Annotated in this window: 52 protein-coding genes and 1 pseudogene; 24 read left to right on the top strand and 29 right to left on the bottom strand. The window is 65.8% G+C overall.

Features of this window, described 5'->3' with window-relative positions:
* The first annotated feature begins 58 nt into the window (after positions 1-58).
* Positions 59-826 carry a DUF1194 domain-containing protein gene (locus HY058_20850; protein ID MBI3499753.1) on the top strand — a complete coding sequence of 256 codons (768 nt, stop codon included), beginning with the start codon at positions 59-61 and terminating at the stop codon, positions 824-826.
* Between the two features lie 238 nt (positions 827-1,064).
* On the opposite strand, the gene HY058_20845 is transcribed toward HY058_20850, so the two are convergent.
* The gene (locus HY058_20845) at positions 1,065-2,132 is read right to left on the bottom strand and encodes an MBL fold metallo-hydrolase (protein ID MBI3499752.1); all 1,068 of its coding nucleotides are present in this window, start codon (positions 2,130-2,132) and stop codon (positions 1,065-1,067) included.
* A 216-nt stretch (positions 2,133-2,348) separates the two neighbouring features.
* On the opposite strand from HY058_20845, the gene HY058_20840 reads away from it, so the two are divergent.
* Both HY058_20840 and HY058_20835 read left to right on the top strand, forming a co-directional pair.
* Positions 2,349-3,011 carry a peroxiredoxin gene (locus HY058_20840; GenBank protein MBI3499751.1) on the top strand — a complete coding sequence of 221 codons (663 nt, stop codon included), beginning with the start codon at positions 2,349-2,351 and terminating at the stop codon, positions 3,009-3,011.
* A gap of 29 nt (positions 3,012-3,040) precedes the next feature.
* Entirely contained in the window at positions 3,041-3,526 is a 486-nt protein-coding gene (locus HY058_20835; GenBank protein MBI3499750.1) for a cupin domain-containing protein, read from the top strand.
* Between the two features lie 88 nt (positions 3,527-3,614).
* Here the strand turns inward: HY058_20835 and HY058_20830 are convergent, their stop codons facing one another.
* The 3 genes from HY058_20830 to HY058_20820 all read right to left on the bottom strand — a co-directional run bounded on the left by HY058_20830 (position 3,615) and on the right by HY058_20820 (position 7,342).
* Positions 3,615-4,319 carry a two pore domain potassium channel family protein gene (locus tag HY058_20830; protein ID MBI3499749.1) on the bottom strand — a complete coding sequence of 235 codons (705 nt, stop codon included), beginning with the start codon at positions 4,317-4,319 and terminating at the stop codon, positions 3,615-3,617.
* A 10-nt stretch (positions 4,320-4,329) separates the two neighbouring features.
* Positions 4,330-6,027: a dihydroxy-acid dehydratase gene (locus HY058_20825; GenBank protein ID MBI3499748.1), complete on the bottom strand. Its 1,698-nt coding sequence runs from the start codon at positions 6,025-6,027 to the stop codon at positions 4,330-4,332.
* Positions 6,028-6,181: 154 nt separating this feature from the next.
* Positions 6,182-7,342: an acyl-CoA dehydrogenase family protein gene (locus HY058_20820; protein ID MBI3499747.1), complete on the bottom strand. Its 1,161-nt coding sequence runs from the start codon at positions 7,340-7,342 to the stop codon at positions 6,182-6,184.
* A gap of 407 nt (positions 7,343-7,749) precedes the next feature.
* On the opposite strand from HY058_20820, the gene HY058_20815 reads away from it, so the two are divergent.
* Entirely contained in the window at positions 7,750-7,986 is a 237-nt protein-coding gene (locus HY058_20815) for a hypothetical protein (GenBank protein ID MBI3499746.1), read from the top strand.
* Here HY058_20815 and HY058_20810 read toward each other — a convergent pair.
* From HY058_20810 to HY058_20800, 3 genes are read right to left on the bottom strand one after another with little or no spacing between them, the layout of a single operon-like run.
* Positions 7,983-8,447, bottom strand: coding sequence for a hypothetical protein (locus tag HY058_20810; protein MBI3499745.1), 465 nt, complete (start codon positions 8,445-8,447; stop codon positions 7,983-7,985). The two genes, HY058_20815 and HY058_20810, sit on opposite strands and share 4 nt — an antisense overlap.
* A 1-nt stretch (position 8,448) precedes the next feature.
* Complete coding sequence (locus tag HY058_20805; GenBank protein MBI3499744.1) at positions 8,449-9,588, bottom strand: helix-turn-helix domain-containing protein; 1,140 nt, start codon at positions 9,586-9,588, stop codon at positions 8,449-8,451.
* A gap of 15 nt (positions 9,589-9,603) precedes the next feature.
* A complete protein-coding gene (locus HY058_20800) occupies positions 9,604-9,900 on the bottom strand; it encodes a type II toxin-antitoxin system RelE/ParE family toxin (protein MBI3499743.1) in 297 nt (98 codons plus the stop codon).
* Positions 9,901-9,975: 75 nt separating this feature from the next.
* Here HY058_20800 and HY058_20795 point away from each other — a divergent pair, with 75 nt between their 5' ends.
* The 10 genes from HY058_20795 (at position 9,976) to HY058_20750 (ending at position 18,316) form a co-directional block, all read left to right on the top strand.
* The gene (locus HY058_20795; protein ID MBI3499742.1) at positions 9,976-10,857 is read left to right on the top strand and encodes a helix-turn-helix domain-containing protein; all 882 of its coding nucleotides are present in this window, start codon (positions 9,976-9,978) and stop codon (positions 10,855-10,857) included.
* A gap of 11 nt (positions 10,858-10,868) precedes the next feature.
* Complete coding sequence (locus tag HY058_20790; GenBank protein ID MBI3499741.1) at positions 10,869-11,159, top strand: hypothetical protein; 291 nt, start codon at positions 10,869-10,871, stop codon at positions 11,157-11,159.
* Between the two features lie 154 nt (positions 11,160-11,313).
* The gene (locus tag HY058_20785) at positions 11,314-12,309 is read left to right on the top strand and encodes a fatty acid desaturase (GenBank protein MBI3499740.1); all 996 of its coding nucleotides are present in this window, start codon (positions 11,314-11,316) and stop codon (positions 12,307-12,309) included.
* A gap of 20 nt (positions 12,310-12,329) precedes the next feature.
* Positions 12,330-13,205 carry a sugar phosphate isomerase/epimerase gene (locus HY058_20780; GenBank protein MBI3499739.1) on the top strand — a complete coding sequence of 292 codons (876 nt, stop codon included), beginning with the start codon at positions 12,330-12,332 and terminating at the stop codon, positions 13,203-13,205.
* A gap of 12 nt (positions 13,206-13,217) precedes the next feature.
* The gene (locus tag HY058_20775; GenBank protein MBI3499738.1) at positions 13,218-13,988 is read left to right on the top strand and encodes an ABC transporter ATP-binding protein; all 771 of its coding nucleotides are present in this window, start codon (positions 13,218-13,220) and stop codon (positions 13,986-13,988) included.
* Entirely contained in the window at positions 13,985-14,713 is a 729-nt protein-coding gene (locus HY058_20770) for an ABC transporter ATP-binding protein (protein MBI3499737.1), read from the top strand. The genes HY058_20775 and HY058_20770 overlap by 4 nt, the downstream gene beginning before the upstream one ends.
* Positions 14,710-15,624, top strand: coding sequence for a branched-chain amino acid ABC transporter permease (locus tag HY058_20765; GenBank protein ID MBI3499736.1), 915 nt, complete (start codon positions 14,710-14,712; stop codon positions 15,622-15,624). The genes HY058_20770 and HY058_20765 overlap by 4 nt, the downstream gene beginning before the upstream one ends.
* Positions 15,621-16,565 carry a branched-chain amino acid ABC transporter permease gene (locus tag HY058_20760; GenBank protein MBI3499735.1) on the top strand — a complete coding sequence of 315 codons (945 nt, stop codon included), beginning with the start codon at positions 15,621-15,623 and terminating at the stop codon, positions 16,563-16,565. The genes HY058_20765 and HY058_20760 overlap by 4 nt, the downstream gene beginning before the upstream one ends.
* 59 nt (positions 16,566-16,624) lie before the next feature.
* Positions 16,625-17,899: an ABC transporter substrate-binding protein gene (locus HY058_20755; GenBank protein MBI3499734.1), complete on the top strand. Its 1,275-nt coding sequence runs from the start codon at positions 16,625-16,627 to the stop codon at positions 17,897-17,899.
* Between the two features lie 30 nt (positions 17,900-17,929).
* Positions 17,930-18,316 carry a RidA family protein gene (locus tag HY058_20750; protein MBI3499733.1) on the top strand — a complete coding sequence of 129 codons (387 nt, stop codon included), beginning with the start codon at positions 17,930-17,932 and terminating at the stop codon, positions 18,314-18,316.
* Between the two features lie 60 nt (positions 18,317-18,376).
* Here the strand turns inward: HY058_20750 and HY058_20745 are convergent, their stop codons facing one another.
* The 3 genes from HY058_20745 to HY058_20735 all read right to left on the bottom strand — a co-directional run bounded on the left by HY058_20745 (position 18,377) and on the right by HY058_20735 (position 20,548).
* Positions 18,377-18,589 carry a type II toxin-antitoxin system HicA family toxin gene (locus tag HY058_20745; protein ID MBI3499732.1) on the bottom strand — a complete coding sequence of 71 codons (213 nt, stop codon included), beginning with the start codon at positions 18,587-18,589 and terminating at the stop codon, positions 18,377-18,379.
* Between the two features lie 2 nt (positions 18,590-18,591).
* Positions 18,592-18,789, bottom strand: coding sequence for a type II toxin-antitoxin system HicB family antitoxin (locus HY058_20740; GenBank protein MBI3499731.1), 198 nt, complete (start codon positions 18,787-18,789; stop codon positions 18,592-18,594).
* A gap of 154 nt (positions 18,790-18,943) precedes the next feature.
* Complete coding sequence (locus tag HY058_20735) at positions 18,944-20,548, bottom strand: PLP-dependent aminotransferase family protein (protein MBI3499730.1); 1,605 nt, start codon at positions 20,546-20,548, stop codon at positions 18,944-18,946.
* On the opposite strand from HY058_20735, the gene HY058_20730 reads away from it, so the two are divergent.
* The 3 genes from HY058_20730 (at position 20,547) to HY058_20720 (ending at position 22,498) form a co-directional block, all read left to right on the top strand.
* Positions 20,547-21,239 (top strand): pyridoxamine 5'-phosphate oxidase family protein, encoded by a 693-nt coding sequence (locus tag HY058_20730; GenBank protein MBI3499729.1) that lies wholly within the window; start codon positions 20,547-20,549, stop codon positions 21,237-21,239. The genes HY058_20735 and HY058_20730 overlap by 2 nt on opposite strands.
* Complete coding sequence (locus HY058_20725) at positions 21,226-21,714, top strand: GNAT family N-acetyltransferase (GenBank protein ID MBI3499728.1); 489 nt, start codon at positions 21,226-21,228, stop codon at positions 21,712-21,714. The genes HY058_20730 and HY058_20725 overlap by 14 nt, the downstream gene beginning before the upstream one ends.
* A 193-nt stretch (positions 21,715-21,907) precedes the next feature.
* Entirely contained in the window at positions 21,908-22,498 is a 591-nt protein-coding gene (locus tag HY058_20720; protein ID MBI3499727.1) for an intradiol ring-cleavage dioxygenase, read from the top strand.
* Between the two features lie 11 nt (positions 22,499-22,509).
* Here the strand turns inward: HY058_20720 and HY058_20715 are convergent, their stop codons facing one another.
* The 10 genes from HY058_20715 to HY058_20670 all read right to left on the bottom strand — a co-directional run bounded on the left by HY058_20715 (position 22,510) and on the right by HY058_20670 (position 31,995).
* Positions 22,510-22,689 (bottom strand): hypothetical protein, encoded by a 180-nt coding sequence (locus HY058_20715; GenBank protein MBI3499726.1) that lies wholly within the window; start codon positions 22,687-22,689, stop codon positions 22,510-22,512.
* A 153-nt stretch (positions 22,690-22,842) separates the two neighbouring features.
* Complete coding sequence (gene xth, locus HY058_20710; protein ID MBI3499725.1) at positions 22,843-23,640, bottom strand: exodeoxyribonuclease III; 798 nt, start codon at positions 23,638-23,640, stop codon at positions 22,843-22,845.
* A complete protein-coding gene (locus HY058_20705; protein MBI3499724.1) occupies positions 23,637-24,353 on the bottom strand; it encodes a fumarylacetoacetate hydrolase family protein in 717 nt (238 codons plus the stop codon). The genes xth and HY058_20705 overlap by 4 nt, the downstream gene beginning before the upstream one ends.
* Positions 24,354-24,411: 58 nt before the next feature.
* Positions 24,412-25,005, bottom strand: a complete 594-nt coding sequence (locus HY058_20700) for a hypothetical protein (GenBank protein ID MBI3499723.1) — start codon at positions 25,003-25,005, stop codon at positions 24,412-24,414.
* 39 nt (positions 25,006-25,044) lie between these two features.
* The gene (locus HY058_20695) at positions 25,045-26,085 is read right to left on the bottom strand and encodes a 2Fe-2S iron-sulfur cluster binding domain-containing protein (protein MBI3499722.1); all 1,041 of its coding nucleotides are present in this window, start codon (positions 26,083-26,085) and stop codon (positions 25,045-25,047) included.
* An 87-nt stretch (positions 26,086-26,172) separates the two neighbouring features.
* On the bottom strand, positions 26,173-26,937 hold the full coding sequence (locus tag HY058_20690; protein ID MBI3499721.1) for a gamma-glutamyl-gamma-aminobutyrate hydrolase family protein: 765 nt from the start codon (positions 26,935-26,937) through the stop codon (positions 26,173-26,175).
* 119 nt (positions 26,938-27,056) lie between these two features.
* The gene (locus HY058_20685; protein MBI3499720.1) at positions 27,057-27,704 is read right to left on the bottom strand and encodes an outer membrane lipoprotein carrier protein LolA; all 648 of its coding nucleotides are present in this window, start codon (positions 27,702-27,704) and stop codon (positions 27,057-27,059) included.
* 162 nt (positions 27,705-27,866) lie between these two features.
* The gene (locus HY058_20680) at positions 27,867-30,293 is read right to left on the bottom strand and encodes a DNA translocase FtsK 4TM domain-containing protein (protein MBI3499719.1); all 2,427 of its coding nucleotides are present in this window, start codon (positions 30,291-30,293) and stop codon (positions 27,867-27,869) included.
* A gap of 2 nt (positions 30,294-30,295) precedes the next feature.
* Positions 30,296-31,486, bottom strand: a complete 1,191-nt coding sequence (locus tag HY058_20675) for an aminotransferase class I/II-fold pyridoxal phosphate-dependent enzyme (protein MBI3499718.1) — start codon at positions 31,484-31,486, stop codon at positions 30,296-30,298.
* Positions 31,487-31,656: 170 nt separating this feature from the next.
* Positions 31,657-31,995, bottom strand: a complete 339-nt coding sequence (locus HY058_20670) for a P-II family nitrogen regulator (GenBank protein MBI3499717.1) — start codon at positions 31,993-31,995, stop codon at positions 31,657-31,659.
* A 457-nt stretch (positions 31,996-32,452) separates the two neighbouring features.
* On the opposite strand from HY058_20670, the gene HY058_20665 reads away from it, so the two are divergent.
* Positions 32,453-32,644, top strand: a complete 192-nt coding sequence (locus HY058_20665) for a hypothetical protein (protein MBI3499716.1) — start codon at positions 32,453-32,455, stop codon at positions 32,642-32,644.
* A gap of 57 nt (positions 32,645-32,701) precedes the next feature.
* Positions 32,702-33,940, top strand: coding sequence for a UbiH/UbiF/VisC/COQ6 family ubiquinone biosynthesis hydroxylase (locus tag HY058_20660; protein MBI3499715.1), 1,239 nt, complete (start codon positions 32,702-32,704; stop codon positions 33,938-33,940).
* 148 nt (positions 33,941-34,088) lie between these two features.
* Here HY058_20660 and HY058_20655 read toward each other — a convergent pair whose 3' ends face one another.
* A complete protein-coding gene (locus HY058_20655; GenBank protein ID MBI3499714.1) occupies positions 34,089-34,643 on the bottom strand; it encodes a hypothetical protein in 555 nt (184 codons plus the stop codon).
* 67 nt (positions 34,644-34,710) lie between these two features.
* Positions 34,711-35,232 (bottom strand): O-acetyl-ADP-ribose deacetylase, encoded by a 522-nt coding sequence (locus HY058_20650; protein MBI3499713.1) that lies wholly within the window; start codon positions 35,230-35,232, stop codon positions 34,711-34,713.
* A 52-nt stretch (positions 35,233-35,284) separates the two neighbouring features.
* Here HY058_20650 and HY058_20645 point away from each other — a divergent pair, with 52 nt between their 5' ends.
* Positions 35,285-36,331 (top strand): glycosyltransferase family 9 protein, encoded by a 1,047-nt coding sequence (locus HY058_20645; protein ID MBI3499712.1) that lies wholly within the window; start codon positions 35,285-35,287, stop codon positions 36,329-36,331.
* Here HY058_20645 and HY058_20640 read toward each other — a convergent pair.
* The 4 genes from HY058_20640 to HY058_20625 all read right to left on the bottom strand — a co-directional run bounded on the left by HY058_20640 (position 36,328) and on the right by HY058_20625 (position 39,452).
* Entirely contained in the window at positions 36,328-36,630 is a 303-nt protein-coding gene (locus tag HY058_20640; GenBank protein ID MBI3499711.1) for a HigA family addiction module antidote protein, read from the bottom strand. The two genes, HY058_20645 and HY058_20640, sit on opposite strands and share 4 nt — an antisense overlap.
* Before the next feature lie 13 nt (positions 36,631-36,643).
* Positions 36,644-36,922 (bottom strand): type II toxin-antitoxin system RelE/ParE family toxin, encoded by a 279-nt coding sequence (locus HY058_20635; protein ID MBI3499710.1) that lies wholly within the window; start codon positions 36,920-36,922, stop codon positions 36,644-36,646.
* Positions 36,923-37,110: 188 nt separating this feature from the next.
* Positions 37,111-38,562, bottom strand: a complete 1,452-nt coding sequence (locus HY058_20630; GenBank protein ID MBI3499709.1) for an AmpG family muropeptide MFS transporter — start codon at positions 38,560-38,562, stop codon at positions 37,111-37,113.
* Positions 38,460-39,452, bottom strand: coding sequence for an adenosine kinase (locus tag HY058_20625; GenBank protein ID MBI3499708.1), 993 nt, complete (start codon positions 39,450-39,452; stop codon positions 38,460-38,462). Before HY058_20625 ends, HY058_20630 begins: the two co-directional genes overlap by 103 nt.
* A 96-nt stretch (positions 39,453-39,548) precedes the next feature.
* Here HY058_20625 and HY058_20620 point away from each other — a divergent pair, with 96 nt between their 5' ends.
* The 3 genes from HY058_20620 (at position 39,549) to HY058_20610 (ending at position 41,487) form a co-directional block, all read left to right on the top strand.
* Positions 39,549-40,256 (top strand): EI24 domain-containing protein, encoded by a 708-nt coding sequence (locus HY058_20620; GenBank protein MBI3499707.1) that lies wholly within the window; start codon positions 39,549-39,551, stop codon positions 40,254-40,256.
* Between the two features lie 209 nt (positions 40,257-40,465).
* Positions 40,466-40,981 (top strand): polymer-forming cytoskeletal protein, encoded by a 516-nt coding sequence (locus tag HY058_20615; protein ID MBI3499706.1) that lies wholly within the window; start codon positions 40,466-40,468, stop codon positions 40,979-40,981.
* An 80-nt stretch (positions 40,982-41,061) separates the two neighbouring features.
* Positions 41,062-41,487 carry a hypothetical protein gene (locus tag HY058_20610; GenBank protein ID MBI3499705.1) on the top strand — a complete coding sequence of 142 codons (426 nt, stop codon included), beginning with the start codon at positions 41,062-41,064 and terminating at the stop codon, positions 41,485-41,487.
* A 7-nt stretch (positions 41,488-41,494) separates the two neighbouring features.
* Here the strand turns inward: HY058_20610 and HY058_20605 are convergent, their stop codons facing one another.
* The 3 genes from HY058_20605 to nth form a co-directional block, all read right to left on the bottom strand.
* A complete protein-coding gene (locus tag HY058_20605; protein MBI3499704.1) occupies positions 41,495-42,901 on the bottom strand; it encodes an amidase in 1,407 nt (468 codons plus the stop codon).
* Positions 42,902-42,926: 25 nt separating this feature from the next.
* On the bottom strand, positions 42,927-44,513 hold the full coding sequence (locus HY058_20600; protein MBI3499703.1) for an ABC transporter substrate-binding protein: 1,587 nt from the start codon (positions 44,511-44,513) through the stop codon (positions 42,927-42,929).
* Positions 44,514-44,577: 64 nt separating this feature from the next.
* Positions 44,578-45,228 (bottom strand): endonuclease III, encoded by a 651-nt coding sequence (gene nth / locus HY058_20595; GenBank protein ID MBI3499702.1) that lies wholly within the window; start codon positions 45,226-45,228, stop codon positions 44,578-44,580.
* 227 nt (positions 45,229-45,455) lie between these two features.
* Here nth and HY058_20590 point away from each other — a divergent pair.
* Positions 45,456-46,509 (top strand): annotated as a pseudogene (locus tag HY058_20590) (SAM-dependent DNA methyltransferase).

Genomic DNA, 46,509 nt, shown 5'->3' with positions numbered 1-46,509 from the left:
GGGGTGGGGCCCCACCCCCCCCCCGACCCTCCCCGCCCGCGCATGAAAGGCGTGACGGATGATCCATCCTGCCAGACCACGACCTCGCGGCCGTACCGGCTTCGGCCGCGTCGTCCTGATCGGCCTCCTCGCCGCCTTCGTCCTGGCGCCGGTGCTGCGGGCGGACGCGCAAGGGACCGCCACCGACCTGCAGCTCGTGCTTGCGGTCGATGCCTCGGGCAGCGTCAACCAGGCCCGCTTCGAGCTGCAGAAGCAGGGCTATGCCGCCGCCTTCGCCAATCCGAAGGTGCTCCAGGCGATCCGGTCCGGCCGCAACCAGGCGATCGCCGTCACCATGTTTCAGTGGACCGGCCCCGGCATGATCATCGAGGTGGTCAAATGGTCGCTGATCAAGGATACGGCCTCGGCCCTGGCCTTCTCCAATGCGATCGCCGCCGCGCCGCGGCACCTCTTCAGCGGCGGCACCTCGGTCAGCGGCGCCATCGACCACGGCGTGAGGCTGCATCTCACCAGCGGCTTTGCCGCCGGGCGGCGCATCATCGACGTCTCGGGCGACGGCGCCAATAACCGCGGGCGGCCGGCGAGCCAGGCGCGCGACGAAGCGGTTGCCGCCGGCATCGGCATCAACGGTCTGCCGATCCTCAGCCTCGAGCCGGACCTCGACATCTACTACCGCGACAACGTCATCGGCGGCCCAGGCGCCTTCGTCATCGCCATTACCCGCTACGAGGATTTCGCCAACGCCATCCTCAACAAGCTCATCACCGAGATCGCCGGGATCCCCGCCGCGCCCGCGCATCTGGCCGATCTCGGCGGCGTGGAGTGAGGCTAAAAGCCGTCCGTTGCTCGGATAGACTCCTCGTGTCCTGAGCGAGACATTCCTCAATGCATGATGGTGTCTTGGACCGCTTCCGTGCGTCCTTCGACGAGCTCAGGATGAGGTTTTTCTTTCTTCCATGCCGATCTTTCTGCGACGCACAATCTCCCTCATCCTGAGCTCGTCGAAGGACGCACGATCGACGTGCAGGTGCCCGTTTCCATCGACCTTCTCGATCAGGGCTCGCCTACTCGACCGCGCCCTCGGTGATGAGGCGCAAGGCCCGCCAGCGCAGCATGCCGCCGGCGAGATTGGCTGCATCGGCGAGACCGGCGCGCTTCAGGATCTGCGTCGCCTGAGCCGAGCGGCCGCCGGCACGGCAGACCGCGACGATCGGCTTGTCCCGGGGAAGGCCGGAAGCCGCCTCGCCCAGCATTCCCAGCGGCACGAGCCGCGATCCCGGGATATGGCCGAGCGGCCCGCAATATTCGTCCTCCTCGCGCACGTCCAGGACCAGCACCTCTCGCAAGTGCTCTTCGACCCAATGGGGCTCCACCTCCCAGATGCCGGCGAAGGTGAAGGTGAGCGGTCCCCAGGACGGCACCGCGGCGGGTGCGGCTTCTTCGCGTCGTCCGCATTTGAGGTTGGCCGGCACGGCGACCGCCATTTGCTTGGGATGGGCCAGGCCCAGATTGCACATGAAGCCGACGAAATCGTCCTCGCTCAGCTGACCGCCCAAGCGCGGGTTGAAGCGCCGCTCCTCTCCGACGCTGGTGACCGTGAGGCCGCGATAGTCGTGTCCGGGATAGAGGAGGCAGGTCTCCGGCAGCGAGAAGATCTGCGCATGCACGGAGCGATAGAGGGAGCGCGCATCGCCGTCCTGGAAATCGGTGCGCCCGCAGCCGCGAATGAGCAGGCAGTCGCCGGTGAACGCCATGGTCTCGTCATCGAGAACGTAGCTGGCGCAGCCGCCCGTATGTCCGGGTGTGAGCCGCACCTGAAGGTAGCGGCGGCCGAAATTCACCCGCTCGCGATCCTTGAGGTAGCGGTCGGCGCCCTCGGCCCCGGACGCCGCCGCCAGCGCGATGCGGCTGCCCTGGCGCTCCTTGATCGCCCAGGCGCCGGTCACGTGGTCGGCGTGCACATGGGTCTCCAAGGTGAGGGCGAGCTTGAGGCCGAGCTCGCGGAGAAGTGCCGTATCGCGCTGGGCCTGCTCGAAGACGGGATCGATGAGGATCGCCTCGTGGCTCGACCCATCGCCGAGGAGATAGGTGTAGGTGGATGATTGCGGGTCGAAGAGCTGCCGGAAGACCAGCATGGAAGGATGCCCCGGGATTACGCCGGGCAGTATCCGTCCCTTGGCGGTCCGACGGCAACAAAAACTCCGCTAAGTCGATAATTTAGCTAGCCCATTGTCGCATCGCGCGGAGGCGCATCCGCGCAATTGTTTCCGGCGGCGGATAGCTGATATCGTCCGCGCTCGGCAAGCGATCCCATCGCTTGGCACACTCAATCGAACGAGGGAGGTCCCATGACTCTTCGCATCAACTCCGTCGCCCCGGATTTCTCCGCGACGACCACCCAGGGCGACATCAAGTTCCATGATTGGATCGGCAGCGGCTGGGCGATCCTGTTCTCCCACCCGAAGGACTTCACACCGGTCTGCACCACCGAGCTCGGCTACATGGCGCGGCTCAAGCCGGAGTTCGACAAGCGCAACACCAAGATCATCGGGCTCAGCGTCGACCCGGTCGCCGATCACGTCAAATGGTCGAAGGATATCGAGGAGACGCAAGGCTCCAAGGTGACCTATCCGATGATCGGCGATTCCGAGCTCGCGGTCGCCAAGCTCTACGACATGCTGCCGGAGAGCTCCGGAAGCACCTCGGCGGGCCGCACCGCGGTCGACAATCTGACCGTCCGCTCGGTCTTCATCGTCGGGCCGGACAAGAAGATCAAGGCGATGCTGACCTATCCCATGAGCTCGGGGCGGAACTTCGACGAGGTGCTCCGGCTCCTGGACTCCTGCCAGCTGACGGCCAAGCACCAGGTGGCGACACCGGTCAATTGGAAGCAGGGCGAGGATGTCATCATCGTGCCGGCGGTCTCCGACGAGCAGGCAAAGCAGAAATATCCCGCCGGCTGGAAGTCGCCGAAGCCTTATTTGCGCATCGTGCCCCAGCCCAAGGGCTGAGGCGAGGAACCGGGAGAGAGCGGACGACTATGCCCAAGCCCCGCACTAAGCTCAGCCTGCCCGCTCTCGACCCGAGCTCGATTGTCCCGCGCCGGGGCTCGGGCTATCCCAAGCCCTACCGCGATCCCTGCATGGCCCGCGCGAAGCGGACGCTGGGCGATGCCGTGGGCTTGCAGGCCTTCGGCGTCAACTTGGTCGAGCTCGAGCCCGGCGCCTGGTCCTCCCAGCGCCATTGGCACACCCGCGAGGACGAGTTCGTTTATGTGCTGGAGGGCGAGCTCACCTTGGTGAGCGAGGCCGGCAAGCAGGTGCTCAAACCCGGCATGGCGGCGGGCTTCCCCGCCGGCAAGGCGGACGGTCACCATTTCATCAATCGCGGCCGCAAGACCGCGGTCTACCTCGAGGTCGGCAACCGCGAGGCGGGCGATGCCTGCCACTATTCCGATGTCGACCTGCACCTGCCGCCAGCCAAGGTCAGCAGCCACTTCACCCGCAAGAACGGCAAGAAGTACTGAAGCGCGTCCCTCGATCTCCTGCAGTTCGGCGACATGATCCAGGCCATGCGGGCGAGCCCACGCTGAGAACCCGCCAGGCCGGAGCACCTCACGATCGATCCTGGCCAGGCCCCGGCGCGAGCTGCAGAGTGACGATCCTGGCGAAGATCGTCGCCGGAAACACCTGGCCGATGACGGCTTCCAGATTGACCAGGCTGCGGGCGGCCGGATGCACCGGCGCGATGTCGCCGAAGCCGGTCGAGGTGAGCGTCACATAGCTGAAATAGGTGAGGCTGGCACCAACCGCGCGCGGGTCGCTCTCTGGGGGAATGCCGGCGAAGGCACCCGGATCCAGCGAAGTGACGAGCTCGTAGGCACCGACGAAGATCGTGCCGATCGCCAGATAGAGCACGACGGCGCCGAGCACGCGATGATAGGTGATGCGACCGCTGGCGAACACGGCCTTGCCGACGAGGAAGATCAGCACGCCCATGAAAACGAAGTATGAGGCGGCGTGCAGATGTGCCGCAACGGCGGGAGAGGGGTGAACCAGGCCCAAGGAAAGGCCGGCGCTGACGACGAACGCCGCCAGCACGGCACCGACCGCGATAAAGCCCAGCGGCAGCACGAACACGGCGGCCACCACCAACAGCACCAGGATGTTGCTGAAGAGATCCGCCACCGCGGGGCTGGCGGCCTGGAGGGCCGGATTCAGAAACGACTCGAGCGCAAACACGATGGCGAGGACCGTCAGGATCGGATCCTGCGCCTTGAGCCGCCAGCGGGCGAGGCCCTCGCTGTTGCTCTGGGGCATGGGAGCTCCCTCAGCTTCTGGTCGGATGTCGTCTCAGGAAATCGAAGTCGCAGCCCAAGGGCGCCTGCAGCACCTCGTCCCAATAAAGCCGGCGATAGCCGCGCTCGGGCCGGGGCGCCGGCGCGGCCTTGCGGCGCTTCAATTCCGCCGGATCGACCAGGAGATCGAGGCGGCGCTCGTTCACGCTCATGCGGATGCGATCGCCGGTCTTGACCAGGCCCAGGGGGCCGCCGCTCGCCGCATCGGGCGCCACATGCAAGACGATGGTGCCGTAGGCGGTGCCGCTCATGCGCGCATCCGAGATGCGCAGCATGTCCTTGACGCCGGCGCGCGCCAGCTTCGTTGGGATCGGCAGGTATCCCGCTTCCGGCATGCCCGAGGCACTCTTGGGACCAGCATGCTGCAAGACCAACGCGTCGTCGGGTGTTACCTCCAGATCGGGCGCATCGATGCGCGCCGACAGATCTTCTAGGGATGAGAACACCACCACCCTCGCCTCGCGCTCGAACAGCTTGGGGTCGGCGGCGGACCGCTTGAGGATGGCGCCGTCGGGGGCGAGCGAGCCGAACAACGCCACCAGGCCGCCATAGGGAAGATGCGGGTCGGTGAGCGGGCGCACCACGGCGCGGTCGACGAAGCCATCGGCGGCATCCAGGCGCTCGCCCAAGGTCTCGCCGGTCACCGTCAGGCAATCGGTGTGCAGCAGCGGGCGGAGCTCGCGCAAGACCGCGCCGATGCCGCCGGCGACGAACAGATCCTCCATGTAATGCTGTCCGGTCGGCTTCAGATCGACGATGACCGGCGTGGTGTCGCTGAGCTCGTTCAAGCGCTTCAAATCGATGCCGGCGCCGACGCGGCCGGCCACGGCGGCTAGATGCACGATGGCGTTGGTCGAGCCGCCGATGGCCAAGAGCACGCGGATGGCGTTCTCGATCGAGCGCTCGGTGATGATCTTGTCCGGCGTGAGCCTCGTTCGCGCGATCTCCAGGGCGGCGCGCCCCGTGGCCTCCGCCGCCCTGAGCCGGTCGGCATGGACGGCGGGAATGGCCGCGGTGCCGGGCAAGGTCATGCCCAAGGTCTCGGCGATCGCCGCCATGGTGGAGGCCGTACCCATGACCGCGCAGGTGCCGGCCGTGGTGGCAAGGCCGCCTTCGATCCGGTCGATCTCCTCGCGGGCGACCTCGCCGGCCCGGAACTTCGCCCAGAAGCGCCGGCAATCGGTGCAGGCGCCCAAGCGCTCGCCGTGATAGCGATGGGTCAGCATCGGCCCGACCAGAAGCTGGATCGCCGGCCGGCCGGCCGAGGCCAGACCCATGAGCTGCGCCGGCACGGTCTTGTCGCAGCCGCCGATCGCCACCACCGCATCCATCGGCTGCGCCTTGATCATCTCCTCGGTGTCGATCGCCATGAGGTTGCGGAACATGAGGCTGGTCGGCGACAGGAACACCTCGCCCAACGAGATCGTGGGAAACACCATGGGGAGCCCGCCCGCCGCCAGCACGCCGCGCTTCACCGCCTCCACCAGGTCGGGCACCTGGCGGTGGCAGTTGTTGAAACCGCTCCAGGTATTGACGATGCCGACCACCGGCTGCGCCAGGATGGCGTCGGAGTAGCCCATGGACTTGGCGAAGGAGCGGCGGAGATAGAGGGCGAAGTCCGGGTCGCCGTAATTGGTCAAGCCCTGCGCCAGGCCGATTGGGTCAGTCACGGTCGCACTCCCTTAGATGCCGCTTTGGAGTGCCCCCACCCTAACCCTCCCCCACCTGACGGTGGAGGAGGGGACAAGAACGCATGCACTCGTAACTCCCTCCCCCAACTTGTTGGGGGAGGGCTGGGGTGGGGGCATCGTTGGGCCCAGTCGCTCATCCCTTGCGGCGCTCGATCAGCTGCCGGGCGATGATGAGGCGTTGGATCTCGTTGGTGCCTTCGCCGATCAAGAGCAGAGGCGCGTCGCGATACAGGCGCTCGACGATGAATTCCTTCGAATAGCCGTAGCCGCCATGGACGCGCATGGCTTCCAGCGCGTTCAGGGCGGCGGCTTCGCTGGCGAAGAGCTTGGCCATGCCGGCCTCCAGATCGCAGCGCTCGCCCCGGTCATAGACGCGGGCGGCGGCCTCGGTCAGCAGGCGGGCGGCCTCGACCCGGGTTGCCATGTCGGCGAGCTTCAGCTGGATCGCCTGGTGCTCCTGGATCGGCTTGCCGAAGGTCTTGCGCACCGCGGCGTAGGCAAGCGCCTCATCGAGTGCCGCCGCCGCCACGCCGACGCCGCGGGCGGCGACGTTGATGCGCCCCAGCTCGAGTCCGCCCAAGGCCTGCTTCATTCCCTGACCCTCGACGCCGCCGATCAGCCTTTCGGCCGGCACCTTGTAGTCGGAGAAGGCCAGCTCGGCGGTATCGATGCCCTTGTAGCCGAGCTTCTCCAGCTTGCGGCCGACGGTGAAGCCCGGGCCCTTTTCGGCGATCAGCATCGACATGCCGCGGTGGCGCGGCTCGGAAGCGGGGTCGGTCTTGACCAGGAGCGCGAAGCAGGAGCCGTGGATGCCGTTGGAGATCCAGGTCTTGGTGCCGTTGACGCGGTAATGGTCGCCCTCGCGCTTGGCCGTGGTGCGGATCGCCTGCAGATCGGTGCCGCAATCGGGTTCGGTGAGCGCGAGACCGCCGCGGAGCGCGCCCGAGGCAAAGCGCGGCAAGAGATCGGCGCGCTGGGCATCGGTGCCGAAGCGCTCGACGATCGCGGCCAGGATCAGGTGCGAGTTGAAGATGCCGGCCAAGGACATCCACACCCGGCTCACCCGTTCGACGATGGCGGCGTAGGTGAGTGCGGTGAGGCCTAGACCGCCATGGCGCGTGGCGATGGTGGCGCCGAACAGGCCGAGCTCCGCCATCTTCGCCACGATCTCGGCGGGATAGATGTCGTCATGCTCGAGCGCCTGTACCTTCGGCTTCACTTCGCGGGCGAGGAAGCGATCGAGGGCATCGAGGATGGCGCCGTCATCCTCGCTCAGGGCCGGCGTGTTCGTCATGCGCCGTCACGCGGTCGGCCGGGTGCTTCCGGCCTTGGCTCATAAGACACTGCTCGACGCCCCTCTTCCGCCACCGGCCGGTCATTCGGGATATAGCGCCCGGAGCCGCCCACCGGCAAGCCGCCGGCCTTGCCTGGAGCCGGCTTAGCCTAATTGGGTAGTGGGTCAGTTTCGATTTCGGCCTTCGTTGCGCTGGGGAGCGGCCGCCCTCATAGTGTAGGCATGTGGAAAGACCATCACACATGCCCTCATTGTGGGGCTGAATACGACATAACCTACTCAAAAAGCAGTCAGCGAGATTCGGACTCCGCTAGCTGCTCCAAGTGTGGGAAGGAAATGGCATCCTGGAGCCAATCGAATATCCCGCTCTTTCACCTGCGGAAGCCCTCCACCGAGATCAAGCCCTAATGGTCACGAAGCGCCTGAAACGTCCGCGCGACCCGCTCCAGCTCGGCAAGCTGATCGTCGATATCGCCACCGGCCAGGTGGATGATGCCATTGAAGATAAACGGAGCCCGGTCGCGGTAGCCAGGGGTAAGGCGGGCGGCCCCAAAGGGGGCCGTGCGCGAGCCATGAAGCTGACCCCGGAGCAGCGCGCGGAAATTGCCAAGATTGCCGCACAAGCCCGCTGGAAGAAGTCTTAGGCGACTTCGCTGAGCTGCTCTAGTTCCTCAAGGTCAATGGTGAAATTGAACTCGACTTGGATGGGCCGATCAGCCGACTGCCGCTCGTTATAACTATCAACGTCGGTTTTCAATTGCCGGCATTCGCCAAGGATCTGATTCCGGCGATTCGCAACGGCCACCTCCATGAAGGGCCTTTCGGAGTTCAAATCTCCCCATAAGGTCTCCTGCCTGCCGTCCCGCTTCATGCGTGCAGCGTAGTACTTCCTAATGCTACGCCCTCGATGGTCTCGCACATGCTCAAGGCGCATCGCCCGAGCTAGTCGCTCGGCACATTGGCTGATCGCCATCCCTCGAGTGAGTTGATAGCGGTCATGGCTTACGGCCCACTCCGCCATCTGCTGACTACTAGCCGGCCAGGGCTGACCGGATGCCCGATAATCGGAAACCAATCGCTGCAACTGTTCGGTAAGAGTCGCCATCTTATGCTCCGTTAGCGCCCCCAACGGGCGGCACGTTGCCCCAACCATCCGTCAATGCGGTTTGGGAAATGATGTGCCTGACTTTTGTTAGCTGCTTGTGAAAATGCGTGTATGGAACTTCGTCGCGATGTTGCAATTGACCCACGACAAGCCCCGGATGCACGCCAATTCGCCGAGCAAACAAGAGGATCCGTTCTTCTGAATAGAGCGGCCTGACTCGCGTTATGAAATTGTCTAGTTCGGCAGAGGGCACAATAAACTCTGCCGCTTCTGTGTTCGCCCTAACCTCCTCGGGAGGGAGAGAATCCTTTCTTTGAAGGCTTTCGGTTAGTTCAACATCTACAACCACGCCTCCCTGACCATCACGATTTAGGATGTGCTCGATTTCATGCCGCAGAACAAACCAGAAGTTATTAACTCTATCGAACCGAAGCGACATAGCGATCACAGGCGAGTCATTTAGCCAGAATGCCGCTCCGTCAATCTTTGCTCCCGGCAAAAACTCGACGATGACAAAGCGCACGCCAGCATCCGCCAGAAGCTTGGGAACCTGTCTGATCTCCTCCGGAGCAATAAGAAGCTCCTTAAGCTTCCGGAGTGCCCCTCTTAAATTGCGCTCCGCGTATGGCGAGGCGCTCACAGCCTCTGCAAGTTGCTTTGCCCGAAAGAGCCATGCCAATTGAATTGGAGTTCGTTCATCGTATTGCGACGCCTTTGCTGCATGAGCAAACGCTGGCTCTTCATCAATGTCGTTGATAGCAAAGAAGCGACAGACGCGATGTTCAAGAACATCGACGTTCTCAGACGGCTCCATCCAGCCACGCTTCGCCATTTCCCGAATTGGGTATCGAGAAAAAAGCTTGGCGCGGCGCGACACAGCGGCGTCTGGTGCTGCCGTGCTTGCTAGCCGATATGCACTGTCAAGATTCATCCAGTAAAGCGCGTCTGTCCCGAATGCCTCTGCCAAGCCTCGAGCAGTTTCGGGTGTGATCTGCTTCTTGCCCTGGATCAGCTCATTAACGAGCCTCAACGGCCGATCGAGAATTTCGGCAAGGTCTCCCTGCGTCCAGCCGCGAGCCTCTAGCTCCTCGCGAATGAACTCGCCTGGTGAGAAAACCTCTGCCGGCATCCGGTTCAACATGTTTCCACTCCCCCGTCAGTGGTAGTCCGTGATCTCGATGACATAGACCGTCTTCCTTGGCGCTTCGCCTCTGAGTTCAATGATCAGCCTCCACTGATCGTTAAGGCGCATTGAGAATTGCCCTTCGCGGTCCCCCTTCAGCTTTTCGAAGTGCAACGACCGAAGCGCGTAAAAGGTCCTTTCATCGGTTGCGGCTCTGATCTGCTGCATTCGCTTTCGAAACGCCTTCACCACTGCGTCTCCGAAGCCGGCGCTATGCCCGGCTTCGGTTTCTAGGCGGTCCAAGGACTCGTCTTTGAACTCGACGTCCATGGATGTTCCTTATATGCCCTCATACCATCCGTAGTCAATACCACTATTACACATAGTGTAAAAATTGTATTGAAGATGTCTCTCAATTCAAGCATAATGGTCAGTATGAACAAGCTGACTAGCCAGAAGCGCACACAGATCCTCGGGATGATGGTCGAGGGCATGAGCATCCGCGCCATCGCGCGCCTGACCGGGGCCAGCAAGAACACCATCGTGAAGCTGCTGGAGGACGCGGGCCGTGCCTGCGCCGAGTATCAGAACCAGGCGCTTCGCGATCTGCCGTGCAAGCGCTTGCAGCTCGATGAGATCTGGGCCTTCGTCTATACCAAGGCGAAGAACGCTCCGGCTGAGATGAAGGCGAGTGGCGACGCTGGCGACGTATGGACGTGGACGGCGATCTGCGCCGACACCAAGCTAGCAGTTTCGTGGTTCTTCGGCAGCCGTGACGGCGATGCCGCCAAGGCGTTTGTCTGCGACGTAGCGCAGCGCCTAAAGAACCGAGTGCAGATCACGACCGATGGGCACAAGCCGTACATTGAGGCGGTTGAAACCGCGTTCGGCGCCGATGTGGACTACGCCAGGCTGATCAAGATCTATGGACAGACCGACGAGGGCCAGCGCCGCTCCAGCTCGCCGCAGATCATCGGCACCGAGACCCAATGCTGCACCGGCAATCTCGATCCGAGGCACATCAGCACGAGCTATGCAGAGCACGCCAATCTCACGATGAGAATGCACATGCGCCGCTTCACGCGGCTGACGAATGCGTTCTCAAAGAAAGTCGAGAACCATGCGCACGCCGTCGCACTCAACTTCATGTACTACAACTTCGTTCGCATCCATCAGTCGATCCGTTGCACGCCGGCAATGGCCGTTGGCGTCACCAAGACTCTATGGTCAATCGAGGATATCGTGTGCGTAGTCGATGAGTGGGAGATTACCCAAAGGGCCGCTTAGGGGAGGAGACGATGAATCCGATATTGTCCGTAGTGGCTGGAGCTATCGCAGCGACATTAATCAGCGTTGCCGTGCAACAAGCGATCGCACAGACAGGCGCCGCTGGCCGAGATTGCTTTCATGTCGCCTATGCGAATCAAGGCGCCGTTCCCGCAACCGCGATCAAATGGAACAGTTGCACTGGAGATTCGTGGCTTATGTTGAAAGTGGCTCTTCCAGAAAAGCAGGGGAAGCCTAATGGCTTTCTTTGGGAATGGCTGGTGGTTCCGACCGACACAAATTATGCCACCAGTCCAAACTGACCCACTACCCCTAATGGCCGGAGTCAGTATGGGATCGACCATGCGCACTATGATCGTGAAAGAGCCCGGTCGCGCGCTAGAGCCGGCCGGGCCGGCGCCGCACGGACCCGCACAAAGGCCGTGCCAAGCGGCAAAAATTCCGTAGGATTGCCGCATGGACGAGATCTTCGCTCGCCGGGATCTGCTCAAGCCCGAGCGCTTGCGCTGGCTCAGCGCCAAGTCTGACCTGGCCGGCCTCCTCCAGGCCGGAAGCCATCTCGGCGCCATCCTGGCGACGGGCACGGCGCTCTATCTCAGCCTCGGCACGCTTTGGGCCATCCCTTTCTTCCTCGCCCACGGCATCCTCATCAACTTCCTCTATGCCGGTCAGCACGAGCTCAGCCATTGGACCGTGTTCAGGACCAAATGGCTGAATGAGGCCTTGGGCCGGCTGTTCGGCTTTCTCGTGTTCTTTCCCCGCGACTTCGACCAGATCCAGCACTTCGCCCATCACCGGCACACGCAAGACTGGGCGCGGGACGGCGAGCTCGCTCGCCCGCCCTACACCTTCCGCTCCTATCTCATCTGGCTCCTGGGTCCGAGCTATTGGTGGACGCGCTGGACCCGGATCGCGCGCTTGGCCTCCGGCGTGGTGGTCGAGCCCTATATCGCGGACTCGCGCAAGGCCGACGTGATCCGCGAGGCCCGCTGGCATGCCGGCCTCTACGGCGCGATCGCCATCGCCTCGATCGCCTCGGGGAGCTGGGCCGCGGTCATCTATTGGTTGGCGCCGATGCTGCTGGCCAAGTCGGTCCACCAGATGCAGAACACCATCGAGCATCTGGGCCTGGCGCACCTTCCCGATATCTTCAAGAACACCCGCTCGACCCGCACCAACCCGCTCATGCGCTGGCTGTGCTGGAACATGCAGTTCCACACCGCCCATCACGCCTTCCCCGGCGTGCCGTTCAACAAGCTGCCCCAGCTCGATCGGGAGATCTTCGCCGAGAACGGCATCGAGCCCTATCGGATGGGCTATCTCGCCTTCCAGCGTGCCGTGCTGGCCGCACTCTGGCGGGCCGGGAGCGAAGCCGACTATCCCGATGACGCGGCCTGGATCGTCGAGTCCGGCCCGCAGGCTCAGCCGATCTCGCAAGCAGTGCGGGGCTGAGGATCCGAGCGCGCCTGCCCTTGCCCCAGCTGAAGGTCTATCAATCCCTGTGGGCGACCGAGCTGCGCCGGCCCGGCGTTCCGGAGACCCCGGTCGAGGAGCGCTTCCAGCGCGTCAAGGACGCCGGCTATGACGGCATCGCGCTCGACTTGGGCGCGCTCGATCTAGCATCCGCGCGGGCGACATTGCCGCTCTTCGCCCGGACCGGGCTCGAGGGGTTGGTGACGGCGTTCCCGAACGCGATCGAGGATCTGCGTCCCGCTCTCCATCTCGCCAAGGATTTGGGCGCGCCCTTCGTCGTCGTCGTCGGCCAAGTCATGCCCTTGTCGCTGGAGGGCCAGGTCCCGGTGGTGCTGGAATGGCTGGCGCTGGCCAAGGCGGAAGGTGTGGCCCTCCAGTTCGAGACGCATCGCGCCTCGATCACCAACGACCTCTATGCGACCCTCCTGCTCTTGGACGCGGTGCCGGAGATGCGGCTGGCCGCCGACTTGTCGCACTATGTCGTCGACCGGGAGATGACCCTGCCCTTGCGCGCGGAGCTCCATGGCTATGTCAGCCGCATCCTCGAGCGCTCTGACTCCTTCCAGGGACGCATCGCCACGCGCAACCAGATCCAAGTCCCCATCGGCTTCCCCCAGCACCGGAAATGGCTGGAGCTGTTTCTCGGTTGGTGGGAAGAGGGCTTCGCCCGCTGGCGCCGGCGCGCCGGCAGCGCCGACACGCTCATCTTCCTCGCCGAGCTTGGACCGCCTGAATACGCGATGACCGGCGCCGATGGACGGGAGCTCTCCGACCGCTGGGAGGAGGCGCTCGAGCTCAAGCGGCTCGTCCGCGAGGTCTGGGCGCGGCTCGAGTCCGCGAGCACCACGAACCTTGCTCGCTCGCCGCTCAGTTGATCAAATGCCCCCATGGGGGCGCCGCTCTTGCAGATTGCCGACTTGGTCCATAGCTTCGGCGCCTTGCGTGTGCATGACGGCGTCAGCTTCGCCGTCGAAGCCGGCACCATCACCGGTCTCATCGGCCCGAACGGTGCCGGCAAGACCACGCTCTTCAGCGTCATCGCCGGCGCGCTGGCACCCATGGCAGGCGCCATCTGGTTCGACGGAAGCCGCATCGACGGCGAGCCGCCCGATCGCATCTTCCGGGCGGGCCTCGCCCGCACCTTCCAGATCCCCCGGCCGTTTCCCGAGATGACGGTCTTGGAGAACGTCATGCTGGCGCCGATCGCCCAGGCGGGCGAGCGCTTCTGGATGAATTGGTTCAGCTTCGCCAAGGTCCGTTCCGAGGAAGCCCGCCTGCGCGAGCGGGCCATGGAGATCCTGGGATTCACCGGCTTGGCCGAGAAGGCGACGGAGCGCGCCGGCCAGCTCTCGGGCGGTCAGCAGAAGCTTCTTGAGCTGGCGCGCATCCTGATAACCGAGCCGAGGCTGATCCTCCTCGACGAGCCGGCGGCGGGGGTCAATCCGGTGCTGCTGGAATCCCTCTTGGAGAAGATCGTCCAGCTCAACCGGCTGGGCACGACGTTTCTCATCATCGAGCACAACATGGACGTGGTGATGAGCCTCTGTCGGCCGATCGTGGTCATGGCCGAAGGACGCGTCATCTATGAGGGCGATGCCGAAGGAGCACGCCTGGACCAGCGGGTCCTCGACGCCTATCTGGGCGACGTCGCGCCATGAGCCGGGGACTGCTGACGGCGGAGAACGTCAGGGCCGGCTATGTGCCGGGCATGCCGATCATCCATGACGTCTCCCTCGAGATCGCGACCGGCGAGATCGTGACCATCATCGGCCCGAACGGTGCCGGCAAGTCGACCCTGTTGAAGGCGCTGGCCGGATTGATCGCGATGGAGGCGGGAAGCGTCGTCTATGGGAAGAAAGAGTGCGCCGGCCTCTCGGCCGAAGCCATGGCCGGGCTCGGCATCGGCTTCGTCCCGCAGACGGGAAACGTGTTCGTCTCGCTCACCATCCAGGAGAACCTGAAGGTCGGCGGACACACGCTGACCGATCGGCTCCTGAAAGAGCGCCTCGAGCGCAGCTTCGAACGGTTTCCGATGCTGGCGAAACGGCGCGCCTCCCTCGGCGGCACGCTGTCCGGCGGCGAGCGCCAGACCTTGGCGATCGCGCGGGCCTTGATGACCGAACCCAAGCTCCTGATGCTGGACGAGCCGACCGCGAGCCTGTCGCCCCGGGCCGTGGGCGAGGTGTTCCAGACCTTGCGCCGTCTCGCGTCCGGCGGCGTCGCCGTGCTCATGGTCGAGCAGAATGCCAAGGCGGCACTGCGCATGTCCGATCGCGGCTATGTGCTGACCGAAGGCCGCAACCGCATGTCCGGGGCGGCGAGCGCCCTCCTCGCGGATCCGACGATGGGCCAGGCGTTTCTGGGCGGGGCGCGACGGCAATGATCGGCCAAGCCATCGCCGACGGCGTCCTCACCGGTGCGGTTCTGTCGCTGGGCGCCATCGGCGTGTCGCTCAGCCTGCAAATTCTCCGCTTCGCCAATTTCTCCCACGCGGAGCTGTTGACTGCAGGCGCCTATCTCGCCTTGAGCGTCGTCGGTTTCGCCACCGCCGGGGCCGCCATCGATCCGCTCTCCTTCGGCTGGCAGTTCCTGGCGGCCCTCTTCGTTGCCGGACTCGGCACCGGCCTTGTCGCCCTCGTGGTCGACCGGCTCGTCTTCCGGCCTTTGCGCCAACGCCGCGCCCATGCGCTCACCATGGTGTTCGCCAGCTTCGGCACGGCGCTGGTCTTGCGCAACCTGGTGCTGCTGGTCTGGGGGCCGGATGCGCATTACTACACGAGCGAGCTGCAATTCGCCGTCGAGGTGCTGCCCGATGTGCGGCTCCTGCCCGATCAGATCTTCGTGCTCCTCTTCACGCTGGGGACCGTGCTGGGCCTCCATCTCGTGCTCAAGTTCAGCCGCCTCGGCATGGCGCTTCGCGCCATGGCGGAGAGTCCGAGCCTGGCGCGGGTCTGCGGCGTCGATGTCCGGGCCATGGTGCGCTGGACCTGGTTCCTCTCCGGCATGCTGGCGGCGGCGGCGGGAATCTTCTCGGGCCTGACGGTGCAGCTCAGGCCGGAGATGGGCTTCAATCTGCTGCTCGCCATCTTCACCGCCGCCATCCTGGGCGGCCATGGCAGCCTCATCGGCGCGGTCATGGGCGGTCTCATCATCGGGCTCGCCGAAAACCTCTCCGTCCTCGTCATCCCGTCCAGCTACAAATCGGCGGTGCCGTTTCTGCTGCTGATCCTCATCCTCTACCTCCGGCCCCAGGGCCTGTTTGGGGTGAAGGCGGCAAGAGCGAGCGCGCCATGATCGGCATCATCGCCTATCTGACCTTCTTCGCGGTCGTCGTGCTGGTGCTCGGCATCGCCACGATCGGCCTCAACCTGCAATGGGGCAACACCGGCCTCTTCAACGCCGGCATCGTCGGCTTCTACGCCATCGGTGCCTACACCTTCGCCATTCTGACCGCACCCTCCCGGCCGGAGCTCATCGGCAATCTGGGGTTGCCCTGGATCGTCGGCATCGCCGGTGCCTTGGCGCTCTCGGCCTTGGCCGCCCTCCTCGTCGGGCTCGCCACCATCAAGCTCCGCGGCGACTATCTGGCCGTCGCCACCTTCGGCATCGCCGTCAGCATCCAGCTGGTGGCGCTCAACTGGGAGGGCCTGACCGGCGGCAGCCAGGGCCTGACCTCGATTCCACGGCCCTTCTCCAGCCTGTTCGCCACACCCTTCGCCTACAACCTCTTCTATCTGGCACTGATGGCGGCGGTGACGGCGCTCATCTATTGGGCGCTCGAGCGCATCGTCCGCTCGCCCTGGGGTCGCGTCTTGAAGGCCATCCGCGAAGACGAGGAGGCCGCCATCGCCTTGGGCAAGAGCGCGCAGCGCTTCCGCATGCAGGCCTTCGTGTTGGGCGCCACCCTCATGGGCCTCGCCGGCGCGCTCTATGTGAGCTTCATCGGCTTCGTCAGCCCGTTCGATTTCACGCCCATCATCACCTTCCAGATCTGGGCGATGCTGATCGTCGGCGGCAGCGGCAACAACAAGGGCGCACTCCTGGGCGCCTTCATCGTCTGGGGCATCTGGACGGCGAGCGGCACCTTGATCTCCAAGCTCATTCCCGTCGCCTATCAGGCGCAGGGCGGGGCGGTGCAAAGCATCCTGATCGGGCTCGTCCTGGTGCTGGCGCTCCTCTACAAGCCGCGCGGGCTCATCGGCGAGACCTCGGCGGTCTCCCGTCATGTCGGGTGATCTCGTCCGGCAACCGTTGTAGGCTCTTGGCGGTCAAGCATCGGACGGGAGACAAAACCATGAAACGAATCCTAGTCGTTGCCATCGGCGCCCTGCTCATCGCGGCGTCCTCCTTCGGCCAAGCCCAGGCCCAAGGCCAGGTCTCCTGTCCGGTCAAATTCGGCGGCGTCCTGCCCTTGACCGGCTCGATGGGACCAGTCGGCAAGAACATCGCCGACAGCGCCCAACTCGCCATCGACCACGTCAATCAGGGCGGCGGCGTCAAGGGCTGCCCGGTGCAGTTCATTCTGCGCGACGACCAGGGTCAGCCGACGGTTGGCGTCGACGCGGCCAAATATCTGGTCGAGGTCGAGCATGTGCCGGTGCTGTCGGGCACGGTCTCCAGCGGCGTCAGCTTGCCGATCCTGAACGCGGTGGCGGCACCCTCGAAGATTCCGATGATCAGCTGCTGCTCGACCGCGACCACCTTCACCACCTTGTCCCAGGAAGGTAAGACCGGCGGCTTCTTCTTCCGCACCTTCCCGACCGTGAAGATGCAGGCCTACACCACGGCCAAGGCGGCGGCCGACCGCGGCTACAAGAAGGTCACCATCATCTACGTCAACACCGATTTCGGCACCGGCTTGGTCAAGGACTTCTCGGCCGCGTTCAAGAAGCTCGGCGGCGAGGTAACGAAGGCGATCCCGTTCAACGACAACCAGCCCTCCTACCGGCCGGAGGTGAACCTCGCCTTGGCCGAGAAGCCGGACGCGGCGTTCTTCGTCGCCTTCCCCCAGGATGCGGCCACCATCACGCGGGAATGGCTGTCCTTGGGCGGGCACCAGAACATCATCCTCATCAACTCCGCGCGCGCACCTGAATATGTGAAGGCGGTCGGCGCCAAGTTCCTGCAGAAGGCGTTCGGCACGGATTTCGCGCCGGCCAACACCCCGCAGGTGGAGTCGTTCCGCAAGGCCTACCAGGCCGCCTTCAATCGCAGCGCCGACGGTCCGGGCCTGCCGAACCAGTACGACGCCATCGTGGTGATGGCGCTCGCCATGAACATGGCGCCCGATCTCTCCGGGCCGGCGATCCGCGATGCGGTGCGCAAGATTCAAAACGCATCCGGCACCGTCGTCGGCACCGGGCCGGATGAGTACAAGAAGGCGATCCAGCTCATCAAAGAGGGCAAGCCGATCCGCTACAGCGGCGCCACCGGCCCATTGGAGTTCGACGCCAATGGCGATGTGAGCGGGCTCGGCCTGGTGTGGAACATCAAGGGTGAGGAGCTCGGCATCGACCATACCTTCTCCGCCGAGGAGATGGCGGCCTTGATCAAGCAGGTGGACGGCTGAGCGGCGGGGGCGAGGGTCCCGGCGACGGCGATGGCGCGGCAATGGATCTATTCCGGCTCCAAATATGAGGAGCTGGCGGGTTATGCCCGCGCCGTCGTCGATGGCCGCTTCGTCTTCGTCAGCGGCACCGTCGGCGCCGACTTCAAGACCGGAGCCTTCGCCGACGGTGCGGAAGCGCAGAGCGAACAGGCGATCGCCAATATCCGCGAGGCCTTGGCGAAGGCCGGCTCCAGCCTGGAGGACGTGGTCCGGGTCAGGGTCTATGTGCCCGATCCCGCCGACGTCATGACCGTGTCCAGGGTGATGAAGCGGCACTTCGACAAGACCCGGCCGGCGAACACCACCATCTGCACGCCCTTGACCTTCCCGGAGATGAGGGTCGAGATCGAGGTGACAGCGCTGAAGCCCGAGGCCTAGGCGCCGGGCGTCCGCTCACGCCGCTTTGCGCGTGGGAATGCGGCGGAGGCGTGCGCCACGCTAAAGCAGCGTGCGAAGCTCCTCGACTGTGAGCCCGGCGTCGCGGACGATGCCGCCCATGGTGAAAGCGTTGACCGGATTGTGGCGCGGGATCGTCACGATCCGGACCCCGTTGGTCATGACGATATGCTTGCCCTGACGGGCGATCCGGAAACCAGCCTTCTCCCGGGCGCGGACCGCCTCGAGATGATTGACGCCGGCGATCTTGGGCAAGCTTAGGGAGCGACCTCGATCTCGCGGATGTCCTCGCCCTTTAGCTGCTGCTCGACGACCGCCAGGTAGTCCCGAATCGCGTCGCGAATATTCTCGAGGGCCTCCGGCTCGGTTGCCCCCTGAGACCAGCAGCCGGGCAGCCCGGGCACGGAAACGCTGTAACCTTCTTCTGAATGGCGAAGAGCGATCCGGTATCTCATCAGGGACCTCTTGGACCTTGCTTATGCATCATACACCCAACCCGCTCGGCCGACAGCGTCCGATCGTTCGTCGGGTATTTGATTTGAACCAATCGCCTCGTGCCCTCCCCGACAGCAGCCTCGCGGACAGCGATTTCCCGGTGCGCAGAAATTATCACCCTTGGCGAGCAGCGCCGAGCGCTTGCGCCAGCCGTCTGACCGCAGGCTCGATCTCGTCCTCGGCCACCGGCGCGTAGCCGAGGAGCAGGCCTTGGGCGCCGACCGGCCCGTGGAAGTAGCTGGAGAGCGCCGGTGCGGTGATGCCCGAAGCGGCGGCGAGCCCTGAGAGAGTGCGGTCATCCTGGCGGCCGGCGAGGGCCCGGCCGAGCCGGGCCACCAGATGCATGCCCGCTGCGCATGGCTCGATGTCGAGAAGACCGGAAAGATGCCGCCCGGCCGCATCCAGCAGAATTTCCTGGCGCGCCTGATAGCGCCGGCGCATGCGCCGGATGTGGGCGACGAAATGCCCGGCGTCGATGAACTCCGCCAGCGCCGGCTGGGCGATCGCGGAGGGATAGTCATCGAGGCTGGGGCGGACCCTCGCCACGATGTCGACGAGCTCCGGCGGCACCACCAGATAAGCCAGGCGCAGCGAGGCGAACAGCACCTTGGAGAAGGTACCGACATAGACGACGCGGCCTTCCTCATCGAGGCCCTGGAGGGCGGCGAGCGGTCGGCCGCCATAGCGGAACTCGCTATCGTAGTCGTCCTCGAGGATCCAAGCGTCGCTCCGCTTCGCCCATTGGATGAGCTCGAGGCGGCGCGCCAAGCTCATGGTGACGCCCAAGGGATATTGGTGCGAGGGGGCGACCGCGATGAGGCGGACTCGAAGCCCGCTCGCCACCGTCATGCCGAACTCGTCGACCGGCACCGGGACGAGAAGCGCGCCGTTCGCCGCCAAGGTACCGCGCAGCCCCGGCCATCCCGGCTCCTCCACGCAGGCGATGTCGCCGTGGTCGATCAGCGCATGCGCCGCCAGATCCACCGCCTGGCGGGCGCCGTTGACGATGAACACCTGCTCCGGCGCGCAGACGACGCCGCGCATCGCCCCTAGATAGCGGGCGATCGCGCGGCGCAAGCCCTGATGCCCTTGCGCCTCGCCGGGCCCGACCAAAGCCGCCGGGGGATCCCGCCAGGATTTCGCCAACAGCCGCGACCACAGGGCAAAGGGAAACTCGCGATGATCGGCCAACCCCGGTGTAAAGGCGCCGCCGGTGACGAGGCGTTGCGGGGCGGAAACGGCGAGCTGTCGGCTGCGCCCTGACGGTTTCAGCGTCGCGGCCTTCTCAGGCCGCGGCGTCGGCTGCCGCGCCGGCAGAGCCGGCTCCGGGGCGAGTGCGGCCACGAAGCTGCCCGAGCCCCGCCGGGGTGCGAGGTAGCCCTCGGCGGTCAGCTGATCCAAGGCGGCGAGCACGGTGTTGCGGGAGATGCCGAGCTCTTGGGTCAAGAGCCGGCTCGACGGCAACCGCATGCCTGAGGTCAAGCGGCGCCCCAGGATCGCCTCCCGGAGCTGCTGATAGAGTTGGCGATGCAGCGGCAGCGGACCCTCGGGGTCGAGGGACAGCGATAGGAGGGGCTGGCGAGCCGAGCGGTCGGTGCGTGGGGTGGCGGTCACCTTGGTCTCCAAACTGGTACTATCATTCAAGCAAATCTGGACCTTACTTTCCAACCACTTTATGGGCGATGGTCGGCCTTGCAAGGGAGATCGAGGAGCAGCCATGGACGCCTACACGCCGACCCCGCGCTCGCGCATCAAGCGCCTGCCGAAGCGGGCGCACTACGATCGCCAGACCGTGCACGCCGTGCTCGATGCCGCCTTCATCGCCCATGTCGGCTACGTCATCGACGGACAACCCTATGTGACGCCGACCTCGTTCTGGCGCGAGGGTGAGGCGCTGTACTGGCACGGCTCCTCGGCGAGCCGCATGCTGCGCGCGCAATCGGTGGGCCTCAAGGTGTGCCTGACCGTGACCCACGTCGATGGGCTGGTCATGGCCCGCTCCGGCTTCCACCATTCCATCAACTATCGCTCGGTGCTGGCCTTCGGCACCGCGCATAAGCTCGAAGATGGCGCCGCCAAGCTGAAGGCGCTCGAAGCCTTCGTCGAGCGGGTGGCACCCGGGCGCTGGGCAGAGATCCGCCCGCCCAACGCGCAGGAGTTGAAGGCGACAACGGTGATGGCGATGACCATCGAAGACGCCGTCGCCAAGGTGCGCACCGGCCCGCCGGTGGACGACGAGCCGGACTATGCGCTGCCCGTCTGGGCCGGCGTGGTGCCGCTCACGACCGTTGCCGGCCAGGCCATCGCCGATCCCAGATTGAAGCCCGCGACGCCGCTGCCGGATTATCTGAAGGCGTTCACCACCGCTGATGCCGTCGACGACCTGCTGGCGAACTATGCCGCCGACTGAGTCCGTGGGCGGTGCTGCTCCTGCGCTAGGCCGGGCCGCCATCGCGATCACTCCGCTGGCACCGGCGGACCGCGCACGTTGGGAGGATCTCGCGCGCGGCTACAAGACCTTCTACGAGACCGAGCTGCCTCCATCCCGCTATGAGGCGACGTGGCAGCGTTTGCTCCGCGGCGACGGCATTTACGGAGTCGGCGCGCATCTCGATGGGGCACTGGTCGGAATCGCGCACTATCTCTTCCACGCTCATGTCTGGATGGACGACATCTGCTATCTGCAGGATCTGTTCGTCGACGAGAGGGCGCGCGGCCGGGGTGTGGCCCGCGCGCTGATCGAACGGGTGGCGGAAGCGGCCCGCCAGCGGGGCGCCCCCCGGTTCTACTGGCAGACCAGGCAAGACAACGCGCGGGCCCGCGCCCTTTACGACACGCTGGCACGCTTCAACGGCTTCATCCGCTACGACTATCCGGTGGAATAGAGTCGCGGGCATCCAAAGCTTCGGCTTGAACCTTGATCCGGCCGCTTTCTCGCCTCCCTCTCCCCAAATCCCGGCGCAGGGTTTCCCGTGATCGGACGTGAATTGGTCGGTTACACCCGATACCCCCATCTATATGGGCAGAGGCCTTCGCATGCTGCGGCGGCCTCTCTTGCACATTCGAAGGAGCAGACCGATGGTGCCGACACGCCGCAGTTTCCTAGCGGCCTTCCTCGCTGGATCCGGCCTTGCGCCGTTGGCGCTCCATCGCGCCGCCGCTCAGGCCGCACCTCCCCTGGAGCTCACGCCGGAATGCATCGACCATGCTCCGGTTACGCTTGCTCAAACCGAGGGCCCCTACTTCAAGCCCAATGCCCCGCTGAAGCGCGACCTCGCCGCCGACGCGCCTCGGGGCGAGAGGATTGCGGTCGCCGGTTTCGTCGTCGACGCCGCTTGCCGGCCGGTTGCGAAGGCGCTCATTCAGCTTTGGCATGCCGACGAGAGCGGCGCCTACGACAACACCGGATTCAGGTTGCGGGGTTATCAGCTGACCGACGACAGCGGGCGCTGGTGGTTCGAGACGATCGTGCCGGCCCTCTATCCCGGCCGCACCCGGCACTACCATGTGAAGGTGCAGAGGCCCGGCGGCCGCGTGCTGACGACCCAGCTGTATTTCCCGGGCGAGCCGCAGAATCGCCGCGATCCGATCTTCAACGAAAAGCTGCTGATGAAGATCGGCGACTCGGGCGAAGGCAAGATCGGCCGATACGATTTCGTGCTGTCATAACGGATGTGGCTCTAGACCGCTCGCTCGCGCAAGCCGTCGGCGGTCAGCGCATCCTTGAGCGCCAGGTGAATCTGATCCGGTCCGCCGGCGACCGCGCCAACCCTGCGCACCGAGGCGTGCAACATGACGGTGTCGCCCGGGGCGACACCCAATCGGCGAAAATCGTCGGCAAGCTCATGTCGCGAATACATGACGGGCCCTCCCCCGTGACACGCGGGCCGGGCATGCCCCCACCCCGACCCTCCCCCACGCTACGCATGGGGGAGGGAGTCTAAAGACTCGCCTCTATCACCCTCCCCCAGCTCGGCTGGGGGAGGGCCGGGGTGGGGGCGACGTCGGCGGAACTAAAGATCCAGTTCGACGGTGACCGGCACGTGGTCGGAGGCTTTCTCCCAGCCCCGCGCGCGGGCGAGCACCTCGGCCCGCTCCAGCGATTTCGCCAAGGGCTTGGTCACCCAGACATGGTCCAAGCGCCGGCCGCGGTTGGAGACCTGCCAATCATGGGCCCGGTAGCTCCACCAGGTGTAGAGCTTCTCGCTCGCCGGCACGAAGTGGCGCACCGCATCGACCCAGCCGAGGCCGCGCTGCATGGCCGTCAGCTTCTCCACCTCGATCGGCGTGTGCGAGACCACGTCCAGGAGCTGCTTATGCGACCACACATCATGCTCCAAGGGAGCGATGTTGAGATCGCCCACCAGGATCATCGGCTTCGAGGGCTTGCGGGCGCCGCCGAACCAGCTTGTGACCTCATCCAGGAAGCGGAGCTTGTGGGCGAACTTGTCGTTCTCTTCGGGATCGGGCACGTCGCCCCCGGAAGGGACGTAGATATTGTGCACCTCGATGCCGTTGGCGAGCGCGCACCAGATATGCCGGCTGTCGGTCTTGTCGCACCAGTCGAGGGTATCCTTGCCGGCGAAGGGCTTGCGGGCGAGGATGGCGACACCGTTGTAGCCCTTCATGCCGGAGACCGCCTGGTGGGCGTAGCCGATCTCGGCCAAGGGCTCGGCCGGAAACAAGGGCGTGTCGACCTTGATCTCCTGCAGGCAAAGGAGATCGGGCTTCAGCTCCGTGAGGATCCGCTTCACCAGATCGATGCGAAGCCTGACCGAGTTGACGTTCCAGGTGGTGATCCTGAAGCTCATTTGGCGTAGCGGATGGAAAGATCGGCGACACCTTCGATGTGGCCTTCGAGGAGGTCGCCGGGCTGGACCGGGCCCACGCCTTCGGGCGTGCCGGTATAGATGAGATCGCCGGCGGCGAGCTCCACCAGGCCGGAGAGGAAGGCGATGGTCTCGGCCACGTTCCAGATGAGATCGCCGAGGGCGCCTTCCTGCTTGACCGTGCCATTGACCTTGAGCTGGATCTTGCCGCGGCTCGGATGGCCGATGCGCTTTGCCGGCACGATCGCCGAGCAGGGTGCCGATCGGTCGAAGCCCTTGCCCATGTCCCAGGGCTTGCCGGTCGCCTTGGCGGCGTTCTGCAGATCGCGCCTGGTCATGTCGAGACCGGCCGCATAGCCGTAGACGAGGTCGAGGGCGGTTGCGACCGGGACCTTGGCGCCGCCGGCTTTGAGCGCCACCACCAGCTCGAATTCGTGGTGCAGATTCTTCGTCGCCGGCGGAAATGGAATGGTGGCGCCGTCGGCGACGATCGCATCCGCCGGTTTGGCGAAGAAGAACGGATCCTCGCGGGTGGGATCGGCCCCCATCTCGCGGGCGTGCGCGGCGTAGTTGCGTCCCACGCAGTAGATGCGGCGCACCGGGAAAAGGACCGCCTCGCCCGCGACCGGCACCGTCGGGATGGCCCAGATCGGGATGGCATAGAGAGGCTCGGCGCGGATTTTCGAGGCAGTCATGGTCGAGGGTGCTCCGTCGTTTTTGGAATAGGGGGCGCTTTTGGAATCGGGCGCGCTTCTAGAAAACGTGGAATTGCCCGTGGATGACGCCGAGCGGCCAACGCCCGGCGGCGAACAGACGATGCTTGGTCGAGAAGGGATGGTCGGCATTGCCGCCGGTCGCCAGCGCCAGGGCTGCTTGATAGCAAGCTTGCGTGGCAGCCGTCGTGGCCACGCGCAGCAGCGCCGGATCGGCGGCACCCGACCGCGCCGATACCAGGGCGGCGGCGCCGTTGACGGCATCGGAGGCCGCTTCCGTCACCCGGTCCAGAGCGTCGATGAGCGCCACCCCGACGATCAGCCGGCGCGCCTGGGCGAAGAGTCGTTCGTGCAGCTCCCGTTCCGCATCCTGCCAGGACGGATCCCAGCTCGCCCCCTTCGCCAGGGCCTTGGCCTCTGCCCAGTCGGCGACAGGATTGATCGTCCAGCGGCCGACGGCGAGGGCGGCCAGATAGGAGGCGGCTTCGCCAAGCTCGGCCGCGGTCAGGCGGGCGCCCACGGCCGCGAACCACGAGCCGTTGGAGATGAGCTGGCGAAAGCGATCGATCGCGGCCAGCGCCGCCTCGGGCCCGGGCGGCGGTGGCGGCGGCTGGTTCAGGGGAATGGTCTTCATTCGGATCGCCGGAGATCTTCCATCAAAGGGCGGCGCTGCTCAAGGTGCCGCCGCCACCGCCCGGCCGCCCATGGCTTTATCCGCCTCGGTGGTGAACGGATCGGCGTGGAGATCCTCGCTTCTGAGGCCGCGCTCGAGCAAGACCGGGGCGACCGCCTCCACCATCACCGGCGGCCCGGCGACATAGGCCTTGGCCCCGGCGAGATCGGCGAAGTCCGCCGCCACCGCCTGGTGCAGCATGCCGGTGCGACGCAAGGTGCCTGGCTCGGGCTCGGAGAGCACGGGATGGACCGTGAGATTCGGGAAGTCGCGGGCGAGCCTTCGAAAATGCTCCTCCAGATAGAGGTCGCGCTCGCTGCGAACGCCGAAATAGAGATGAATCGGCTGGGATTGCCCGTGGGCCAGCGCGGTTTCCACGATCGATTTGATCGGTGCCAGGCCGGAGCCGCCGGCGAGCGCCAGGATCGGGCCCCGATGCGCCTCGCGGAGATAGCACTGGCCGAAGGGACCTTCGAGGCCGACCCCGTCACCCATCTGCAAGGCCGAGGTGACGAAGCGGCTGGCGGCCCCGCCCACCATGCGCCTGATGTGGAAGTCGAGCCGTGCCTCGCTCGGGCGATTCGCCATCGAATAGTCGCGGGGTGCCTGTCCCGGGAAGGTCAGGCTCGCATATTGACCGGCGGCGAAGGTGAAGGGGCGACCGGTCTCGATGGCGAGCGTGACGCGCTTGATGTCATGGGTGAGGTCGGCGAGATCCACGACCCGGCAGCCGAGGAGGCGAACGGGATGCAGCACCTCATCCGGAGGCTCGAGCCATGCGACCTCGACCGGCGCGGCGGCCCGCGCCCGGCAAGCCAGGATCAGCCCACGCCGGCGCTCGGCCTCGCTCAAGGCGAACTTGGAATAAGGCGACAAGATCACCTCGCCGGCAACGAGAAGCGACTTGCACGCCCCGCAGGTGCCGGACCGGCAGCCATGGGGATAGGGCACGCCCGCCGCGAGCGCTGCCTCCAGGATGGTCCGATCCGGCTCGGCGGCAATGGGCTCGGGCCATTGCCTGATGGTGACGGTGACCGCCATGCTTTGAAGATCCCGGTGCAACCGGCGCGCCGGCGCCTGCAGCCTGCACTATAGGACGCGACGCGAGAACTTGATGGGCCGCGACGGCTAAGCCGCGCGGGCCCGAGCCCGCGCTTCGGCGCGCTCGCGGCAGGCCCGCGCGAAGGCCTGGAACAATGGCTTGGAGACCGGACTTTCCAGGCTCGGATGCTCGGGATGCCATTGCACGCCCAAGGCGAAGGCGCGGGCGCCGATGACGCTGACCGCTTCGATGAGGCCGTCGGGGGCGGTCCCCTCCACCATGAGCCCGGCGCCGAGCCGGTCGATGCCCTGGGCATGGAGCGAGTTCACCATCACCTCCTCGGCGCCGTAGAGACGGGCGAGCATGCCGCCTGGCGTCAGATGCAACGGATGCGCCGGGTCGTAGCGCCGGTCGATCGCCTTCGACTTGTCGGAGCGATGGTCGCGCTTGCCGTCGACCTCGTGCACGAGCTGGTGCAGGCTGCCGCCGAAGGCGACATTCAGCTCCTGGATGCCGCGGCAAATCGCCAACAAAGGCAGACCCGCGGCCACCGCCTTGCGGATCAGCGGCAGCGTGGTGGCATCGCGCTTGGGATCGTGCTCGGTGCCTTCGCGCGACGCCGGGCCGCCATAGTGGTGCGGCTCGACATTGGAAGGACTGCCGGTCAACAAGAGGCCATCGAGGCGGGCAACGAGCTCATCCAGGTCGACGTTGCCGCCGAGTGCTGGGATCAGCACCGGCAAGCCCTCGGCGCCGTTGACCACGGCGTTGATGTATTTCTCGCCGACATGGTGAATCGGCCCGGGGGTCTTGATGCGGGCGCAGGCGGGAATGCCGATCAACGGCGTCATGACGCCATCCGCTAGGGTTCTAAGATCCCTATGAAATACCGCGAGGCAGGGCCGATCGGCAAGCGCGGCGACGCCTCGACGCTACAAGAACCCGTGCGTCGGCGGAGGCGGAGCGGCGGCTAACGGGCGCCCGAACTGCGCGTCCGGGGGTCGGTGAATTCGAAGCGCTTGGGATCGATCGGGCCGCCCAGGACCGGATCCAACAGCGCCACCTGGGTCTCGATGCCCTGGCCGTCGACCACGGTCCATTGCTTCAGCTGCAAGGGTTGGTCGGAGAAGATGAGGGTGACGCGCCCGGCCTCCGGCTCAGCGGTGCGCGCCAAGGTCACCCGGATGACGCCGGGGCCGTGCTGCAGGCGCGTTACCGTGACCTCGCCCGAGAGCTGAACCGGCTCCTGGACCAAGACGCCGGCCGGGGTGGAGCTGGTCGGCACATAGGTCACCTGCTGCAGGGTCTTGTCGTAATAGACAAGCTGGCCCGAGGCGCTGACGATGAGCACCGGCGTGGGCGGATCGTATTCGATGCGCAGCTTGCCCGGCCGCTGCAAAAACAGCGTGCCGCTGGCAACCGATCCGTCGCTCGCCGTCTGCATGAAGGGCGAGACCATGGTGCGCACGCCATTGAGATAGCCCTCGATGCGCGAGAGATCGGCGCGGTCGCGATCGTTGAGCGGCGCCGGCTCCGGCGGCTTGGCGGCGAGATCCGGGGCGGGGAGGAGGGCGAGCCCGAGGGCGAGGGCCGCCGCGGCAAGGATTGGCATCCGCATGACGGGGTGTAGATGGCGCTCCTCGCGGCGAGGCGCAAGGCCGAGGTGCCCCCACCCCGGCCCTCCCCCGCCTGGCGGCGAGGGAGGGGGTAAGAAGTGCGCTTCCTACTCCCTCCCCCGCGCGTAAGCGTGGGGGAGGGCTGGGGTGGGGGCATTCGAGAGCTACGCCGCGTCGTCGGCCGAGCGGGCGAGGACCTCGCGCTTGCCGACATGGTTGGCGGTGCTGATCACGCCGTCCGCCTCCATGCGCTCGATGATGCGGGCGGCGCGGTTGTAGCCGATCTGCAGGTGGCGCTGGATGAAGCTGGTGGAGGCTTTCTTCTCGCGGGTCACGATCGCCACCGCCTGGTCGTAGAGGTCATCGCCGGAGCCGCCCTCGCCCATCCCCGCGGGATCGAGCTCGGGCTCCTCATCCTCGGTCACCGCATCGAGATAGTCGGGCTGGCCCTGAGCCTTGAGGAAGCGCACCACGTCCTCGACCTCGCCGTCGGTCACGAAGGGGCCGTGCACCCGGGTGATGCGGCCGCCGCCGGCCATGTAGAGCATGTCGCCCTGGCCCAGGAGCTGTTCGGCACCCTGCTCGCCCAGGATGGTGCGGCTGTCGATCTTCGAGGTCACCTGGAAGCTGATGCGGGTGGGGAAGTTGGCCTTGATGGTGCCGGTGATGACGTCGACCGAGGGGCGTTGCGTCGCCATCAGGAGATGGATGCCGGCGGCCCGCGCCATCTGCGCCAGGCGTTGGATCGCCCATTCGATGTCCTTGCCGGCGACCAGCATCAGATCGGCCATCTCGTCGACCACCACGACAATGTAGGGAAGATCGGTCAGGTCGAGGGGCTCGTCCTCGAACACCGGCTTGCCGGTGTCGCCGTCGAAGCCGGTCTGCACCCGGCGCTTCAACACCTCGCCCTTGGCGCGCGCTTCCTCGAGCCTGGCGTTGTAGCCCTCGATGTTGCGCACCCCCAGCTTCGACATCGAGCGGTAGCGGTTCTCCATCTCGCGCACGGTCCATTTGAGCGCCACGATCGCCTTCTTCGGCTCGGTCACCACCGGCGCCAGGAGATGCGGAATGCCGTCATAGACGGAGAGCTCCAGCATCTTCGGATCGACCATGATGAAGCGGCACTTCTCCGGCGGCATGCGGTAGAGAAGCGAGAGGATCATGGTGTTGATGGCGACCGACTTGCCCGAGCCGGTGGTGCCGGCGATCAGGAGATGCGGCATGCGCGCCAGATCGACGATGACCGGCGCCCCGCCGATATCCTTGCCGAGGATGAGGGCGAGCTTGGCCGGATTGCGCTCATAGGCTTCCGAGGCCAGGAGCTCGCGCAGATACACCGTCTCGCGGCGCGCGTTCGGCAGCTCGATGCCGATGACGTTGCGCCCGGGTATGACCGCGACCCTTACGGCAATGGCGCTCATCGAGCGGGCGATGTCGTCGGCGAGCCCGATTACGCGGGAGGATTTGATGCCGGGCGCCGGCTCCAGCTCATAGAGCGTCACCACCGGCCCCGGGCGTACTTTGACGATCTCGCCCTTGACGCCGAAATCCTGCAGCACGGATTCGAGCAGGCGGGCATTCTGCTGGAGGGCGGCGTCGTCGAGCTGCGTGCCGGCGATCGCCTTGGGCACGCTGAGCAGCGTGATCGGCGGCAGGCTGTATTCGCCCGCACTCTCCAGCGCCAAGGCTGGCTGCCGCTGCGCTTGCTGGGCCTTGCGTCCGGGAGCCGGCCGGTCGGCCTTGGGCGCCACCAGACTTTCGCGCAGCACCGCGCGGGGCGGGCTTGCGAGCGGGGTGTCGAGCAGCAGCGCGTCGTCCTCGTCCTCATCGGCGGCCTTGCGATCGCCGCGTATCACCAAGCGCGGCTCGACGCGCTTCAACTGCGCGATGCCGGCGGCCATGTCGTAGCCGCGCCGCGCCGCGCGGCTGCCAAAGCGGCCGCCGACCACGCCGGCGCGAACGGCAAAGCGGCTGGTGACGAGGATCGCCTCGAGCGTGGCGCAGGCGACCTCGATCCACTCCTTGATCGAGAAGCCGAAAGCGACGGCGAGCGCCAAGGTGGCCACACCGGCGCCGATCAGGGACAAGAGGCTCTGGGCAGCGATCCCCGCGATCGGCGGGACCCAGCCCACGAGGTTGGCATGGATGAGCTGGCCCGCGGCACCGCCGAGGCCGACGGGCGCCATCCAGAGCGGTGGCGCCGGCAGCGGGCTCAAGGAAGCGGCGGCGGCGAGGATGGCGATCGGCAGCGCGGTCAGGCGCAGGCTCGCGCGGCCGACCGGCCGATGGACCATGAGGCGCACGCCCCAGGCAAGCGCCACCACCACCGGCAAGATGGCGGCGAGACCGAGGCTTTGCAGCAGCACATCGGCAATGATGGCGCCGATGCGCCCCAGGGGATTGGCGACCGGCCCGTCGGCGGCGACGTTCCAGGAGCGGTCGCCCGGCTGATAGCCGATGAGCGCGCCGGCGAGGAACCCGGTCAGGCCGACCAGCGCCAGCCCGGCCAGCTCCTGGGCGCGGCCGCGCAGGAACGAGTCGGCGCCGTCCGGCAGGAAGCCCGATCGCTTGATGGCGTTGGCGGCCATCCTTACAGAACCTCCGCCATGCGGGCGAGCGCCGCCGCGGTGATGGGCGTGTCGTAGACCAGCGCCACGCGGATATAGGGCTTGCCCGGATGCGTGCCGTTCGACTCGATCGGTCCCATGTAGCCGCCGGGAAGCGTGCGGATCGCCGCCTCCGCCCAGAGCCGTTTTGCCGCCGTCTCGCCGTCGCCGACATCGAGCCAGAGATAGAAGCCGCCATCGGGACGGTAGAAGCCGAGGCGGCCGGCGAAGAGCCTCTCGGCTGCATCGAAGTTGGCGCGATAGAGCGTGCGGTTCGCCTCGACATGGGCATCGTCGGACCAGAGCGCCACCGAAGCGGCCAAGGTCGGCACCGGCACGCCGGCGCCGGCATAGCCGATCATGTCGCTGAAGCCCTTGATCAGGTCCGGATGCGCCACCACGAATCCCGAGCGCAGGCCCGGCGCGCTCGAGCGCTTGGAGAGCGAATGGGTGGCGGCGATGTTCTTGAGGTCGCCGCCGAGCGCGGCGGCCGCTTGCAAGATGCCGACGGGCTGGGTGCGGTCATAGATCTCGGCGTAGCACTCATCCACCACCAGCACGAATTCATGGGTGCGGGCGAGCTGGATCGCTTGCTTCAGATAGGCGAGATCGGCGGCGACACCCTGGGGATTGGCAGGCGTGCAGAGATAGAAAAGCGCGGTGCGGTCCAGAACCTCGGCGGGGATCCGATCGAGGTTCGGCAGGAAGCCGGTCTCCTTGGTCGCCGGCAGGAACACCGCATCGGCCCCCGCCAGCGCCGCCGCACCGGCATAGACGTGATAGGCGGGATTGGGGATGAGCACCACCGGGCGCTTGCCGCGGCGCTCCGGCGCCACCGCGATCAGGGCGGCCATGAACAAGGGCTCGCGGCTGCCCGGCATCGGCAGGATGTGGCGCTCGGGCTCGATCATGCCGGCGGGCAAGGCGTAGCGGCGGTTGAGCCAGCCGGCGGCGGCTTGCTTGAACTCGGGCGTGCCGCCCTGGGGCGGGTAGCGGTTCCATTGGTCGGCGTGGCGGGCGAGCGTCTCGGCCAAGAGCGGCGGCGGCTGGTTCTGCGGCTCGCCCACCGAGAACAGCACCGGCTTTTGGTTGCTCTTTGGCGTGACGTCCTGCAAGAGCGCACCCAAGCGGCGGAAGGCGTGGCTCTTGGAGACCTCGAAACGCGGATTGAGCATGGAAGGACGCGACCGCCAGAGTGTCACCGGATGTCGAGCAACGAGCGACAGGCGGCGCTGACGCGGCTCCCGGCGCTTCATAGCTGAATTGAAGATTATACAGCTAAGTGCCCAAAGTGACACTAATTAATCGAAGATCCTCCCCCGCCTTGCACAGCCCGCGGCCGAACCTACAAAGCTTCCGCGTCGGTCTCGCCGGTGCGGATCCGCATGGCCTTCAGGACATCGAGAACGAAGATCTTGCCGTCGCCGATGCGGCCGGTGGACGCCGACTTCTGAATCGACTCGATGACCTGGTTCACCATTTCATCGGTGACCGCCACCTCGATCTTCACCTTCGGCAGGAAACTCACCGAGTATTCCGCCCCGCGATAGATTTCGGTCTGGCCCTTCTGCCGGCCGAAGCCTTTGACCTCGCTCACCGTCAGGCCCTGCACGCCCAAGCTGGTCAGCGCTTCGCGCACCTCCTCCAGCTTGAACGGCTTGATGATCGCCACGACCATTTTCATCCGAGGTCCCCTTCCTAGGCCGCAGCGGCCGCGGCGTTCCGTAGCCAGGCTGCAGCACCTTTGCCGAATCGTGCCGAACAATCCGCCGGGATATCAAGAATCATGCCGTCGTTCGATGCCGGGCGATTCTCCGGCCGCGCCGGCCCGAACGTGCTTCCTCTCTCCCGCTATCGACGGCTCCGGCATCGCGGCCGCCCCAGCGAACCACTGCCTAGCAAATGGGCAGTCGGTCGCCATCCGGCGACCTTTTCGGCAGCAACCCTTTGGCCACGGCCGCGCCCTGGCGCCGACGACCGGGCCGAATCACCAGGGCCCGATCACCCTTATGCCGGCCCACCAATGCGGTGCGTTTTTGTGTTGTATTATCTTGATTTCCCTCGGTATTTTCCCATTGACCCGATGCCAGCGGGTTGACGTAAGCCTGTCACGGAGCAGCATCGCCAAGGTTCGAATCGGCATGGACGATTGGCAGGAACAGGTGCGGCGCTGGCGGATGATGGCGGCGGAATGCCGCACCAAGGCCGAGGCGATCCAGGACGCCGGCGCGCGTGGCTCGTTCCTGCACATGGCCCAAACTTACGACAGCATGGCGGCCCGCTTCGAACAGCCGTCGGAGACGGCCTGGCTCGGAAAGCAAGCCTTGAGCTGAGCCGCTTCCGGCATCGCCCTAGACATTGTCCTATTCGCTCGACAGGCTAGCCCGGCAATGAGCGCGGCCGCAGCAGACTTGCGGGTCGATGTGGTCGTGGTCGGCGGCGGCCTGGTGGGATTGACCCTCGGGCACGCGCTGGCTTCGGCAGGCATCGTGACTGCGGTGGTCGACCGGGAGAGCCCGGCCGATCTGGCCGACGATGCCCATGACGGCCGCGCTTCGGCAATCGCCCATGGCTCCGAGCGCGTGCTGGCCGCACTCGGCATCTGGGAGCACGCGGCACAGCATGCCTGTCCCATCCTCGATATTCGGGTGAGCGATGGCGGCTTCGAAGCCGGCGCCTCGCGCTTGTTCCTGCACTACGACCACCGCGAGGTCGGCGATCCTCTCGGGTATATTGTGGAGAATCGCTTCATCCGCCGCGCGCTTTATCGCGGACTCGAGAAGCGGCCGGATCTCAAGCTCATCGCGCCGGCGCGTGTCGAAGGCTTGGAACGGATTGGCGCACGCGTCCGCGCGCATCTGGCCGATGGACGAGGGATCAAAGCCAGTCTCGCCATCGCCGCCGACGGAAGGAGCTCGCCCACCAGAGCCGCCGCCGGCATCGCGGTCACGGAATGGGCCTATGGACAGACGGCGATCGTCTGCGCCGTCGCCCATGAGCGCGACCACCGCAACGTCGCCCATGAGCGCTTCCTCCCCGCCGGGCCCTTCGCCATGCTGCCGCTGCCCGGCCGCTCTTCGTCCCTGGTGTGGACCGAGCGCAGCCGGATCGCCGGGGCCATGCTGGCGTTGGACGATGCCGGATTCGCCGCCGAACTCCAGCGTCGCTTCGGCGACGAGCTGGGCCAACTCTCCGTCGCCGGCCGACGCTGGTCCTATCCCTTGGGCCTGCTCTTGGCCGAGCGTTCGATCGACCAGCGCTTGGCGCTCATCGGCGATGCCGCCCACGCGATCCACCCCATCGCCGGCCAAGGCCTCAATCTCGGCATCCGCGACGTGGCGGCGCTTGCCGAAGTGCTGGTGGATGCCAGCCGCCTCGGCCTCGACATCGGACAATTGGATGTGCTCGAGCGCTACCAACGCTGGCGTCGCTTCGACACGCTCTCCTTGATCGCGGCGACCGACGGCCTCAATCGCCTGTTTCAGACGAGCTTGCCGCCGGTGAAGCTCGCCCGCGATCTCGGCCTCGCCGTGGTGAACGAGCTGCCGGGCCTGAAGCGCCTGTTCATGCGCCACGCCATGGGGACGCTCGGCGACTTGCCGCGCCTCGTGCAGGGCCTGGCGCTTTAACACGAAGACAAGATAAACCGCAGAGCACGCTGAGAAGCGCAGAGAGCGCTGAGAAGAAGCGGCTCATGCGCGCAAAGCGCGCTCGACTCCTCTCCGCGACCTCTGCGTCGCCTCTGCGCGCTCTCAGGTGAATCCTGCCGTCAAGCGGCTATGCGCTTGGGTAGTAGCGCAGGGTCAGCCGATTACGCTCGTTGTTGGCGTAGTCGAAGTTCGGCTGCACATAGTGCAGCGACACGCTGGTGGTCGGACGCTTCCAGCGTCGCTCGACCGAGAAGCCGGGCACGCTCAGATAATAGCGATCGGTGAGCGTCAGGTCCGAGACACCGAGCTCGGCCACGAGTCCGCGCGCGATCGCGGCATAGTCGGAATGGGTCGGCCGCTTGCCGCGATAGGTCAAGAGCACCTGGGCCAGACGCAGCGTCTGCGCATCGAGCTGGAAATAGACGACGAAGGGTCGGCCGGCCAGCAGCAGCTTCGGAATGACCGCGTGCACGACGAGATCGTCGAAATCGAGCGCCACCGGGGCCGGCTTCAGCTCGTCCGGGAAGGCCGCCTCCAGCTCCAATTCGCTCATGCCCCAGCGCGCTTGGCGCCAGCCTGGAAGATCGGCGGGCGGTTGCGCGGCGGCGGCGAGGAGCGGGCGCGCGATGAGCGTGGCGAGCCCGATCAGCACGGCGCGGCGGGTGATGGCGCGTCTTTGCATCTTGTGACGAGTTCGCTCCACTTCATCCGGGCGAGACAGCTGGATCCCGCGCAGCCCAGCTCGGGCGCTACCGCGCCAAGGCCTCGAGCGCCCGCTCGTAGGCGGCGGTCGCCTCCAGGCCGAAGGTGCAGAAGATGACCTGCTCCAGCTTGGGCTCGCGGGCGAGCACGCCCGCCACCGTGCCGACCGCGATCCGCGTTGCCGGCTCCAGGGGATAGCCGTAGATGCCGGTCGAGATCGCCGGAAAGGCGATGGTGCGGACCGCGTTGGCGACCGCCAGATCGAGCGCGGCGCCATAGCAGGAGGCCAAGAGTTTGTCTTCGCCCTGGCCGCCCCCGTGCCAGACCGGCCCCACGGCATGGATCACGAAGCGCGCCGGCAAGCCATAGCCTTTGGTCAGCCGCGCCTCGCCGGTCGGGCAGAAGCCGATCGCGGCGCATTCGCGGGCGAGCGCGGGACCGGCGATGCGGTGGATGGCGCCGCAGACCCCACCTCCCGGCGCCAGCCGCTCATTGGCGGCATTGACGATGGCATCGACCGCTAGCCCGGTGATGTCGCCGTCCACCACGCTCAAGCGATTGCTCGACATGCGGTAATTCTAGCCGACCGGCACCCCCTATGGTAGGTGACGCCGGTTCACGATGACGCCAGCGAGCATCCTCATCTATGCCGGGCTCGAGCTGATGGGCGACGGCTTCATCAAGCTCCCCTTCGCCCGCGCGGTGCGTGCCGCCTTCCCCGACGCCAGGATCACCTGGCTCGCCGGCAAAGGCCGCACCGTCTATGCCCATGAGCTCGCCCCGTTGGTCCAGGGCGTCTTGGATGAGGTGATCGAGGATGTCGGCATCGGCAAGCATTGGACCGAGCTCTTCGGCAAGCGGCCGCTCTCCGGGCGCCATTTCGATCTGGTGATCGACACCCAGAGCCGGGTCATGACAACCCTCATCCTCAGGCGCGTGCAGCACCATCGCTACCTGTCGCAGACGGCGAAGTTCCTGTTCTCCGATTACCGGCCGCGCTCGGGATACAAGAAGCCGAAGCACCTGCACCACCGGCTGTTCGATCTGATCGTGCTGGCGACCGGACGGCCGGCGCCGTCACCGGAGCCGGGAGAGCTGCCGGCCGACGCCGTCGCTGCGGCGAAGCGGCTTCTGCCGGACGGACCGCTCTATGTCGGTATTGCTCCCGGCGCCGGCAATCGCCGGAAATGCTGGCCGCTGGAGCGCTTTGCCCGGCTCGCCACGGCGCAGGTCGAACGGGGTCGGGTCCCGGTTTTCATCCTCGGACCGGCGGAAGCGGCGTGGCGCCAGCAACTCGCGGCAAGCGTGCCGGCCGCCCGCTTTCCCAACCAGGATGCCGCGGACGCCGGCATCGCCACCGGCCCGGTGCTGACCTTGGCGCTGACCCGGCGGCTCGCCGCCGCGGTGTCGAACGACAGCGGCGGCGGCCATATCCTGGCCGAGGGCGGGGTTCCCCTGGTCTCGCTCTGGGGGCCGACGGTGGTCGACAAGGCTTACCCGATGGCGCGGCGCCTGAAGCTGGTGACCGCGCAGCAATTCGGCGGCGAGGCGATGGAGCTCATTCCGATGGAGGCGGTGGAAGCCGCCTTGGAAACGCTCATCGCCGATCCCAATGCCGACGACAAGCCGGTGGTGGTGTCGGAGGCGCTGTCGGTCGTTCCGGTCTAAGCGGCACGTCGCGCCTTGATTCGTTTTGCATCCTCTGGCTTGAGCTTGCGCCGCGCCTGCTTCAGATCGTAATGGGACTGAAGGTTCATCCAAAATTCCGGGCTGTTGGCGAAATACAAACCAAGCCGCAGGGCGGTGTCGGCGGTTATGCGGCGCCGGTTGTTCACGATCTCGGCAATCCGGTTCGGCGAAATCCCGACTGCCTTCGCCAACTGGTTTTGTGAAAGACCGTATTCCATGAGGAATTCGTCTTTCAGCATTTCGCCCGGAGTGACAGGCGCGAATTCGTTCTCAGCCATGGCTAAGCTCCTGTCAGTGATAGTCGACGATCCGCACCTCATGCGGCTCACCGTCGCGCCATTTGAATATGATCCGCCATTGATCGTTGATCCTGATCGAATGAAATTCCATCAGATCGCCTCTCAGCTTCTCCAGCCGGTTCGATGGCGGTACCTGCAAATCGTCGAGCCGGCTCGCCGCGTTCACCGCTTCCAGTTTTCGCTTGGCCCGGCGGGCGAAACCTTGAAAGTCACGCACGAACGCGTCTCGAAACAACGCTTCCGTTCGTTTGTCGCCGAACGACCGGATCATCGCGGCACTATACCGTATACCGGGATGTGATCAAGACGGAGGCGCCAAACGATAAAGCTTTCACCACAGAGACACAGAGGACACGGAGACGAATGGAGCACGCGCGCAGCGCTTCGCGCACCCGAGCATTACTCTTCTCTGTGTCCTCTGTGTCTCTGTGGTGAAAACATCCCTGCACGCAGCGAGACCTACTCCGCCGCGAGCGTGCGCGCCTTTGCCGTCGTCTCCGCCGGCGTTGCGTGCATGAGCCATGCCAGCAGGATCAGCCCCGGCAACGCCGCGGCGGTCGCGAACAGGAAGAAGCCGACCCAATCCATGCGTTCGGCGAGCCAGCCGCCGCCGGAGGCAAGAATGGTCCGCGGCACCGCCGCCAGAGACGACAGCAAGGCATATTGCGTTGCGGTGTAGGCGACGTTGCAGAGAGCGGAGAGATAGGCAACGAACGCCGCCGACCCCATCGCCCAGGTGACGTTCTCGATCGCGATCGTTGCCATGAGGAAGGCGACATCGTGGCCGACAATTGCTTGCATCGCAAAAGCCAAGATCGAGAGCATCTGCAGCACGCCGCAGACCATCAGCGCACGCATGATGCCCAGCCGATAGGTGATGGCGCCACCGAGGAACAGCCCCAGGATTGTCGCCGCCAGGCCGAACACTTTGGTGACGCTGGCAATCTCGACCTTGCTGAACCCGATGGCGATGTAGAACTTGCCCAGGACGACGCCGGCCAGCGCATCGCCAAGCTTGTATAGGATCACGAAGACAAGAATGTGCGCCCAGTGTGGCCGCAAGATGAAATCGGCGAACGGCTCGATCACCGCGCGCCGGAGCCAATGCATGAAGCCATCGCGATTCGGCGCCGGTCCGACGCCGGCGTTCTCGGTATTGGCGCCGGCTTCCGCCGGCTCCGGCGTCATCAGCACCGTTATCACGCCGACGCTCATTAGCGCGGCCATGACGACATAGGCAGTCTGCCAGCCGAAGAAGCTCGCGAGATACAGTGCGCCCGCTCCGGACGCCAACATGCCGACGCGATAGCCGAACTGCGTCGCCGCTGCACCGGCGCCCTGCTCAGCATCCTTCAGAAGCTCGACCCGGTATGCGTCGATGACGATGTCCTGGCTCGCCGAGAGAAATGCGACCACGACGGCAGCCAGCGCGGTTCGGTGGGGATCGATCGCGGGATCGGAGGCGCCGAGCCCCAGGATCGCCACCGCGAGCACGATTTGAATCGTCACCGCCCAGCTGCGACGACGCCCGAGCCACTTCGTAAGGATGGGAATGGGCATCCGATCGATGATCGGCGACCAAATGAACTTCACATTGTAGGAGACGCTGACCAGCGCAAAGAATCCGATCGCAGTGAGAGTCACGCCGGCTTCCGTGAGCCAGATTCCGAGCGTGCCGCCTGCCGCGGTCAAGGCCAGCGGCAGCCCGCTCGAAAATCCCATGAACAGGATCGCCAGCACGCGCTTCTCGCGGTAGATCCGCGCCGCCTCGAGCCAGCTTGCGATCGGGGCTGGGGCGGGAACGCTGCTCACGCGAGCTGGGCCTCGACCAGCCTGGCCAAGCCGGTTTCGGGCCGCGCGCCGAAATGCTGGATCACCTCGGCCGCTGCGATGCTGCCCATGCGTCCGCATAGCTGAGGACTGCATCCCGTGGTGTAGCCGCGCAGAAATCCGGCGGCGTATTGATCCCCCGCCCCGGTGGTATCGACGACTCTCAAGATCGGCGCCGCCTCAATCGTATGTGCCTCGCCAGCATGGACCACGACCGAGCCCTTGGCGCTGCGGGTCAAGGCCGCCGTCTCGCAATGGTCGCGCACGATCGAGAGCGCCCGATCGAATAGCTGCACCTGGTAGAGCGACAGGATCTCCTGCTCGTTGGCGAAGAGGATGTCGACATGGTTTTCGACCAAGTCGCGAAACTCGGCGCGGTGCCGATCGACGCAAAACGGATCGGAAAGGCTGAGCGCCACCTTGCCGCCTCCGGCATGGGCGAGCTTTGCCGCCTTGAGGAAGGCTTCCTTCGCCGCCGGCCGATCCCAGAGATAGCCCTCGAGATAGACGACCTTGGCGGCGTCGATGAGTGCCGGATCGATGTCGCTCGGCCCGAGGGCAACGCAGGCGCCGAGATAGGTGTTCATCGTGCGTTGCCCATCGGGCGTGACCAGAATGAAGGAGCGCGCCGTCGGCACCGCACCCCGAAGCGGCGGTGTATCGAAGCGGATGCCGGCTGCCTTGAGATCATGGGCGAAGACGCGGCCGAGCTGGTCGTCGGCGACCTTGCCGATATAGGCGCCCTTGGCGCCGAGCGAGGCCAGGCCCGCCATGGTATTGCCGCAGGAGCCGCCCGAGCACTCGACCGCGGGCCCGATCAGATCATAGAGCCGCTCGGCGCGTTCGGCATCGATGAGCGCCATCGATCCCTTGACCAAGCCCTGCTCTTCCAGAAATCCGTCCTCGGTGCCTGCGAGCACGTCGACAATGGCATTGCCAATCCCAACCACATCCAGCGTCCGCTCCGCCATTCCCGTGCTCCGCCCATTGCCCGTCCACATGCATCGGCCAATATAGCCGCCAGGCTCGAAAGCCTGCTAGGAACCTCCGCGGTCCCGCTCAAATCCATGCGGCTCGTTCGAGATCTCCCTGCCATCGTCATGCCCAGCTTCTTCCTCGCCGCCCTGCTGCAGCTGTTCGAGAGGCGCTTTCAGCGCTTGCTCTGGTTGGGCCTGGTGCTGTCGGTCGGGCTTCTGGCGGGGCTGTCCTTCGGCGGCTCGCTCCTCTTCGCCACGCTCGTGCCGGACGGGGTCCCCGGCATCGGCATCGTGCTGGCGGGGCTGGGGGCGCTCGCCGGGCTCATCCTCGGCTGGCTGTTTTTTCCGGCGCTGACCGCATCCCTCTTCAGCCTGATGGTCGAGCCGATCGCCCGGGCGGTCGAGGCCCGCCACTATCCAGGTGTGCCGCCGCCCCGTTCGCAGTCGGCGGCCGAAATGGTCGCAAGCGCCTTGAGGCTGGCGGCGACCGCCCTCCTGGTCAACCTCGCGGCGCTGCCCGTCTATCTGCTGCTGCCTGCCTTTAATCTTTTTATCTTCTTGTTTTTCAACGGATATTTGGTTGGGAAGGGTTATTTCGAAATGGCCGCTGCGCGCCGCTTCGAGCCGCCCGTGCAGCGTCTCCTCTGGCGCGCCGAGCGTGGTTCGCTTTGGCTTGCCGGCGCCTGCTTGGCGGCCTTGCTGACGATTCCCTTGGTAAACCTGGTGACACCGATGCTCGCCATTGCTTTCATGGTGCATACCGTCGAGCGAATGCGCCATCGCCAAAAGGCAAAATAGCTGGTAAGATCCGGCCCGTTTATGCGTTGGTGAAAACTGTCGCGTTTTCAGGGGCTCGTGCCATGTTCTTCAAGAAAAAGGGCAACGCCGGAGAGGGTTCTGCCGAGGTCCCGTCGCCGGGCGCCGGTCCGACCAATTTCACCGAAAACACCGCCGACAAGCGCGCCGAGAAGCGCGAGGATCCGTTGCAGAAAGGCGTAGGTACCGCAATGACCCAGCAGAAGCCACCCAGTCCCGGTTTCTCCCCGGAGATCCCCAGGCGCGTCGTCGATATTCCCGGCGCCGTACCGCGCCGGCCGACGCCGACGCCGACCTCGACGCCGGCTCCTCGCTCCGAGCACGAGTCGAAGCGCCTCATTGTCGGCCGCGACATCATCCTCTCGGGGGAGATCACGGCCTGCGACGTGCTGGTGGTGGAAGGCCGGGTCGAGGCGACGCTCAGCAACAGCCATTCGATCGACATTGCCGCGACCGGGCATTTCAAGGGCACAGCGGAAATCGAAGAGGCGGACATCAACGGCGCCTATGAGGGCACGCTCACCGTGCGCAACCGTTTGTTCATTCGTTCGACCGGCAATGTGACCGGCAAGATCCGCTATGGCCAGCTCGAGATCGAGCGCGGCGGCGTGGTCACCGGCGACGTCCAGCTCGTCGACGCGCAGACGGCGCGGCCGAGCGAGGAGAAGGAGAAGACCGGCAAGGTCAGCGGCGCCGCCGTCGGCTGAGCCGATCGTCTTTCGAAGGGTCACCAACAACCGAGGGCACCATGGCGGGGGGCGGGGGACGGTCGAAGCAGGCCATCGGCATGGCAGCAATTGTTATGCTGGCGGCTTGCACGCAATCGGTGCGACCCGCCGAGACCGTGGCCGGCGGGCTTGAGCCGAAGCCGCCCACGGGCCTCGCCGTCGCCTCATCCAGGACCGAGTCGCCGCCGAACGAGGCCAACGCGCCGGCGGGCCGCGCCATCGAGCATCAGCCGGTCCGCCTTGTCGGGCTCACCCCCGGGGAGATCGAGCGGCTGTTGGGACATCCCCGGTTCGTGCGCCACGACGGGGCGGCGCAGATCTGGCGCTTCGCCAATCAGAGCTGCGTGTTGGATGTGTTCTTCTACCGCGAGGCCGATGTCTACACGGTGCGCCACTACGAGCTCCGCGCGCCCGGTCTCAACGACGCGCTGCCGCGCCCCTGCGCCGGCGATGTGACCGTGCTCCTGCAGGCGAACAGCGGCTGAGCAGAAGCTAGAGTCTAGGTCTCGTGCCGCGCCAGTCGGTCGCCCGCTCATAGGCGTGGCCGAGCCGGAGAACGATCGCATCGTCGAAAGGCTTGGCGGCGATCTGCAGGCTCAGCGGAAGTCCGTCCGTCCCGAAACCGGCACAGAGCGATAGCGCCGGTGCGCCGCTGACGTTGAACGGCGTCACCGCCATCCGTGCCCGCGGCCGCATCGAGGGCCAGCTGACCATGTCGGCGAGCGGGCTCGGCGGCTCGATCGCGCACGCGGTCACCAACGCGTCCGCTTCGGCAAGAGCGGCGACGTAGCCTTCCGACAGACTTCGCCGTTGGCGCAATGCCTTGACGTAATCGCCGGCGCCGATCAGCGCGCCCGCCAGCAACCGCTCGCGTGCGATCTTGCCGTAGGCGAACGGGCGGGTTCGCAAATCGTGCTCGTGCAGAGCGTAGGACTCGGCATAGCTGATCAAGAGACAGCACGCATCCCATTCCCGGAGCTTGGGCAGCGTGATCTCGACGAGTGTCGCGCCCAGCCTTCGGAGCACCTTCAGCGCGGCTTCGATCGCCGCACGGGCTTCTTGCGTCGCCTCGAGATCGCTTTCGTAGAACTGCCGCACGACGCCGATCCGCATCCCGGCAATGTCGCCCTTGAGGGAACGCACAAACGAGAGCCGTCGACGCCGGGCGCTCGCCGGGTCATCGGCATCGAAGCCGGCGATCGCTTCCAAAAGATAGGCGCAATCCTCCGCGGTCCATGCCATCGGCCCGCAATGATCGAGCGAATAGGCAAGCGGGACGACGCCGGCGCGGCTCACCAGCCCATAGGTCGGCTTCAGGCCGGCGATGCCGCAATAGGCGGCGGGCATGCGAATCGAGCCGCCGGTATCCGAGCCGAGCGCGCCCGGAATGAAACCGGCGGCGACCGCCGCGCCGGCGCCGGTCGACGAGCCGCCGGTGAAGTAGTCGGGATTCCACGGATTGCGCGCCGGCGGCCAAGGCAAATCAAAGGACGGGCCGCCGATGGCGAATTCATGGGTGGTGAGCTTGCCGAGGATGATCGCGCCTGCTTGCCGCAGACGCCGCACCACGGCTGCATCGCGATCGGGCACGCGGTCAACGAGAAGGCGCGACTGCGCCGCGGTGCGCACGCCCTTGGTGTCATAGACATCCTTGAGGGCGATGGGGATGCCGTGCAGCGGCCCGATGCGCCTTCCCGCCCTGATGGCCCGCTCGGCCAGGCGCGCCTGGCGCATGGCTTCGCCTTCCAGCACCAGCACGAAGCTGTTCAGCCGATGATCGAGGGCGCGAATCCGCGCCAGCATCGCCTTCACCAAGTCGACGGGCGAAAGCCTCCCAGTCGCTATGCGGCGGCTCGCCTCGGCGATGGAGAGGTAGTGCAGCGCGCTCGGCGCGGTCATCCCCAAGACCGCGCGCGCAGCCCGCTCATCCCTTCTTCGAGATGTTCCAGAACACCAGCACGGCCGCCTTCAGCACGCCATCCAAGCTCTTGCGGTAGAAGGTCGGCTGGCTGTATTGGCCGGCGAGCGCCAGGGGCTGCACCTGCCAGAGGCGCCGGTGCAGGCTCTCGGCGATCTGCTTCTTCTCCGCATCGTCGGTCGAGCGGATGAAGCGATCGAGGATCTTGCTCGCTTCCTCGTCGCAGGGCCAGCCCAGCCAGTTGGTGCCGGCGCAGTTGGTGTTGACCGCGATGTTGGAAAGCGGGTGCGCCATCGATACGCCGTTCCAACTCACCGCGAACAGGCTCCAGCCGCCTTGCTCGACCGGTCCCCGGTTGAGGCGCTTGGTGATGACGCCGCCCCAATCGGACATCTGCAGATCGACGTTGACGCCGAGCTGCTTCAGCTTGTCGACGGCGACCCGCGCCATCGCACCCTGCGCCGGGATCTCGTCGGTGGAAACAATGACCGCCTTCCCGCCCTTGTAGCCGGATTCGCCGAGGAGCTGCTTTGCCTTGGCCATGTCGGGCTTCCGGTATTCCTCGGAGCCGGCCTCGGTGCCATAGGGCATGCCGCAGACGAAATAGGAGAAGCAGGTGCTCCACCACTTCTTGTCGCCGATCGCCGCTTGCATGAAATCGGTCTGCTGCATCATGGCGGAGAGCGCCGCCCGCGCCTTTGCATTGTTGAAGGGCGGTTGCAGGTGGTTGGGCCTGAGGACGGCGACCGCGGGAATCGGGGTGATCACCTCGACCGTGACGTTCGGGTTCTTTTCGACCAGCGGCACCAGATCGAGCGCCGGCTGATCGATGAGATCCACCTCTCCGGCGTTGAGAGCGGCCGCGGCCGTGCTGGCGTCGGGCAGGATCTTGTATTCGATCCGATCCACCTTGACGATCTTGCCGCCGGCGAGCCCGTCGGGCGCATCGCTCCGCGGCACATAGTCGGGATTCTTCTCGTAGACGACGGTCGAGCCTGGCATCCATGCGGATTTGACGAAGCGAAACGGGCCGGAGCCGATGGTCTCGGTGAACGGAACGGCCGGATCCGATCGTGCTTCCTTCTCGCGGAAGACGAAGGCGGGGCTGCCGGAGGCGTTTGCGAACGACCATTCCACGAGCCCATAGGGCTCCTTGAGCGTGAGCTTGAAGCTGCGGTCGTCAACCGGGGCCATCGCGGCCAAGAATGACGCAAGCTTGGTGCCGACCGCATCCTTCTTCATCCAGCGTTCGAGGGACGGGATCACATCGCGGCTGGTGACGGGCGTGCCGTCTTGGAACCTGAGGCCCGGCCGCAGCGTCATGGTGTAGACGAGCTTGTCGGGCGAGAGGGCGAAGCTCTCGATCATCTGCGGCTTGACGTTCAGCTTCTCATCGAAGGCGAACAGCATGTCGAAGATCGACAGCCCGTGCATGAGGGTGATCGTCGCCGCGGTCTGGCTGGGATCCAGCACCTTGAGGTCGGCGTGGGGAACCACGCGGATGACCGATTCCGCCAAGGCCGGCGCCGATGCCGCAGCCAAGAGACCGGGAATGAGAGACAATCCGAGTGCGCGCGCGAGGTACCGTGCCATTCGTTCCTCCCTTTGCGGCGTTGCGCGAATAATCGGCGAAGCCGCGGCGATGCGCAACGTGGCCTCACTCTGGCGCCGGCGTCTTCTCCTTGAAGCGGCAGAGCGGGCGCACGACGCAGGCATTGCAATCCGGCTGCCGGGCCTTGCAGACATAGCGTCCGTGCAGAATGAGCCAGTGATGGGCGTGCTGCTTCCAACGGTCCGGGACGATGCGCTCGAGCATCGCCTCCACCGCTTCCGGCGTCTTGGCCGGAGCGAGGCCGGTGCGGTTGGAGACGCGGAACACATGGGTGTCGACGGCGATGGTGGGCTCGCCGAAGGCGATGTTGAGGACGACACTCGCCGTCTTGCGGCCGACACCAGGCAGCTTCTGCAGGGATTCGCGATCCCGCGGCACCTGGCCCCCATGGTCGCTCATCAGTATGCGGCTCAGGGCAATGATGTTCTTCGCCTTGGTATTGAAGAGGCCGATGGTCTTGATGTGCCCCTTGAGGCCGGCCTCGCCCAGAACCAGCATCTTTTCCGGCGTGTCGGCGAGGCGGAACAGCGTCTTCGTCGCCTTGTTGACCCCGGCATCGGTCGCCTGCGCCGACAGGACCACGGCGACCAGGAGGGTGTAGGGGTTGACGGAGTCGAGCTCGCCCTTGGGCGCGGGGTTCTTGGCGGCGAGACGCCGGAAGAATTCGTCGACTTCGGCTTTGCTGTGTTTCTTCATGGCGCAAATCTGTAGCAGGGGAAGAGGACCCGCGCACGACCGAAGGAGCGCGGCCGAAGGGCAAGCCTTGCGCTCCTCCGTGATTCGCGAATAATTAGATGGGGTTGCATTGAGAACGAAAAGACAACCGCTAGTCGCGCCGCGCATCGGCAAAGCGAGGGCTGGCACTCGACGACGGAAGCTGCCAAACCTCGACAGTCTATGTCGGCCAATTGGGGGGCGGGATCATGCCGCGGGGACGACCTCGAAAGAATGCCGGCCCGCTGCCGCTCGCCGCTCTCAGCGACGAAACGATCAAGCGGGTCAACGAAATCAGCGAAGCGGAGTTGGTTGAGGCATTCACCGCTGCCGCGCCGAAACGCGGCGCCCGCTTCAGCCGGAAAGGCAATGGGCAAGGTGCCACGTCACCAGCAGCGGCGGAGTCCAACGGCCGCATCGAGGCGAAGCTCTGGGCGGCGGCCGATGCGCTCCGCAACAACATGGACGCGGCCGAGTACAAGCATGTCGTCCTTGGCCTGATCTTCCTCAAATACATCTCCGATGCCTTCGAGGCGAAGCACGCGGAGCTGGCCGCGCAAGCGGCCGAGGGTGCCGACCCGGAAGATCCGGATGAGTACAAGGCAACCCGCATATTCTGGGTGCCGAAGGAAGCGCGCTGGCAGCACCTGAAGGCCAGCGCCCCGCAGCCCACCATCGGCACGCTGGTCGACGAGGCGATGAGCGCCATCGAGCGCGACAACCCCACGCTCAGGAGCGTGCTGCCCAAGGATTTCGGCCGGCCGGGCCTCGACAAGCAGCGGCTCGGCCAGCTCATCAACCTCGTCAGCACCATCGGCCTCGGCAGCCCGGCCGACCGGGCCAGGGACGTGCTGGGCAGCGTCTACGAGTATTTTCTCGCGCAGTTCGCCAGCGCCGAGGGCAAGAAGGGCGGGCAGTTCTACACGCCCTCGCGGGTGGTGCGCGTGCTGGTCGAGATGCTGGCGCCCTACAAGGGCCGGGTCTACGACCCGTGCTGCGGCTCCGGCGGCATGTTCGTCTCCAGCGAGAGCTTCATCGAGGCCCATAGCGGCAAGCGCGGCGACATTTCCATCTACGGCCAGGAATCGAACTACACGACCTGGCGCCTGGCGAAGATGAACCTCGCCATCCGCGGCATCGACGCGTAGATCGCCCATGGCGATACGTTCCACGACGATAAGCACGCCGACCTCAAAGCCGACTACGTGCTGGCCAATCCGCCTTTCAACGATTCCGACTGGCGCGGCGATCTGCTGCAGAACG

This window comes from Pseudomonadota bacterium, assembly GCA_016195085.1.
Lineage (GTDB): Bacteria > Pseudomonadota > Alphaproteobacteria > SHVZ01 > SHVZ01 > JACQAG01.
The sequence above is the reverse complement of the archived record's forward strand: the minus strand, read 5'-3'. Positions and strand labels throughout refer to the sequence as shown.

Bases quoted from the DNA above. Each gene is read 5' to 3' on its own strand.
- HY058_20850 (MBI3499753.1), top strand. From the start codon at position 59: ATGATCCATCCTGCCAGACCACGACCTCGCGGCCGTACCGGCTTCGGC.
- HY058_20840 (MBI3499751.1), top strand. From the start codon at position 2,349: ATGACTCTTCGCATCAACTCCGTCGCCCCGGATTTCTCCGCGACGACC.
- HY058_20835 (MBI3499750.1), top strand. From the start codon at position 3,041: ATGCCCAAGCCCCGCACTAAGCTCAGCCTGCCCGCTCTCGACCCGAGC.
- HY058_20830 (MBI3499749.1), bottom strand. From the start codon at position 4,319: ATGCCCCAGAGCAACAGCGAGGGCCTCGCCCGCTGGCGGCTCAAGGCG.
- HY058_20820 (MBI3499747.1), bottom strand. From the start codon at position 7,342: ATGACGAACACGCCGGCCCTGAGCGAGGATGACGGCGCCATCCTCGAT.
- HY058_20815 (MBI3499746.1), top strand. From the start codon at position 7,750: ATGGTCACGAAGCGCCTGAAACGTCCGCGCGACCCGCTCCAGCTCGGC.
- HY058_20810 (MBI3499745.1), bottom strand. From the start codon at position 8,447: ATGGCGACTCTTACCGAACAGTTGCAGCGATTGGTTTCCGATTATCGG.
- HY058_20805 (MBI3499744.1), bottom strand. From the start codon at position 9,588: ATGTTGAACCGGATGCCGGCAGAGGTTTTCTCACCAGGCGAGTTCATT.
- HY058_20800 (MBI3499743.1), bottom strand. From the start codon at position 9,900: ATGGACGTCGAGTTCAAAGACGAGTCCTTGGACCGCCTAGAAACCGAA.
- HY058_20795 (MBI3499742.1), top strand. From the start codon at position 9,976: ATGTCTCTCAATTCAAGCATAATGGTCAGTATGAACAAGCTGACTAGC.
- HY058_20790 (MBI3499741.1), top strand. From the start codon at position 10,869: ATGAATCCGATATTGTCCGTAGTGGCTGGAGCTATCGCAGCGACATTA.
- HY058_20785 (MBI3499740.1), top strand. From the start codon at position 11,314: ATGGACGAGATCTTCGCTCGCCGGGATCTGCTCAAGCCCGAGCGCTTG.
- HY058_20775 (MBI3499738.1), top strand. From the start codon at position 13,218: ATGGGGGCGCCGCTCTTGCAGATTGCCGACTTGGTCCATAGCTTCGGC.
- HY058_20770 (MBI3499737.1), top strand. From the start codon at position 13,985: ATGAGCCGGGGACTGCTGACGGCGGAGAACGTCAGGGCCGGCTATGTG.
- HY058_20765 (MBI3499736.1), top strand. From the start codon at position 14,710: ATGATCGGCCAAGCCATCGCCGACGGCGTCCTCACCGGTGCGGTTCTG.
- HY058_20760 (MBI3499735.1), top strand. From the start codon at position 15,621: ATGATCGGCATCATCGCCTATCTGACCTTCTTCGCGGTCGTCGTGCTG.
- HY058_20755 (MBI3499734.1), top strand. From the start codon at position 16,625: ATGAAACGAATCCTAGTCGTTGCCATCGGCGCCCTGCTCATCGCGGCG.
- HY058_20750 (MBI3499733.1), top strand. From the start codon at position 17,930: ATGGCGCGGCAATGGATCTATTCCGGCTCCAAATATGAGGAGCTGGCG.
- HY058_20740 (MBI3499731.1), bottom strand. From the start codon at position 18,789: ATGAGATACCGGATCGCTCTTCGCCATTCAGAAGAAGGTTACAGCGTT.
- HY058_20730 (MBI3499729.1), top strand. From the start codon at position 20,547: ATGGACGCCTACACGCCGACCCCGCGCTCGCGCATCAAGCGCCTGCCG.
- HY058_20735 (MBI3499730.1), bottom strand. From the start codon at position 20,548: ATGGCTGCTCCTCGATCTCCCTTGCAAGGCCGACCATCGCCCATAAAG.
- HY058_20725 (MBI3499728.1), top strand. From the start codon at position 21,226: ATGCCGCCGACTGAGTCCGTGGGCGGTGCTGCTCCTGCGCTAGGCCGG.
- HY058_20720 (MBI3499727.1), top strand. From the start codon at position 21,908: ATGGTGCCGACACGCCGCAGTTTCCTAGCGGCCTTCCTCGCTGGATCC.
- HY058_20715 (MBI3499726.1), bottom strand. From the start codon at position 22,689: ATGTATTCGCGACATGAGCTTGCCGACGATTTTCGCCGATTGGGTGTC.
- xth (MBI3499725.1), bottom strand. From the start codon at position 23,640: ATGAGCTTCAGGATCACCACCTGGAACGTCAACTCGGTCAGGCTTCGC.
- HY058_20705 (MBI3499724.1), bottom strand. From the start codon at position 24,353: ATGACTGCCTCGAAAATCCGCGCCGAGCCTCTCTATGCCATCCCGATC.
- HY058_20700 (MBI3499723.1), bottom strand. From the start codon at position 25,005: ATGAAGACCATTCCCCTGAACCAGCCGCCGCCACCGCCGCCCGGGCCC.
- HY058_20695 (MBI3499722.1), bottom strand. From the start codon at position 26,085: ATGGCGGTCACCGTCACCATCAGGCAATGGCCCGAGCCCATTGCCGCC.
- HY058_20690 (MBI3499721.1), bottom strand. From the start codon at position 26,937: ATGACGCCGTTGATCGGCATTCCCGCCTGCGCCCGCATCAAGACCCCC.
- HY058_20685 (MBI3499720.1), bottom strand. From the start codon at position 27,704: ATGCGGATGCCAATCCTTGCCGCGGCGGCCCTCGCCCTCGGGCTCGCC.
- HY058_20680 (MBI3499719.1), bottom strand. From the start codon at position 30,293: ATGGCCGCCAACGCCATCAAGCGATCGGGCTTCCTGCCGGACGGCGCC.
- HY058_20675 (MBI3499718.1), bottom strand. From the start codon at position 31,486: ATGCTCAATCCGCGTTTCGAGGTCTCCAAGAGCCACGCCTTCCGCCGC.
- HY058_20670 (MBI3499717.1), bottom strand. From the start codon at position 31,995: ATGAAAATGGTCGTGGCGATCATCAAGCCGTTCAAGCTGGAGGAGGTG.
- HY058_20665 (MBI3499716.1), top strand. From the start codon at position 32,453: ATGGACGATTGGCAGGAACAGGTGCGGCGCTGGCGGATGATGGCGGCG.
- HY058_20660 (MBI3499715.1), top strand. From the start codon at position 32,702: ATGAGCGCGGCCGCAGCAGACTTGCGGGTCGATGTGGTCGTGGTCGGC.
- HY058_20655 (MBI3499714.1), bottom strand. From the start codon at position 34,643: ATGCAAAGACGCGCCATCACCCGCCGCGCCGTGCTGATCGGGCTCGCC.
- HY058_20650 (MBI3499713.1), bottom strand. From the start codon at position 35,232: ATGTCGAGCAATCGCTTGAGCGTGGTGGACGGCGACATCACCGGGCTA.
- HY058_20645 (MBI3499712.1), top strand. From the start codon at position 35,285: ATGACGCCAGCGAGCATCCTCATCTATGCCGGGCTCGAGCTGATGGGC.
- HY058_20640 (MBI3499711.1), bottom strand. From the start codon at position 36,630: ATGGCTGAGAACGAATTCGCGCCTGTCACTCCGGGCGAAATGCTGAAA.
- HY058_20635 (MBI3499710.1), bottom strand. From the start codon at position 36,922: ATGATCCGGTCGTTCGGCGACAAACGAACGGAAGCGTTGTTTCGAGAC.
- HY058_20630 (MBI3499709.1), bottom strand. From the start codon at position 38,562: ATGCGGACGCATGGGCAGCATCGCAGCGGCCGAGGTGATCCAGCATTT.
- HY058_20625 (MBI3499708.1), bottom strand. From the start codon at position 39,452: ATGGCGGAGCGGACGCTGGATGTGGTTGGGATTGGCAATGCCATTGTC.
- HY058_20620 (MBI3499707.1), top strand. From the start codon at position 39,549: ATGCGGCTCGTTCGAGATCTCCCTGCCATCGTCATGCCCAGCTTCTTC.
- HY058_20615 (MBI3499706.1), top strand. From the start codon at position 40,466: ATGACCCAGCAGAAGCCACCCAGTCCCGGTTTCTCCCCGGAGATCCCC.
- HY058_20610 (MBI3499705.1), top strand. From the start codon at position 41,062: ATGGCAGCAATTGTTATGCTGGCGGCTTGCACGCAATCGGTGCGACCC.
- HY058_20605 (MBI3499704.1), bottom strand. From the start codon at position 42,901: ATGACCGCGCCGAGCGCGCTGCACTACCTCTCCATCGCCGAGGCGAGC.
- HY058_20600 (MBI3499703.1), bottom strand. From the start codon at position 44,513: ATGGCACGGTACCTCGCGCGCGCACTCGGATTGTCTCTCATTCCCGGT.
- nth (MBI3499702.1), bottom strand. From the start codon at position 45,228: ATGAAGAAACACAGCAAAGCCGAAGTCGACGAATTCTTCCGGCGTCTC.